Source organism: Gordonia sp. NPDC058843 (assembly GCF_042743165.1).
In the GTDB taxonomy this organism is placed as follows: domain Bacteria; phylum Actinomycetota; class Actinomycetes; order Mycobacteriales; family Mycobacteriaceae; genus Gordonia.
Map to the genome: position 1 here is coordinate 1 of NZ_JBHYNC010000029.1, position 57132 is coordinate 57132.

Annotated in this window: 50 protein-coding genes (1 of these 50 only partly in view); 23 read left to right on the forward strand and 27 right to left on the reverse strand. The window is 66.8% G+C overall.

What is annotated here, in order from left to right; all coding sequences use genetic code 11:
* Positions 1–200: 200 nt before the first annotated feature.
* Genes ACFW3F_RS17705 through ACFW3F_RS17735 form a run of 7 tightly spaced genes read right to left on the reverse strand, consistent with a single transcriptional unit; the run spans position 201 to position 12862 of the window.
* Positions 201–1520 carry a lysine N(6)-hydroxylase/L-ornithine N(5)-oxygenase family protein gene (locus tag ACFW3F_RS17705; protein WP_388059627.1) on the reverse strand — a complete coding sequence of 440 codons (1320 nt, stop codon included), beginning with the start codon at positions 1518–1520 and terminating at the stop codon, positions 201–203.
* The gene (locus ACFW3F_RS17710) at positions 1517–3061 is read right to left on the reverse strand and encodes a pyridoxal phosphate-dependent decarboxylase family protein (protein ID WP_388059629.1); all 1545 of its coding nucleotides are present in this window, start codon (positions 3059–3061) and stop codon (positions 1517–1519) included. The genes ACFW3F_RS17705 and ACFW3F_RS17710 overlap by 4 nt, the downstream gene beginning before the upstream one ends.
* A 50-nt stretch (positions 3062–3111) precedes the next feature.
* Complete coding sequence (locus ACFW3F_RS17715; protein WP_388059631.1) at positions 3112–4581, reverse strand: condensation domain-containing protein; 1470 nt, start codon at positions 4579–4581, stop codon at positions 3112–3114.
* A complete protein-coding gene (locus ACFW3F_RS17720; protein WP_388059633.1) occupies positions 4569–6923 on the reverse strand; it encodes a penicillin acylase family protein in 2355 nt (784 codons plus the stop codon). The genes ACFW3F_RS17715 and ACFW3F_RS17720 overlap by 13 nt, the downstream gene beginning before the upstream one ends.
* Before the next feature lie 5 nt (positions 6924–6928).
* The gene (locus ACFW3F_RS17725) at positions 6929–8746 is read right to left on the reverse strand and encodes an IucA/IucC family protein (RefSeq protein WP_388059635.1); all 1818 of its coding nucleotides are present in this window, start codon (positions 8744–8746) and stop codon (positions 6929–6931) included.
* Between the two features lie 3 nt (positions 8747–8749).
* A complete protein-coding gene (locus tag ACFW3F_RS17730; RefSeq protein ID WP_388059637.1) occupies positions 8750–9358 on the reverse strand; it encodes a GNAT family N-acetyltransferase in 609 nt (202 codons plus the stop codon).
* A gap of 57 nt (positions 9359–9415) precedes the next feature.
* The gene (locus ACFW3F_RS17735; RefSeq protein WP_388059639.1) at positions 9416–12862 is read right to left on the reverse strand and encodes an amino acid adenylation domain-containing protein; all 3447 of its coding nucleotides are present in this window, start codon (positions 12860–12862) and stop codon (positions 9416–9418) included.
* Between the two features lie 377 nt (positions 12863–13239).
* Here ACFW3F_RS17735 and mbtM point away from each other — a divergent pair, with 377 nt between their 5' ends.
* Together mbtM and ACFW3F_RS17745 are read left to right on the forward strand one after the other, a co-directional pair.
* On the forward strand, positions 13240–14889 hold the full coding sequence (mbtM, locus tag ACFW3F_RS17740; RefSeq protein WP_388059641.1) for a long-chain-fatty acid--ACP ligase MbtM: 1650 nt from the start codon (positions 13240–13242) through the stop codon (positions 14887–14889).
* A 106-nt stretch (positions 14890–14995) separates the two neighbouring features.
* On the forward strand, positions 14996–15742 hold the full coding sequence (locus tag ACFW3F_RS17745; protein WP_388059643.1) for a siderophore-interacting protein: 747 nt from the start codon (positions 14996–14998) through the stop codon (positions 15740–15742).
* A 69-nt stretch (positions 15743–15811) separates the two neighbouring features.
* On the opposite strand, the gene ACFW3F_RS17750 is transcribed toward ACFW3F_RS17745, so the two are convergent.
* From ACFW3F_RS17750 to ACFW3F_RS17775, 6 genes are all read right to left on the reverse strand, one after another.
* On the reverse strand, positions 15812–16234 hold the full coding sequence (locus tag ACFW3F_RS17750) for an organic hydroperoxide resistance protein (RefSeq protein ID WP_388059645.1): 423 nt from the start codon (positions 16232–16234) through the stop codon (positions 15812–15814).
* A gap of 24 nt (positions 16235–16258) precedes the next feature.
* Positions 16259–16690: a MarR family winged helix-turn-helix transcriptional regulator gene (locus tag ACFW3F_RS17755; protein ID WP_388059647.1), complete on the reverse strand. Its 432-nt coding sequence runs from the start codon at positions 16688–16690 to the stop codon at positions 16259–16261.
* A gap of 330 nt (positions 16691–17020) precedes the next feature.
* Positions 17021–17809, reverse strand: a complete 789-nt coding sequence (locus tag ACFW3F_RS17760) for an exodeoxyribonuclease III (RefSeq protein ID WP_388059649.1) — start codon at positions 17807–17809, stop codon at positions 17021–17023.
* The gene (locus ACFW3F_RS17765) at positions 17809–18798 is read right to left on the reverse strand and encodes a GNAT family N-acetyltransferase (protein WP_388059651.1); all 990 of its coding nucleotides are present in this window, start codon (positions 18796–18798) and stop codon (positions 17809–17811) included. Before ACFW3F_RS17765 ends, ACFW3F_RS17760 begins: the two co-directional genes overlap by 1 nt.
* A gap of 13 nt (positions 18799–18811) precedes the next feature.
* Positions 18812–19414, reverse strand: a complete 603-nt coding sequence (locus ACFW3F_RS17770; RefSeq protein ID WP_388059653.1) for a peptide deformylase — start codon at positions 19412–19414, stop codon at positions 18812–18814.
* A gap of 20 nt (positions 19415–19434) precedes the next feature.
* The gene (locus ACFW3F_RS17775) at positions 19435–20286 is read right to left on the reverse strand and encodes an esterase/lipase family protein (RefSeq protein ID WP_388059655.1); all 852 of its coding nucleotides are present in this window, start codon (positions 20284–20286) and stop codon (positions 19435–19437) included.
* Positions 20287–20545: 259 nt separating this feature from the next.
* Here ACFW3F_RS17775 and ACFW3F_RS17780 point away from each other — a divergent pair, with 259 nt between their 5' ends.
* The 4 genes from ACFW3F_RS17780 to ACFW3F_RS17795 all read left to right on the forward strand — a co-directional run bounded on the left by ACFW3F_RS17780 (position 20546) and on the right by ACFW3F_RS17795 (position 23414).
* Positions 20546–20917: a DUF3263 domain-containing protein gene (locus ACFW3F_RS17780; protein WP_388059657.1), complete on the forward strand. Its 372-nt coding sequence runs from the start codon at positions 20546–20548 to the stop codon at positions 20915–20917.
* Positions 20918–20964: 47 nt separating this feature from the next.
* Positions 20965–21450, forward strand: a complete 486-nt coding sequence (locus ACFW3F_RS17785) for a LytR C-terminal domain-containing protein (protein ID WP_388059659.1) — start codon at positions 20965–20967, stop codon at positions 21448–21450.
* 122 nt (positions 21451–21572) lie between these two features.
* A complete protein-coding gene (locus tag ACFW3F_RS17790; RefSeq protein WP_388059661.1) occupies positions 21573–22253 on the forward strand; it encodes a superoxide dismutase family protein in 681 nt (226 codons plus the stop codon).
* 33 nt (positions 22254–22286) lie between these two features.
* Positions 22287–23414, forward strand: coding sequence for a glutamate--cysteine ligase (locus ACFW3F_RS17795; protein ID WP_388059663.1), 1128 nt, complete (start codon positions 22287–22289; stop codon positions 23412–23414).
* A gap of 33 nt (positions 23415–23447) precedes the next feature.
* Here ACFW3F_RS17795 and ACFW3F_RS17800 read toward each other — a convergent pair whose 3' ends face one another.
* The 7 genes from ACFW3F_RS17800 to ACFW3F_RS17830 form a co-directional block, all read right to left on the reverse strand.
* Positions 23448–23837 carry a DUF1304 domain-containing protein gene (locus ACFW3F_RS17800; protein WP_388059665.1) on the reverse strand — a complete coding sequence of 130 codons (390 nt, stop codon included), beginning with the start codon at positions 23835–23837 and terminating at the stop codon, positions 23448–23450.
* 102 nt (positions 23838–23939) lie between these two features.
* Positions 23940–24272: a monovalent cation/H(+) antiporter subunit G gene (gene mnhG, locus ACFW3F_RS17805; protein WP_388059667.1), complete on the reverse strand. Its 333-nt coding sequence runs from the start codon at positions 24270–24272 to the stop codon at positions 23940–23942.
* Positions 24269–24532: a monovalent cation/H+ antiporter complex subunit F gene (locus ACFW3F_RS17810; RefSeq protein WP_388059669.1), complete on the reverse strand. Its 264-nt coding sequence runs from the start codon at positions 24530–24532 to the stop codon at positions 24269–24271. The genes mnhG and ACFW3F_RS17810 overlap by 4 nt, the downstream gene beginning before the upstream one ends.
* Positions 24529–25386 (reverse strand): Na+/H+ antiporter subunit E, encoded by an 858-nt coding sequence (locus ACFW3F_RS17815; RefSeq protein WP_388059671.1) that lies wholly within the window; start codon positions 25384–25386, stop codon positions 24529–24531. The genes ACFW3F_RS17810 and ACFW3F_RS17815 overlap by 4 nt, the downstream gene beginning before the upstream one ends.
* Positions 25383–26999, reverse strand: a complete 1617-nt coding sequence (locus ACFW3F_RS17820) for a Na+/H+ antiporter subunit D (RefSeq protein WP_388059673.1) — start codon at positions 26997–26999, stop codon at positions 25383–25385. The genes ACFW3F_RS17815 and ACFW3F_RS17820 overlap by 4 nt, the downstream gene beginning before the upstream one ends.
* Positions 26996–27790 (reverse strand): Na(+)/H(+) antiporter subunit C, encoded by a 795-nt coding sequence (locus ACFW3F_RS17825; protein WP_388059675.1) that lies wholly within the window; start codon positions 27788–27790, stop codon positions 26996–26998. Before ACFW3F_RS17825 ends, ACFW3F_RS17820 begins: the two co-directional genes overlap by 4 nt.
* Entirely contained in the window at positions 27787–30717 is a 2931-nt protein-coding gene (locus ACFW3F_RS17830) for a Na+/H+ antiporter subunit A (protein ID WP_388059676.1), read from the reverse strand. Before ACFW3F_RS17830 ends, ACFW3F_RS17825 begins: the two co-directional genes overlap by 4 nt.
* A gap of 73 nt (positions 30718–30790) precedes the next feature.
* On the opposite strand from ACFW3F_RS17830, the gene ACFW3F_RS17835 reads away from it, so the two are divergent.
* The 8 genes from ACFW3F_RS17835 to ACFW3F_RS17870 all read left to right on the forward strand — a co-directional run bounded on the left by ACFW3F_RS17835 (position 30791) and on the right by ACFW3F_RS17870 (position 39394).
* Positions 30791–31219 (forward strand): hypothetical protein, encoded by a 429-nt coding sequence (locus ACFW3F_RS17835; protein ID WP_388059678.1) that lies wholly within the window; start codon positions 30791–30793, stop codon positions 31217–31219.
* Between the two features lie 191 nt (positions 31220–31410).
* Positions 31411–32907 carry an aldehyde dehydrogenase gene (locus tag ACFW3F_RS17840; protein ID WP_388059679.1) on the forward strand — a complete coding sequence of 499 codons (1497 nt, stop codon included), beginning with the start codon at positions 31411–31413 and terminating at the stop codon, positions 32905–32907.
* Between the two features lie 326 nt (positions 32908–33233).
* Positions 33234–34103: an SDR family NAD(P)-dependent oxidoreductase gene (locus ACFW3F_RS17845; protein ID WP_388059681.1), complete on the forward strand. Its 870-nt coding sequence runs from the start codon at positions 33234–33236 to the stop codon at positions 34101–34103.
* Positions 34104–34105: 2 nt separating this feature from the next.
* A complete protein-coding gene (locus ACFW3F_RS17850) occupies positions 34106–34339 on the forward strand; it encodes a ferredoxin (RefSeq protein WP_388059683.1) in 234 nt (77 codons plus the stop codon).
* Between the two features lie 2 nt (positions 34340–34341).
* Complete coding sequence (locus tag ACFW3F_RS17855) at positions 34342–35571, forward strand: cytochrome P450 (protein ID WP_388059685.1); 1230 nt, start codon at positions 34342–34344, stop codon at positions 35569–35571.
* 189 nt (positions 35572–35760) lie between these two features.
* Positions 35761–36945, forward strand: a complete 1185-nt coding sequence (locus ACFW3F_RS17860; RefSeq protein ID WP_388059686.1) for an aromatic ring-hydroxylating dioxygenase subunit alpha — start codon at positions 35761–35763, stop codon at positions 36943–36945.
* 127 nt (positions 36946–37072) lie between these two features.
* A complete protein-coding gene (locus ACFW3F_RS17865) occupies positions 37073–38593 on the forward strand; it encodes a class I adenylate-forming enzyme family protein (RefSeq protein ID WP_388059688.1) in 1521 nt (506 codons plus the stop codon).
* A 165-nt stretch (positions 38594–38758) separates the two neighbouring features.
* Positions 38759–39394, forward strand: coding sequence for a TetR/AcrR family transcriptional regulator (locus ACFW3F_RS17870; protein WP_388059690.1), 636 nt, complete (start codon positions 38759–38761; stop codon positions 39392–39394).
* A gap of 76 nt (positions 39395–39470) precedes the next feature.
* Here ACFW3F_RS17870 and ACFW3F_RS17875 read toward each other — a convergent pair whose 3' ends face one another.
* Positions 39471–40622: an acyl-CoA dehydrogenase family protein gene (locus ACFW3F_RS17875; protein ID WP_388059692.1), complete on the reverse strand. Its 1152-nt coding sequence runs from the start codon at positions 40620–40622 to the stop codon at positions 39471–39473.
* Positions 40623–40699: 77 nt separating this feature from the next.
* Positions 40700–41488 (reverse strand): SDR family NAD(P)-dependent oxidoreductase, encoded by a 789-nt coding sequence (locus ACFW3F_RS17880; protein ID WP_388059694.1) that lies wholly within the window; start codon positions 41486–41488, stop codon positions 40700–40702.
* 141 nt (positions 41489–41629) lie between these two features.
* Here ACFW3F_RS17880 and ACFW3F_RS17885 point away from each other — a divergent pair, with 141 nt between their 5' ends.
* From ACFW3F_RS17885 to ACFW3F_RS17895, 3 genes are all read left to right on the forward strand, one after another.
* Entirely contained in the window at positions 41630–42442 is an 813-nt protein-coding gene (locus tag ACFW3F_RS17885) for a crotonase/enoyl-CoA hydratase family protein (protein WP_388059696.1), read from the forward strand.
* Entirely contained in the window at positions 42439–43269 is an 831-nt protein-coding gene (locus tag ACFW3F_RS17890) for an enoyl-CoA hydratase-related protein (RefSeq protein WP_388059698.1), read from the forward strand. The genes ACFW3F_RS17885 and ACFW3F_RS17890 overlap by 4 nt, the downstream gene beginning before the upstream one ends.
* A 124-nt stretch (positions 43270–43393) precedes the next feature.
* The gene (locus ACFW3F_RS17895) at positions 43394–43687 is read left to right on the forward strand and encodes a hypothetical protein (protein WP_388059700.1); all 294 of its coding nucleotides are present in this window, start codon (positions 43394–43396) and stop codon (positions 43685–43687) included.
* On the opposite strand, the gene ACFW3F_RS17900 is transcribed toward ACFW3F_RS17895, so the two are convergent.
* Both ACFW3F_RS17900 and ACFW3F_RS17905 read right to left on the reverse strand, forming a co-directional pair.
* Positions 43666–45510, reverse strand: a complete 1845-nt coding sequence (locus ACFW3F_RS17900; protein ID WP_388059702.1) for an AMP-dependent synthetase/ligase — start codon at positions 45508–45510, stop codon at positions 43666–43668. The two genes, ACFW3F_RS17895 and ACFW3F_RS17900, sit on opposite strands and share 22 nt — an antisense overlap.
* A 51-nt stretch (positions 45511–45561) precedes the next feature.
* A complete protein-coding gene (locus tag ACFW3F_RS17905) occupies positions 45562–47583 on the reverse strand; it encodes a flavin-containing monooxygenase (protein ID WP_388059704.1) in 2022 nt (673 codons plus the stop codon).
* Between the two features lie 106 nt (positions 47584–47689).
* Between ACFW3F_RS17905 and ACFW3F_RS17910 the strand changes: the two genes are divergently transcribed.
* A complete protein-coding gene (locus tag ACFW3F_RS17910) occupies positions 47690–48865 on the forward strand; it encodes an acyl-CoA dehydrogenase family protein (protein WP_388059705.1) in 1176 nt (391 codons plus the stop codon).
* A gap of 21 nt (positions 48866–48886) precedes the next feature.
* The gene (locus ACFW3F_RS17915) at positions 48887–50026 is read left to right on the forward strand and encodes an acyl-CoA dehydrogenase family protein (protein ID WP_388059707.1); all 1140 of its coding nucleotides are present in this window, start codon (positions 48887–48889) and stop codon (positions 50024–50026) included.
* A gap of 57 nt (positions 50027–50083) precedes the next feature.
* Here the strand turns inward: ACFW3F_RS17915 and ACFW3F_RS17920 are convergent, their stop codons facing one another.
* The gene (locus tag ACFW3F_RS17920) at positions 50084–51241 is read right to left on the reverse strand and encodes a CaiB/BaiF CoA transferase family protein (protein WP_388059709.1); all 1158 of its coding nucleotides are present in this window, start codon (positions 51239–51241) and stop codon (positions 50084–50086) included.
* Complete coding sequence (locus tag ACFW3F_RS17925; RefSeq protein ID WP_388059711.1) at positions 51238–52560, reverse strand: oxygenase MpaB family protein; 1323 nt, start codon at positions 52558–52560, stop codon at positions 51238–51240. Before ACFW3F_RS17925 ends, ACFW3F_RS17920 begins: the two co-directional genes overlap by 4 nt.
* Before the next feature lie 193 nt (positions 52561–52753).
* Here ACFW3F_RS17925 and ACFW3F_RS17930 point away from each other — a divergent pair, with 193 nt between their 5' ends.
* Genes ACFW3F_RS17930 through ACFW3F_RS17940 form a run of 3 tightly spaced genes read left to right on the forward strand, consistent with a single transcriptional unit; the run spans position 52754 to position 55658 of the window.
* Entirely contained in the window at positions 52754–53494 is a 741-nt protein-coding gene (locus ACFW3F_RS17930; RefSeq protein WP_388059712.1) for a nitroreductase, read from the forward strand.
* Positions 53491–54315 (forward strand): alpha/beta fold hydrolase, encoded by an 825-nt coding sequence (locus ACFW3F_RS17935; protein WP_388059714.1) that lies wholly within the window; start codon positions 53491–53493, stop codon positions 54313–54315. The genes ACFW3F_RS17930 and ACFW3F_RS17935 overlap by 4 nt, the downstream gene beginning before the upstream one ends.
* Positions 54316–54362: 47 nt before the next feature.
* A complete protein-coding gene (locus tag ACFW3F_RS17940; RefSeq protein ID WP_388059715.1) occupies positions 54363–55658 on the forward strand; it encodes a TetR/AcrR family transcriptional regulator in 1296 nt (431 codons plus the stop codon).
* 13 nt (positions 55659–55671) lie between these two features.
* Here the strand turns inward: ACFW3F_RS17940 and ACFW3F_RS17945 are convergent, their stop codons facing one another.
* Positions 55672–56472, reverse strand: a complete 801-nt coding sequence (locus ACFW3F_RS17945; RefSeq protein ID WP_388059716.1) for an enoyl-CoA hydratase/isomerase family protein — start codon at positions 56470–56472, stop codon at positions 55672–55674.
* A gap of 169 nt (positions 56473–56641) precedes the next feature.
* Between ACFW3F_RS17945 and ACFW3F_RS17950 the strand changes: the two genes are divergently transcribed.
* On the forward strand, positions 56642–57132 hold the beginning of the coding sequence (locus ACFW3F_RS17950) for an aldehyde dehydrogenase family protein (protein ID WP_388059718.1). It continues 901 nt past the right edge of the window; 491 of the gene's 1392 nt are visible here — the first part of the coding sequence; it begins with the start codon at positions 56642–56644; its stop codon lies off the right edge, out of view.

Below are 57132 nucleotides of genomic sequence, written 5' to 3' on the forward strand. Positions count from 1 at the left end.
GCCGCGCAACCTACCTCGCCGGACCCTTCGTGGCTCGTCGCTATCGCTCCTCGCACCTCAGGGAGCAGAACGGCGGTCGCTATCGCTCCTCGCACCTCAGGGAGCAGCGGTGGGTCGCTTCGCTCGGATCAGGGGGGCAGAGGTGCAACCACAACGGCCCGACCCGCACGAGGCGGATCGGGCCGTGGGCCGGGATTCGGCTACGGGGCGACGATGTCGTCGTCGTCCGAGGCGCCGAAACTGGTGAACGCGGTGTGTTTGGGCAGGCGGTAGGCCTCCCGGCCCAGCACGGTGTTGAGTATGCGCGCGTTGCGGACAGCGCCGATGTCGAGGTTCGGCGCCGACACGCCATGCGCGTGCTCCTCGGCGTTGGCGACGAAGATCCGATTGGTGAGGGCGTCGTCGGTCTCGATCTCGTGGTTGGCGCCGACGATCAGGCGTCCACGCGAATCGCGGTGCAGTGCAGACTCGATCGGGGTGAGGAAGTCTGCCCTGCGTGCCTGGTAGCCGGTACTGGCGATGACCATGTCGGTGGTGTGGGCCAGTTCGGAGCCGGTGTCGAGGTGGCGGCCGCGGACCCGGAGCTTGCCGTCGGCGAGGGTGTCGACGCCTTCGACCTCCACCGAGATCCGCAGCTGCACGGGATTCAGCTTGTCCTGCAACTGTCGCCGGTAGAGCAGATCGTGCAGCCGCTCGAGGGAATCGGTGGAGATCCCCTTGTGGAACTGCCAGTGCTGCGGGCGTACCCGATCACGTGCGGCCTCGGGCAGGCTGTGGAAGTAGTCCATGTAGGCCGGCGTGGTCATCTCCAGCGACAGCTTGGTGAAGTCCAGGGGCGCGAACCACGGTGTGCGCGTCCACCATCGCACCGCAGGCCCGCCGCGCAGGTTCGCCTCGAGGAGGTCGATGACGATCTCGGCGCCCGACTGGCCGGAACCGATGACCGTCACGGTGTCGGCGGCCAGCGCCTTCTCCTGGTTGAACAGGTACTCGGAACTGTGCACGACCGCCGTCGACTCCGAGGAGAGTGCCTGCGGGACAAAAGGTTCGGTACCGATGCCGACCACCACGTGGCGCGCGATGACCGTCGAGGAGGTAGTGCCGGTGCGCATGGTCACCCGGAACGCATCGGCCTCGGCGTCCCAGGTCACCTCGTCGACGGTGGTGTTCCACCGGAGCGAGTCCAGTCGGGACACGCACCAGAGGAGGTACGCCTCGTACTCGATGCGGGTCGGGAAGAAGTCCTCGCGCACCAGGAACCGGTACATGCGGTCGATGTCGGCCATGTAGTTCAGGAACGACAGCGGATGTGTCGGGTCGACGAGGGTCACCAGGTCGGACAGGAAACTCACCTGCAGGGTGGCGTCGTCGAACATCAGGCCCGGGTGCCACCGGAATTCGTCCCGTGAGTCGACGACGAGGAGATCTACGTCGTCGAGCGTCGAGGCGAGGGCGGCGAGGCCGAGATTGAATGGACCGCAACCGATCGCCAGTACGTCTACGTTCTCAACAGGGGTCATTCGGACACTCTCACCATTTCTTCACTGTGTGTATCTGCGCCGGGTGCGGCGGTGCCTTCGGACTCCACCTCGAGGGCGACGCGCAGGAGCTCGTCGAACAACTCGTCGATGTCGCTCTCCGCGGTCTCCGGGTTGAGGAGGGTCAGCTTCAGGCAGGTCTGCGGTTCGTCCTGACCGGGCACCCGGACCTGGGTGCGGCCGATGAGTGCCTTGCCGTCGGCGATCAGCCGGCGCCGGAGTTCGCCGTTGACCGCGTCGAGATCGGTGCACCGGTAGCGGAACACGACGGTGGTCAGCGTGACCGGCGCGATGAGCTCGAGCTGCAATTCGGTGGCGACGCGCTGCTCGGCGTACACCGCGAGGTCGTTGCACTTGTCGAGCATGTCGCCGAGAGTGCGACGTCCGTAGGCGAGCAGCGTGGTCGCGACCTTCAGGACGTCGGGTCGACGGGTCGTCTGCAAGGTCTGACCGAGCAGGCCGCTGTACCCGGCTTCCACGTCGTCGTCGGGGTTGAGGTAGGCCACCGACCGGTTCAGTGACACGAAGCGATTCGCGTCGGAGAGCAGCATCAGGCTTGCGGCGGCCGGCTGCCAGCCGACCTTGTGCAGGTCCAGGGTGACCGAGTCGGCACGCTCGACGCCGGTGAGCAGACCGGCGAGACGGTCGGAGAACAGCGAGCCGAAACCGTATGCGGCGTCGACATGCATCCAGATCTCGTGCCGCTCGGCGATGTCTGCGATCTCGTCGAGCGGGTCGACGGTGCCGAAGTCGGTGGTGCCAGCGGTGGCGACGATTGCCAGCGGGGTGACCGAGCCGGCTTCCCGGATGGCGGACTCGAGCGACTCCGGGATCATCCGATGGTGCGAGTCGACCTCGACCGGGATGACCGCGGACTCGCCCAGACCGAGTGCCGCGCAGGCGCGGTGCACCGAGAAGTGGGCGACGCGGGAGCAGAAGACGACGGGGCGGTGCAGTGCCCCGACACCGTCGTGACGCACGTCCACACCTCGACGGGCGGCGGTGTGGTCGCGAGCGATCATGAGAGCCAACAGGTTCGAGATCGAACCACCGGGGCTGAAGACGCCACCGGCGTGCTCACCGAAGCCGGCCATCCGCGCCAGCGACTGTACGGTCCAGGTCTCGAGCGCGAGCGTGGCCGGACCCGAATCGTAGGTGTCGAGTGAGGCGTTCGTCGCCGACGCCAGGGCGTCGGCGGCGACGGCCACCGACAGCGGTGCGGGCTGCAGGTGCGCTGCGGCCATCGGATGCGTCAGGTCGAGACCGAATTCGGCCACCAGGCGTGCGAGCCGGGTCAGCGCCTCGGTTTCGCCGATACCGGTCTCCGGAATCCCGTGCGGACCGAGCAGGGCGGTCACCCCGCCGAGCACGGCGACTGGATCGCCGCTCGGCAGCGGCGCGCCGTGGTGATCGTCGCTGACCGCGGCGGCCACCTCGGCCAGACCTCGTCCGACGTCGGCCCAGCCGTCGCCGGGACGGGCGAATCGCGAGGCACCCCAAGCGGACTGGCGGTCTTCGGACACTGAGTTCCCCCCTGTTGACGGTGGCGCGTGGTGGCGCGGTGGCAGGCCGGTCATTCGGTGATGCCCTTCTGTGGAACGCGCTCGGCGAGGGTCTCGAGGAGCGCGGAGACGGTGTGGTGCAACGACGTCGGGATCAGATCGACGAGCGCGGTGAGTACGGCGGTGGCCCGGTCGGCCATCCCGTCGGGGACGATCCCCGGCTGGTGGTCGACCTCTACGTGGGTGCTGTCGTCGTCGGCCTCGAAGGCGATCGAGAGCGGATAGTTGGCGATCCCGTTGAACACCGACCGGCAGGTCACCGGGGCTTCGGCGGGTTGCGCGATGCCGCGCAGCGGCGCGGGCCGGACCGATGCCATGATCTCGATGACGGGGAACCGGCCGCCCTGCTGCCGCAACGCGGTGAGAATCGGGCCGAAGTCGGTGCCCGAGTGTTCCATCGCCCCGTAGATGACCGAACCTGCGTCGCGAAGCGCCTGCTCGACGGTGGCGTCGGGGTCGATGCGGAACCGCATCGGGATGATGTTGCCGCAGTAGCCGACGTTCTGGGGTGACTGCGCTCGTCGACGGTTGTCGGCCGGGACGACCAGGACGTGGTCGGCCGCCCCGGTCAGTGCGTACGACGCCAGTGAGCAGACCCCGATCAACAGCGCATTCGGAGTGGCACCGACGGTCGCGGCGACCCGCCCGAATGCGGTCAGCGAGTCGGCCGCCACCGGGGCCGCGACCTTGGTGCCCTCACGGTCGTCCATCGGTGACAGCCAGCTGTCGGCGGCGCTCTCCGTGGGCAGCTCGCCGGTGAGCGGGTAGCGGATGTCCTGGGCCGCCCACGTCGAGAGTGCATGGCGGACGGCGTTCTCCGCGGCAGCTGTGGCGGCAACGGGGTCGGGGGTGCCCGGCCGGGCATCCGCAGCAACGTCTCCCGGCCACGAGCCGGACACCAGAGTGCCCAGGAGCAGCGGCCACGACGTGTCGTCGACCGCGAGGTGGTGGACCACCAGGATCATCGTGACGTTTCCGTCCGAGCCCGAGACACGCAGCCGGAGGGGGACTTCGGCGAGCAGGTCGAACGGCGTTCGGGTCAGCGTCGTGGCCAGTGCGTCGACATCGGCATCGACGGTGGGTTCGGTCGCGGCGGTCTCCGGCAGACCCCAGGTCCACACCGATCCCGAGGCGTTCCATGATCCCGTGCGCGACACCGCGCGTCGCTTCGGTGTGCCCGCATCGTCGACAGCGACCACCGAGCGCAGTACCCCGAATCGCTCGACGAGGAGTTCGGCGGAGTCGACGACCGAGCGCAGCGTCCGGTTTCCGCCGAACTCCAGGACGAGTCCGATGTTGTGCGACACCGACTCCGGGTCCAGTTCATAGATCCGCCACATCCGGCGTTCGGCGATTCCGAACTCGCCGAACGGTACAGGGGTGTTCTCGGCGCCGGGAGCGGAGCGAGCGGGCTCACTGTTCCCGGCGTGTGCGATTCGACGACGGAGCAGCGTCAGTCGCGCTTCGGTCAACGCGGACATGTTTCCCTCTCGGTCGATGTGGCGGCGGCGAGTGGTGTCGTTACCGCTGTGGCCATGCCGCGCAGTGTGTTCCAGTCGCGGACGACCTCGATGAGCTCCCCCGTGGCCCATCGCGATGCCTGGTCTTGGAAGTGATCGGACCGGGGATCACCGCTCACTCCCAGCGGGACGATCCAGCGGCTTGCCTCGCGGTCGGCGAGATCCCACACATAGCGTGCCGCGGCACCGGTGATGCAGAGGTGCGTGCCGACTGCCGCCGCGTTGGCGAAGACGCACTCGGCGTCGCCGGCGAGGGGCAGCGGATTCGGACGAAGTGTGGCGAAGAGGTCGGGGTACTGCGGTGACGCGCCGACGAGATCGAATCCATGGATCGGCGCCAGGCGATGGACGCTGCCCCAGGTGGGCGTCGAGCCGAAGGTGTCGACCCGCGCCACAACGGCGTCGAGGGCGGCGACTGCCACGGCCTCGATGTCGATCCCGATACCCGCAGTGTTGGCGACGACGGACGTCAGTGCGGTGGCGAGCCTGGGCTCGGGCACGAACCACGGCTGGAACACGGCCGGGAAGCCGTGCGGCCCACGAAGCGGCGCGAGGATGTCGGTGCTCGCCACCCCGAGGACCAACTGGGTACGGAACTCCGCGTACAGATACGCGTCGGTGCTGTCGGCATCCATGGAGCGGTCCCACGCGACGAGTCGCTGCCGGACATGCTCGGCCTCGGCGTCGTCTGCTCGCACCCGGGACAGCAACTCCTGGACGGCATTCGCCTGCTCGAGCCGGACGTCGGACTGGATGTCGGCGCAGTCCGCCGGGCTCACGGAAGCGAGATCGTCGAGCCGCGCGGCGATGCGGTCGGCGCGGAACGGTTCGACGCACTCGCTCGTGAGTGGTTGCAGTGCGGGGACATCGGACATCCGCTGATTGGCGGTGACGGTCGCACCCCGGGGACCTCCCGCGAGGTGGAGCGTCGCGTCGAACTCGGGATCACCGAGCGAACCCCGCTCGTATCCGCGCCACTGGTAGCGCTCGTCCCAGCCGGGCACCGGCAGCCAGTAGTTCTCGGGTGCGCGCACCGGCACCCGGCCGGCCACGTGGGTGGCGACGGCGCCGTCGGTAGAGGCGATGACCGCCCGGTTGATGGGTTCGACCCACGTCGCCAGTGCCGTTTCGACCTCGGCGACGGTCCGCACGAAGAGCAGATCCAGGGGCGCGTCGAAGGTGACCGCTTCCGAGAGCAGCGGAGATCGCATGCTCATCGCGAACGACTCGTCGGGGCCGCCGAAGACGACCGCACCGTTCGGGGTGGTGACCACCTGCAGCGCTACCGGTTCGCCATCCCGGACCAGGATCGTCTCGGTGCTCACGCCGGCCGGGACCCGGTTGCCGCCCGGCACCTCGACCACCAGCGCGCCCGACTCGTCGCGCGACAACCGCTCGAGGTACAGATCCTGGTAGTCGCCCATCGCATTCGTTATGCCCCAGGCGATGTCGTCGCCCTGACAGAAGTGGGGCACCCCGGGGACACCGGCGAAGGCGAACCCGGCCACGTCGAATGCGTCGTCGGAGCCGGTCGAGGCGAGGTGGAACTGCTGGTAGATGCCCGGCAGTTCGAGGAAGCGGTGGGGGTCACCGGCGACGATCGGCGCACCGGTCGAACTCCGCTCGGCGGACACCCCCCACGCGTTGCTGCCCGACATCGGATCACCGAGGTCCACCGCGGGGGAGGGTTGCTCGGCCGACACCGGACGGGTGATCGCCAGGATCTCGTCCAGGAACGCCTCATCGGGCATCGCGGGCATCGTGGCGTCGGTCTCCCGCGTCTCGAAGTCCCAGAAGCGCAGCGCGTCCAGGCCGAGGGTTCGGCAGGCATGCAGGCGGAACAGCTTCGTGGTGAACCGTCCGAACAGCACGTGATGCATGATGAACACGGAGATGGGCGTCCACGGGCGCCATGGCTGTGGACGATGCGCGAGTGCCTCGAGTTCCGGCGCCGCAGCCGAGGTCCCGAACTCGGCGAGAGTGCTGTTCACCCCGTCGACGTAGGCGGTGACGAGTTCGCGAGTGCGGGTGGACGATTCGTCGAAGATCCGTGTGGCCGCAGCGTCGAGTCGGGCCCGTCGCGCGAAGGTGTCCCATTCGATGCAGGAGGCCCCGAAGACCTCGGCGGTGCGTCCTTCGGCGCGCAGCCGCATGAACTCGATCTGCCAGCGCCGGTCCTCGCCGCATGCCCGGCCCTGGCCGTACAGCGCGCCCTCGGCGGTCGAGGCGAGGACGTGCGGAATGCCGTATCCGTCGCGCAGGATCTCCACGTCGCCTCGCCCGGAGATGTGGGTGGTGGTCATGACCCTCACCGGTCCCTCTGCGAAGCAACCGGGTTGGCGAGCCGGTGCCCCGCGTCGATCAGGGACGCGTAGGAATCCTCGATGTCGACCATGCGCTTGTTGTTGCGCAGCTGCAGACCGTTCATGTGCACCGCCCCGAACTCGGGAGCGAACAGGTCCCAGCGGGTGAACTGGTCCTCGAGCTCGGGATGGGCGTCGACGAACTCGCGCAGGCTCTCGCCCACCAGCGACCAGAACTCGTCGTCGTCGACGATGCCGTGTGTGTGCAAGACCTCGGCGAGTGGACGCAGGAAGTCGTCGAGCACGTCCGACAGCACGCCCAGATTGCGGATCTCGTCCGGCTCGGTGGTCCGGACGCGTGCGCAGCTCTCGGGCAGCCCCTCCGCCGTCCCGAAGACCGACACCTCCTCGCCGATGTCCTTGAGGATGGCGCGCACCGGAATGCCCTCGGCGAGAACCAGGATGAGGTTCTCGCCATGCGGGGAGAACTTCAGCTCGTAGCGGTAGAGCAGGTAGGCGATCGGGTGCAGGTAGGTGCGCAGGTAGCGACGAATCCACTCGGTCGCGGGAACCCCGGACCGGTCGATGAAGGCGCCGACGAGCGGATCGCCTTGATGATCGACATGAAGCAGCGCGGCCATGGTCGACAGTTGTTCGTCGGCCGCCGTCAACGGCACCGGGCTCTGGCGCCACAACGCGGACAGGATCTTGCGGTACTCGGATCCCGGTTGGGTGATCGGCGTGAAAGTCGGACTGCGGTAACCGATCGCGGCGACCTCGAAGATCATCTCGAACCCGATCGCCGCGAGGTACTGGTCATCGGCGACGAGTCCGCGGACCCAGTTGTTGATGAGCGGCGTCGTCCGCATGTAGTCGGCCGACATCCCGCGTGTGAAACCCATGTTGACGATCGACAGCGCGACCTTGACGTAGTTGCGGGTAGGGGTGGTGGCGTTGAACACGGTGCGGATGGATTGCTGCGCCTGGTACCTGTCGGGACTCGTGCCCACCTCGACGATGCGCTGGTCGGCGATGTCGGCGGAGTACAGCTTGCGCACCTTCTCGACCCACTGCCAGGGATGTACCGGAAGGTACCGGTAATCCGCAGGGTCGCAACCGGCTTCGCGCAGAACGGTGTCGAACTCCGCGAGTGTCCCGGCGCCGAGTTCGTCGAGGAGTAGGGCGTCGTAGTCGATGTCGCTGACGGTCGCGACGTCGCAGTCCTCCCGACGGGCAGCCAGCCAGACGAGCCGGAAGTGGTTTCCGACCTCGGGGGCGTAGCGCTCGATGTCGTCCGCGCTGAACCCCAGGCGGCCGGCGTTGGCGACGATGCAGGGGTGGCCCTCGGTCATCGTCGCCTCGATGGTCTGGAAGTCGGCGTGCGCGAGATCCGTTGCCGGGATGCGGCGTTCGTCGGGACGGTCGACGCTGATGGCCAACGTGTTGATGAACTCCTCGAGATACTCGGGCAGAGCCTGGGGGCTGATTCCCAGGAACGGGGCCAGGTCGACGACCATCGCGACCGCGTCGATCGGTACCTCGACGCCGTCCCGCACGCGGCGCAGCGACGACTCGTCGATCGCCCAGCTGTCCAGAGCCAGACGATCGGCACGGAAGCGGTAGTCGGTGCGACCGTCGGCGGAGGAGACGACGTAACCGTCATCCCCGGTCGGCACGGGCGACAGCGCGCGCTCGTGCGAGAACTCGGCGAGGATCTTCTTCGCGATCCTCGTGTGATACGTCTGGCGGTAGGTCCCCGCACCCGACCCCCCGGCCGTGCGCACCGCCGATTCCCCTGTGGTCCTGATCTCCTGAGTGGTCAACGGCTACGCCCCCAGGTCCGTGACCTCGACCGGTCCGACGGACTTGCCGTTGTCGGTCACCTCGAGGAAGTCGGCTCGGGTGCAGTAGCTCAGGTGCGCGGTCTTGTTCCCGACCGGGTAGTCACCGTCGACCCGGAATCCCACGCTCGCGTTCAGACGGTGGACCGCCTTGTTGCGGACGTCCGGTTCGACGACGACTCGGGCGGCGCCGACCTCGAGAATGGCGGTCCGCATGATGTGCAGCATCACCGCTCCGGTGAAACCGGGCAGCGACTGCTCGGCGTGGGCGACCAGCAGATGCATACCGATGTCGCCCTCGGCGGGCACGTAACCGCTGGCGGGGTCGGCGAGTTCGCTGGTCGACGGGTCGTAGAGCTCGAACAGGAACTGCGGGCGCCCGTCGTGGTAGCCCAGACGCATGCCGTACGGCGTCCCGGCGGTGGCCTCGGCCGAATCGCGAATCATCTTCTCCACGTCGGCGACCGAACTGTCGAGCATGTCCCAGTACTTGGCCTTGGGATGGGTGAGCCACCCGTGGACGGTCGCGGCATGCGACACGTCGTCGAGGTCGACCGAGTTCAGGTCGTAGGTCGGTGCGGAGGAAATGGTCATGATGCCTTTGCTCTGGGAGGTGGTCTGGTGGGGTGCCGGAGGATGTGCCGGACGCGCTCAGCCGCGCGCGATCTCGGCCTCCACCTGTTCGTCGGTGAGATGCAGGACGTCGAGGAACGTCTGCGCGACGAACGCCGCGCGTTCGCCGTCGAGTTCGATGAGTCGCCGGGCGAGACCCGCGATGGTCCGCTGGGTGAAGATGTCGGCCACCGAGAGCCGCGGTGCATCGAGCCAGCGGCGCGACAGCGCGACCACCCGGGTGGCCTGGACCGAGTCGCCGCCGAGAGAGATGAAGTCCTCGGTCACGCTCGCCGGCCGGGTGGGCAACACCTCACCGAAGAGCAGTGTGAGGGCCTCCTCGACCGGTCCGCGCGGCGCGACCGCCTCTATCGGGTCGTCCTCGGTCGTGGTGTCCGCGGCGATGGCCTTGCGGTCGTGTTTGCCGTTCGGCGTCAACGGGAACCGGTCCAGGACCGCGATCGAGCGCGGGACCATGTGCGGCGGCAGGGTTTCGGACAGTCGGACGCGTAGGTCCGCGTCGTCGTCGGCCGATCCGGCGGTGAGTACGACCGCGGCGCGGAGGTCGCGGCCGTCGGACCAGGCAACCGCCGAGCTCACTCCGGACAGGCCCAGGAGGCCTGCCTCGACCTCACCCAGCTCGACGCGATAACCACGGATCTTGACCATGTGGTCGGCGCGGCCCAGGAAGTCGAGGAAGCCGCCGGGCAGGTAGCGAGCGAGATCGCCGGTGCGATACCAGCGTTGGCCCTCGTGTTCGACGAAACGGTCGGCGGTGCGGTCCGGATCGCCCCGGTAACCGTCGGCCACTCCGGCCCCACCGATCCACAGTTCGCCCGGGACGAGATCAGGACGGTCGCGACCGGCGTCGTCGACGACTCGGCAGCGGACGCCGCGCAGCGGAGTTCCATACGGCACGAACGCCATTCCGGCCGGGACGGCGTCGGCTTCGCAGATGGTGGAGTGGATGGCGGTCTCGGTGGTCCCACCGAGACCGGCGACGCGACAATCGGGCAGTTGCGCGCCGACGCGCTCGAGCAGTGACACGTCGACCTTGTCACCGCCCATGATGATCATCCGCAGCGATGCGGGCAGAGGCGCGAGGTCGAGGAGCATGCCGAGAATCGACGGCACGCAGTTGAGCACGCTCACCGAATGCTGGGTGAGCAACCGCGCCCAGTCGTCGACCTTGGTCTGTTCGTCATCGCCGGGTACGACGACGGCGCCACCGACCGCGAGCAGGCCGAAGATGTCGAACACGGACAGGTCGAATTCCAGCGACGACACCTGCAGGCTGCGGTCGTCGGCTCCGATCGCATAACGGTCGACGAGGTCGGTGAGGGTCGCCACCGCGGCGCGATGCGGAACCTGCACGCCCTTGGGCAGTCCGGTCGAACCGGACGTGAACAAGACGTAGGCGAGCGCGTCACCGGTCGTCGCGACCGGCTCGACCGGGTCGGCGTGCCGGACGTCGTCGATATCGAGAACGGTGCCCTCGGCCGATGTCCAGGCGGCGAGATCGGAGGTGAGAATCGCAGCCGGCGTGGCCACCTCGATGATCCGCTGCCGACGCGCCCGGGGTTGCGTCGGGGCGATCGGTACGTAGGCGGCGCCGGCGGCGAGCACTCCGAGTGCTGCGACGACCTGGTCCCCGCCCTTGGGTAGATGGACGACGACGGTGTCGCCGGCCGTCACACCCGCTGCGACAAGGGCTCCCGCGACGCGGCGAGCCTCCTCGGCCAGCTCGGCATGGGTCCAGATGCGTGCGTCGGACACGACCGCCGGTGCCTCGGCGCGCTCGGCGGCCCGGGTGAAGAACGTGCCGTGCAGGGTGTCGTCGAAGGCGTCGGTGACCGGGAGGGGGCTCTCCACCGAAAGTCGCTGAGCGCGAACCTCCGCGGAGATCGGAGGCGGTGCGGGCACATCCCATTCACCGTCGACGAGTAGTCCGAGGAGCCGGACGTAGTGGTCGAACATGGAACGCGCGGTGGTGAGTTCGAGGTCGGAGGCGCGGACGTCCCAGTTGAGGAGGAGGCCGCCCGCCACCTCGGTCACCTGGGCGTCGAGGAGGACCTGCGGGCCCTGCGAGACGATCCAGGACGGATCGCCGAGCACATCGGTCGCCTGCTGCGAGAACAGGTCTCCCAGTCCCAAGGCGCTGGTGAACACGATCGGCGAGACGACGGGTTCGCCACGGTGACGGCTCAGCTCGCGCAGCACGTCCAGTCCGCTCATCGAACCGTGCGCGGCGGCCTCGTGCATCGACGACCGCATCGACCGCGCTCGCTCGGCGAGCGTGGCCGGCGCGCTCAGGTCGACGCCCACCAGGATCGACGAGGTGAAGTCACCCACCACCCGCTCGACATCCGGATGGACCTGGGGACGGTCGAACAGTGGCACGGTGAGCAGGAATCGCGATGTGGCCGAATGTGTTCCGACGGCTTCGGCGAACATCGCAGCGACGGCTGCGGCGGGGGTGACCCCGCGACGGTGCGCGTGCTCCTCGAGTCGCTTCCAGTCCGAGGCGGACACGGAATGATGGAGGCGGACACTGTGCGGCTCGACATCGCCTCGTGCGGCGCGCTCGTCGAGCGGGAGTTCAGGCGGTCCGGGGAGCGTGGGAATGCGTTCGCGCCACCAGGCCACGTCGTCGTCGTGGATCTCGCGGGACGTTCGATCCGCGGTGATCCGGGCGAAGGTGACGCCGAGTTCGGGCAGCGATTCACCGCGGTACAGACGAGCGAAGTCGTCGACGAGGACGCGGTAGCTCATCGCGTCGGCGGCGATCATGTCGACGTCGAGGTGGACCCGGGTCGAGTTCCCCGGAAGCAGACTCAGCTCCGCGCGGATGACCGCTCCCTCGTCGACCGGCAACGTGCGGTGGGTGCCGTCCGCGCGTTTCGCCGCCAGGATCTGCTCGACCATCTCCGGTGATCTATCTCGGAGGTCGTGTACGGCAACGGCTTCCGGGTGCACCGGGCCGATGTCCTGGGTGCCGTCGGGGAGCACGTGGACCCGCAGCATGGGGTGGCGTTCCATCAGCGCGGTCATGGCCGAGGCGAAGCGTTCGGGATCGACGTCGGAGCCGTCGAACTCGATGTAGAGGTGAGCGGCGACGTTGCCGAAAGCGTGGCTGTTCGACCGTCCGATCCAGTAGGCGTGTTGCATCGGAGCGAGCAGGAACGGGCCTGCGGTCGGTTCACTCACGGGCGTCGCGGCATTGTGTGCGGCCGGTGACGGGGCGCCGCCCAGAAGTGCTTGCCAGGCGGTGATGGTCGGCTGTGCGGCGAGTCGGGCGAAGTCGACGTCGAGGCCGCGTTTGCGCCAGGTGCCGGCGAGTCGCATCATCCGCAGTGAATCGAGTCCCTGGGCGATGAGATCCTGCTCCGGGTCGATCGACTCGGGCGTCAGGCCGAGGGCCTGCGCCACCTCGCCGACGACGTCGGCGGTGGGAGCAAGGTCCGTGGTCTGGGAATTCGTGGCCATCAGCCGGCGTGCCTCTCGCAGTTCGGTGACATGATTACTCAGGCTGGGGAACCCGCATTTAGGGTAGGTTATACTAACTAACCGCTCCGCCCAATCCCTGGGCATGCCGGCGTAGAGCCCCACGAGCCGACGCGAATTAGGTTAGCCTAAGTTAGTTCCGTTCGTCTCATCGGATGACGTGAATCACGCTGCGGCGTCGACGGGATCTGGGTCTTGTGTCCGAGAAAGATTAGGCTACCCTACCCAAATGGCGCGAACGTTCGTGTTCGCCGGACCAGCGGTCGGGGACGACACGCGGTATGACCACTCGGTCGCTCACACGACCGGCAGACGATCAGAAGACCGACGCCACGTGCTGGCGAGAACGGGAAACGAGAATGTCGCAGAACAGCGTGATCCTGGAAGAATCGGGCTCGACCAATGCATTGGCGGCCACCGTTCGTGAGGCGATGCTGGCGGGAGACACCAGTCTGTCCGTCCTGGATTCCGACACGGGCGAATGGGTGACGACTCCATGGCGCGAGGTCCACAACCGCGCGGAGCAGATCGCCGTCCAGCTGCTGGCGGACAGTGAACTGCACGAACCACAGGCCCTCGGCCTGATCGGGGATCCCACCGTGGACCTGATCGCCGCCATCCAGGGTGCCTGGCTCGCCGGCGTGCCGGTCAGCATCCTGCCGGGGCCGATCCGTGGCGCCGACGACGAGCGATGGGCGCAGAACACCTACCAGCGGTTCGTGTCGATCGGGGTCGGCACCGTCCTGGGCAGCGGTGCCCAGCTGGACCTGCTGTCGAAGGTCGAGGGAAGGCTGCACATCGCGCGTGTGGGGGAGTACGGGCTCGGCGCCGACACCACCGACTTCGTCGCACGCAACGTCAACGGCAACACGATCGCGGTCCTGCAGGGAACCGCAGGCTCCACCGGCGACCCCAAGACCGCCGTCCTGACGGCCTCGGCCGTCTACTCCAACGCCATCGAACTGGTCAGCCGACTCGGTCTCCACCGCACCCGCGACACCGGCTTCAGCTGGCTGCCGCTCTACCACGACATGGGTCTGATGTTCCTGCTCGCCGGGATGACCACCGGTATCCCGGCCTACATCGTGCCGAACACCGCCTTCGCCGCCGCGCCCTTCAAGTGGATGCAGTGGCTCACCGAGACCAAGACCACGGTCACCGCGGCCCCGAACTTCGCCTACGACATCCTCGGCCGCTACGGCAAGCTGCTGCGCGACATCGACCTCTCCCACCTTCGCGTCGCGATCAGCGGCGGCGAGCCGATCGACGCCGATGCCTTCGACAAGTTCCTCGAGGCGACCGCGCCGTTCGGCTTCGACCGTTCCGCCGCCGCGCCCGCCTACGGCATGGCCGAGTCCGCCTGCGCGGTCACGATGCCCGCTGTCGGCGAGGGTGCGCACTACGACGAGGTCACCGTGACCCCGCCCGGCGGTGGCGAACCCATTCGTCGTCGGTATGCGATCCTCGGTAAACCTCTGGGCGGCATGCAGGTTCGGATCGTGGAGCCCAACATCGACGTCCCGATGATCGACGGACGCAATGTCGGGCACGTGGAGATCCGTGGCGCGTCGATGATGCGCGGCTACCTCGGTGACGCGGATCTCGGTGCGGGTGAATGGTTCTCGACCGGAGACCTCGGATACCTGGTCGACGATCGGTTGGTGATCTGCGGTCGCGCCAAGGAGGTCATCATCGTCGCGGGCCGCAACCTGTTCCCGATCGAGATCGAGCGGGCCGCCGCCGAGGTGGCCGGGGTCCGTCGCGGTGGTGTCGTGGCCATGGCGCGAGGAGAGGGGTCGGCTCGCCCGGGTCTGGTGATCCTCGCCGAGTACAAGGGCTCCGATCCCGACCGGGCGCGCGCCGAGGTCAACTCCGAAGTCGCGTCGGCGTGCGGGATCATGCCCGCCGAGGTGATCTTCGTCGCGCCGGATTCGGTGCCGCGCACCACCTCCGGCAAGATCCGCCGTCTCGAGACCCGTCAGATGGTCGAGGACGGCACGTTCAAGTAGGTCCCATTTTTCCGTGGTGTGTCGTGTCATGCCGACAGTCACGAGAATGACAGTGTCTCTCCGGTCCGGTCACCGGGCCGGAGAGGCACTGTAGAAAGGTTCGGACATGACCGAGGTATCGACCAAGGGGCGTGGCTGGCAGGGCGCAGTCATGAAGATCCTCGGCGCCGACGACTTCACATTCACGCTCACCGCGAAGGAGTCGGTGACCGATCACTATCTGCGGCTCCGCTTCGACGGCGGTGGGCTGCTCGCCGGGACCGCGCCGCATCCGACCATGTGGGTGCGACTCTGGTTCGCCGACGGCGGCAAGATGCATCAGCGGGGCTACACACTCGTCGATCCCGACCCGGCGGCGGACACCTTCGACATCGAGTTCGCGATCCACGACGGCACCGCAGCTCGGTGGGCACAGCAGGCGCAGGTGGGGGACACCATCGGGGCCACCTTGATGGGCTCCAAGTTCGCGATCCCCGACCCCGCGCCTGCGGGCTGGCTCATCGCCGGCGACACCGCCTCGCTCCCCGCGATCAACTCGTTGCTCGATACTCTCGGCGAGTCCGGGGCCGGCGCGACGGTCTGGTTCGAGTATCAGCACGAGAGCGACAAGTCGCTACCGTTGCGGGTCCGCGACCAGGACACGGTCCACTGGATCGCCCGCGGTGCGGACGGTACTGGCCTCGTCGAGGCGGTTCGGGCTGCGGCTTTCGACGCCGCAGACCACTTCGGTTGGGTCGCACTCGATTCGACGAACACCCGCGCGGTCGCGGGACTCTTCAAAGGTGAGTACGGGTTACCCAAGAAGTCGGTGAAGTCCCAGGCGTACTGGATCGTCGGGAAGTCGTTCGCCTGAGCGGCCGGACCACGACGAGTGTCGCTCGTCATGGTCCGGAGTCCGCCCGCCGATAGGAGACCGGCGGCGTCAGTCGTCGGTGACGGTGACGGTGACGTCGATGTTCCCGCGGGTGGCGTTCGAGTATGGGCAGACCTGGTGTGCTTTGTCCGCAAGCTCCTGTGCTTGTGCGTGATCGAGGTGGGGCAAGGTCACTTCGAGGGTCACGGCGAGGCCGAAGGCTCCGCCGTCGAGCGCCCCGATGCTCACCTGTGCGCCGACCGCGGAGTCCTCGACATTCGCGCCGGCCTGCTTGGACACCAGGCGCAGGGCGGAGTGGAAGCACGCCGCATACCCGACCGCGAAGAGCTGTTCGGGGTTGGTTCCCTCGCCGGTGCCGCCGAGTGCCGGAGGTGAGGCGAGGGTGACGTCGAGCTGCCCGTCGCTGCTGCGGCCGTGACCGTTGCGTCCGTCGCCGGTCGCGATTGCCTCAGCGGTGTAGATCGCCTTCATGGTGTTCTCCTTGTGTGTTGTGGTTCAGGTCCACTGGTTGAGTTGAGCGGTGAGATCGTCGAGGGTCGAACGCAATTCGTTCATCGCCTCGGGGGACAGATCGGTGCACGAGGCGAGACGCCGGGGAACCGAACGCGCCTGTGCGCGTAGAGCCCTGCCGGCCGCAGTGAGGTGGACGGCGACCCGGCGTTCGTCACCACTGGAGCGGCGGCGGTCTATCAGACCCTGCCCCTCGAGACGTTTGAGAAGCGGAGAGAGTGTGCCGCTGTCCAATTCGAGCGCATCGCTCAGCTCGCTCACGTGTAACCCGTCGCGGTCCCAGAGCGCCAGCATCACCAGATACTGCGGGTAGGTGATCCCCAGCTCGGTGAGCAGCGGGCGGTAGACAGCGGTGGTCGCGCGCGACGCCTTGTACAGGGCGAAGCACAATTGCCGGTCCAGCGCCAACTCGTTCACCCATGCAAAGTAGCACGCAATTGAGTTGTGCACAATCTAATGGGTTCGCGTGATCGGGTGTCCTGTTGACACGAAGGGTTCCGCAAGGAATGGCGCCGACCCTTCGTGGCTCGTCGCTATCGCTCCTCGCACCTCAGGGAGCAGAAGGGCTGGCGCTATCGCTCCTCGTACCTAAGTGTCGGCGGCCTGGCGGCCGTCGTGGACCACGACAGAACTCCGCTCCCTGAGGAGCGAGCTTGCGAGCGTCACGAAGGGTTTCGCAACCTCGGGCGCCAAACCCTTCGTGACGCGCCCTCCGCAAGCTCCGGGCGCTCCTCAGGGAGCGGTGGTTCAGTCCGCGATGTCGAAGACCACCGGGGCGTGATCGCTGGCGCCCTTGGCTTTTCGCGCGTCCCGGCTGACGTGTGCGCCCATGACGCGAGTGTCGAGGGCAGGTGAGCAGAAGGCGTAATCGATACGCATGCCCTCGTTGCGGGGGAAGCGCAGCTGGGTGTAATCCCAGAAGGTGTACCCGGGTGCGTACGGCAGCGCGGAGTCGACGAGTCCGTCATCCAGGAACCCCTGTACCGCAGCCCGTTCGGGCGGCGTGACGTGCGTTCGTCCGTCGAAGTACTCACGGTCCCACACGTCGTCGTCGATCTGCGCGACATTCCAGTCGCCCGCGAGCATCATCTCGGCGGCGGGGTCGTGCGCCAGCCGCAGCGCGATATGGCCGCGAAGGGCATCGAGCCATGCGAGTTTGTAGGTGTAGTGCGGGTCGTCGGGCGTCCGGCCATTGGGCACGTAGAGACTCCAGACGCGAATGCCATTGCAGCGCGCCGAGATCGAGCGCGCCTCCCGGATCGGCTGACCGTCGACCGGGTGGGTCGGGACCCCGTCGAAGGCGATCTCGACCTCGTCGAGTCCGACCCGCGAGGCGATCGCGACCCCGTTGTAGGCGCCCTGCCCGACATGCGCGACGTCGTACCCGGCGGCGAGGAAGCTCATCAGCGGAAACGCGTCGTCGTGACACTTGGTCTCCTGCATGGCGAGGACGTCTACGTCGGCGCTCTCCGCCCACGCGACGACGGACTCCGACCGTGCGCGGATCGAGTTCACGTTCCAGGTGGCGATTCTCATCAGGAGGCCCCCGAGGCGGTCGGGAGATCCGGGGTGAGATAGCGGTAGGTGTGATGCAGCCCGAAGCCCAGGCGTCGATACCACGACCCGGCGAGTCGGTTGGTGGACTCGACCTGCAGGTAGACCGAGTCGGCGCCGTGCTCGACCCCCCAAGCTGTCAGCGCCGCGACCACGGCCGAGGACAGGCCGCCGCCGCGCTTGATCGGGTCGGTCCACAGCGCGGTCAATCCCAGCCATCGGTGCCCGTCCGGGGCCTGCGTCACCGAACCCCGTCCGATCGCTTCCGCGTCGCCGACTGTCGCGAAGGCCAGTGGGCCGGTCCCGGCGGTCACGACCTCGGTGGCCGCCTCGGTCGCGCGGGTCTCGCGCCCTGCGACATAAGCGTTCACCCAACCGCTGTCCGGGCTCGGCGCGATGTGCACTGTGTGCGAGAGCGTTTGGACTCGCGAGCGGAGGGCCGGCAGATCGGACGTCAGCATCTGGACCTCGACGTCTGACGTGCCGGAGACGGCGTTCAACGGGATGAGTCGTTCGGGTAGGGCGAGCAACGGCGGGAGGTTGCGCGCGGCGTACCAGTCGGCGATGCGTTGCAGGGTCGGTGCGTCCGGACGCGCGTGCCGATCGAGCGGCACCGCCGAATTCGCGCGCCTGCTGAATCCGTGGCCGGCCCGCAGGAACCAACCGTCGATCCATTCGGTGTCGATCCCCGGCCACGCGACCGCAGCTGCGTGCTCGAGGCCGCGGATCTCGCTGTTGCGCACCGGTTTCGCGGACAGCAGACGCACCGAGGTGATCGTGGCGAACGGGATCGACAACTCCTCGGCGTCGCGTCGTATCCGCAGGGGGTCCGAGTCGTCGACCAGGATGCCGGTCACATCCGACTGGGCGGCCGCGGGATTGCCCCGCCAGTCCGCCGGGGTGGAATCCCCCAGCAGATAGCGAACGACGATGCGGTCGCCGACGACCGCACCCGACACCGAGACCTCCACGCGCGAAACGAGATCAGTCGTCGTCGTGGCCGAAGGGGTCCGCGACCTGGCCGGGCGTCCAGGTCAGCCCGGGTACGCCCCAGTTGTTCCGCTTGATCGCCTTCTTCGCGGCGCGGGCGTTGCGTCCGACGAGAACATCGACATAGAGGAACCCGTCGAGGTGACCGACCTCGTGTTGGAGCATCCGGGCGAAGAACCCCTCGCCCTCGATGGCGACCTGCGCGCCGGTCCGGTCGACCCCGGTGACGCGCGCCCACTCGGCTCGGCCGGTCGGGAACTGCTCGCCCGGCACCGACAGGCAGCCCTCGTCGTTGTCGTCGGGATCCGGCATGGTCTCGGGGATCTCGGACGTCTCGAGAACCGGGTTGATGACCTCGCCGCGGCGACGAGCCGCAGACCGGTCGCCGTCGGGGCAGTCGTAGACGAACATGCGCGACCCGACGCCCACCTGGTTGGCTGCGAGGCCGACGCCGTGGGCGGCGTCCATCGTCTCGAACATGTCGTCGAGGAGGGTGACGGCGTCGTCGGACGGACGTCCCTCCGCGTCGAGGGGGACCGGAGTGGTCGGCTGGTGCAGGACCGGCTCGCCCACGATGCAGATCGGGAGAATCGCCATGGCGCTCACCTTAGCGCTGCTCAGGGCGCAGGAACGACGCCGGGTACGGCGTCGCGGATGGCATCACCGGCGGGACCGGGGATGCCCGGGAACAGCGTCGACTGCCAATCGAAACTGTCGACGGGCTCGGTCACGACCGAGCCCGCGCAGGACCCGCGCAGCGAGGTCCGCACGTTGGCGATGACCGTGGGGTCCCGCATCTCGATCGCGTGGTCGTAGCCGGTGTTCGCGAGGGGGACCGGCGAGTACGCGCGGCACTGGGCGGTTCCGTCGAGGCGGCCGTCGGCCCATTCGCCGTCGCTCTGCACCACCGAGTAGCGGGTGGGCCCGGGGGCGTCGGGGCCGCGGTTGAGCGCTGTGACCGCATCGGCATACATGCACGTGTCGTATCCGCCGTCGCGCGGCTGCGCGCATCCGCCGGGCGACCCGTACTGGGCGGTCCCGATCGCGACGTACTCGTCGACGGCAGCGGTCCCGCCGAGGAACTTCAGATAGTGCCGGGCGCCGAGCCCACCAGCACTGTGGGCGACGATGCCGATCGACGATGCCTCGCCGACGAAGGGCTCGACCGTGCGCTGGATGAGCTTCGCGTCGGCGGCGACGTCGCGTCCGCCGGCGTGCGCGTACACCACGGTGTTTCCGTCGGCGCGGATCGCGTCGGCGAGCGGTCGGAAGGTCTCCTCGTTCTGGGCATCGCCCGCATAGAGCTGCTGACCGGGCACGATAACCACGACTCGGTCGGCGGGGGCAGCGGTGGCCGACGCCGGGAGTGTCGCTGCCACCGACACCACCGCGGCCGTCGACGCCAGGGCGGTCATGGCTCGCACGAGCGCTCGACCGGCCCGCGCGGTCCCGGATTCGGCTGTCTTCATCTCTGTGCCCCCGATCGACGCCATCTCCGGACGGAAATGTGTAAGGGGAGCCTAACAGCGGGTGCTGTGAGGCGGAATGGGTGGAGTGTGGGCCGTGGCGAGTCACAGCGCGATCGGACCGGCCGGCCGTGGTTAGATTGTCTGCGAACCACACCGTTGTCATTCGCCGCCGTGAGGCGACGGCCGCACCCGCATCGCCCAGCGAATCGGTGCACGTCAGCGGTGGTGTGAGGTCGTTGACTGTATCTGAGGGAGTGAGATGGACAGCGCAGCTGCGCGTAGCCAGAAACAGGGCGATCAACCCACCCCCGGCAACAACGTGGAGATCGGGGCGGACGGGGCCGGTCAGGCGCTCGATCCGCACGAGGTCGGCGCGGACGGTCTGAGCCGGCGCGAGCACGACATCCTCGCGTTCGAGCGGCAGTGGTGGAAATACGCCGGAGCCAAGGAAGAAGCGATCAAGGAACTGTTCGGGTTGTCGGCTACGCGGTACTACCAGGTGCTCAACGCACTGGTCGACCGTCCCGAGGCGCTCGCAGCGGATCCGATGCTCGTCAAGCGGCTCCGTCGTCTGCGGGCGACACGTCAGAAGGCCCGTGCGGCTCGTCGTCTGGGCTTCGAGATCACCTGACACGCTGAACCCGGTCACCCTCGCGCGGTGCGTTAAGGTCGTCGGTGATGAATGCAGACCGTGAGCCCAATCGCCTGCCGCTGCGCGCGGGGGCGATGATGCTCTTCGCAGTCGCCGTGGTTTTCATCGGACTCGGCTGGCATTCCGCGGCGACCGCGGGGAACGACTCGCCGACGACCGAGGCCGCGACGACCGCGACGTCGACGCCCGCGTCGACACCGTCGTCCACCAGCGCGGCGTCGACCGCGAAGCGGCTGTGCGTGATCAACGCCGGCCAGGTCGCGGGCCTCGCCTCGGAGGTGACAGATCTGCTCCAGGGCAAGGGCTACCAGATGGCGGAGCCCGGCAATTACACCGCGGGCGGCTTCAGTGAGAACACGATCTTCCACGAGGACGACACGGACAAGGCCCAGGCGGACGAGGTCGCCGAGGCGCTCGGCGGGACTGTCGCGGTCGAGGAGCGGCCGTCCACCTTCACGCGCTGCCGGGGCGGCATCCCGGTCATCGTGGTGACCGCGGTCAGCGGTGCGTGACCGGTCGTGAGACGAGTCCGCCGCGTGTGCAACCGTCGCCGACGAGGCGTTCTCTCGTGGATACCGCCTGATCTCGACAACCCTTGATCTTGAAAATCACAGTCCGCCAAACAAGGAGTGACATGTCCGGACGTTCCAAACTCGCCGCGCCCCGCGCCCTCGCCGCGTTGGTCTCCGCGGGACTGATCGGCGTGGCACTGGCCGGGTGTAGTCCCGACCAGGAACCCACGGATGTCCCCGGCACGACGCCGCCCGTCGTCTCCGACGCGCCCCTCCCGCCCGGCGCCGAAGACGACGTCGACGGCGAGCCGAGTGGCCAGATCGCCGTAGCCGAGATCAAGGACACCTCCGGCAAGGTCGTCGGCCAGGCCACCATGACCGCGGACACCGAGACCGCCGAGCCGGTCACGATCAATGTGCGCGTCACCGCGGGTGACCTGCCCGCCGGCTTCCACGGGATGCACATCCACGAGAACGGCGCCTGCGAAGCGGGCGCAGGCGGTTCGCAGGCGTTCACCTCCGCCGGCGGACACCTGCAGGTGGACGGCAACACCGATCACCCCTCGAGTGGCGACCTGATCTCGATCAACATCCTCGAGGACCACACCGGCCGGACGGTCACCACGACGGACGCGGTGACCCTTCAGCAGCTGATCGGCAAGACGATCATGATCCACGAGAAGCCGGACAACTTCGGCAACATCCCGGCCGACAAGTACCCGGGCGGTCCGAACCCCGACACCCTGCGGACCGGCGACGCCGGCGCACGTATCGCGTGCGGTGTCATCGAGGAGCAGAGCTAGGCGTCGCGGCACCGCCCGACGTCAGCTGAGCACATGGCACCGATCGAGTTCGATGGGTCACCGACACCCACCCTCGGGGTCGAATGGGAATTCGCCCTGACCGACAAGGTGACCGGCGACCTGTCGAATTCGGCGGCGGCGCTGTTCGCCGCCGTTGGTGACCACCATCCCGACTTCGCGGGCAAGATCCACAAAGAGTTGCTGCGAAACACCGTCGAGTTGGTGACCGGTATCTGCCGGACCGCGGGCGAGGCGATCGCCGACCTCACCGACACGCTCGGTGTGGTGCGGGTGCTGACCGAGGAGCTGGGCGTCGATCTGTACGGCGCGGGTACGCATCCGTTCGCGGAGTATTCGACACAGCTGCTCACCGAGGGCCACCGGTACGCGGAGCTGATCGAGCGCACCCAGTGGTGGGGCCGGCAGATGCTGATCTGGGGCGTACACGTCCATGTCGGGATCAGCCACCGCGACAAGGTGTTACCCATCCTCGACGCGCTCCTGAACTACTATCCGCACCTGCTCGCGCTGTCTTCGTCGTCACCGATGTGGGCCGGCCAGGACACCGGATACGCGAGCAATCGCGCCATGATGTTCCAACAACTGCCGACTGCGGGGTTGCCGTTCCAGTTCGAGACGTGGGCGCAGTTCGAGGCTTTCGTCGCCGATCAGAAGACGACGGGGATCATCGATCATCTGAACGAGATCCGCTGGGACATCAGGCCTTCACCGCACCTCGGCACCATCGAGGTGCGAGTCTGCGACGGTATGACCAACCTCGGTGAGCTGTCGGCGATCGTCGCGCTCATCCACTGCCTCGTCGTCGACCTCGACCGGCGGTTCTCGGCGGGGGAGACCCTGCCGACGATGGCCCCCTGGCTCGTCCAGGAGAACAAATGGCGGGCGGCCCGGTACGGGCTCGACGCGATCGTCATCCTCGACTCCGACTGCAGCGAGAAGCTCGTGACCGAGGATCTCGCTGCGCTGCTCGAACGTCTCGAACCCATTGCGCGCGAGCTCGACTGCGTCGACGAACTCGCCGGCGTCGAGCGCATCATGGCGCAGGGTGCCAGCTATCAGCGGCAGCGTGCGGTGCATCGACGTACCGAGTCGCTGCGCGATGTCGTCGCATCGGTGGTCGCGGAGCTCGACGCCCCCTGAACCCCGTTCGGCGGTACTCCGGCCGGTGGGCGTCTAGAGGGCCAGGCCGATGCCGAGTGCGACGAGTCCGAGCGCGGGAACGACTCCCTGCTTGAGTGCGGCCGCGATCTTGTCGGGACTCGACAAGGCCAGCACGAGCGCGGCGGCCGCCATCGACGCGGTGCCGGTGATGACCAGCGTGGCCCCGATGGCCGTGGACCCGCCGATGACGAAGGCGATGCCGACGAAGACGGTGATCGCGAGGAACAGGTTGTAGAACCCCTGGTTGAACGCGAGCTCCTTCTGCGTACTCGCCTGTTCCACGGTTCCGGTTCCGAACGTCGCGCGTGCCCGCTTGCTGGTCCACGCGATCGACTCCAGATAGAAGATGAAGACGTGGACGAGCGCGGCGACCGCGGCGAGTACCAGACCTGCGATGACCATTCCGTGTACTCCTCGTACTCGACGGGTGCGTCGAAGACGGTGTCCCGACCGGTCCAAAATACCGTCGCTGCTCAGGCTCCTGATCGGCGACACCGTGAGCCGTCAGTCGCGGTCCGGTGACTCCATCTCCCGCTGGTCGATGAGCCCGTCGCGGGCCCGTTGCTCCTGATACGCCAGTCGCCCGATCCGATGCGCCACGACCGGCGCGGTGATCAGGGCGAACAGCCCGGCGAGGACGAGCATCCCGCTGTCGACGTTGTCGCCGAGCCGGAGGACCGCGCCCAGCAGGATGAGGAGCAGGCCGAAGGTCTGCGGTTTGGTGGCTGCGTGCATGCGGCTGAGGGTGTCCGGGAAGCGGACGAGCCCGATGGCAGCGGTGACCGCCATCAGACAGCCGATGAGGAGCAGCGTCGCGCTGATGATGTCGATGATCATGTCTGGTCGTCCCGTACCCGGAAACGAGCGATGGCGACCGATCCGACGAAGCTCAGCAGCGCCAGGGCAACGATCGCCGGCACGACGGTCGAATCACGGCTGAACGCCGCCCATGTCCCCAGACCGCACATGCACAGCGCGATGAGCACGTCGAGCGCGACGAGTCGGTCCAGCGTGGTCGGGCCGCGCAGGATGCGAACCATGGTCAGGGCAGTGGCGACCAGCAGCATGCCGGCGGCGATCGTCCACACGTAGTTCATGAATCCCCCCGTTCCGGCTCGGTCGCGGTCGGTCGCCGATCCGACTCGGGTTCGTCGGGTGGCGATGCTGTGTCGACCGATCGGTCCGCCGCGCGCACGTGGTGGAATTCCTCGTCGATGCCGTGGAACGGACTCGGATGCCACTCACTGTCCCGCTCGAACGCCTTGATGAACATCCGCTCGACGTAGGAGACCTGATCGTAGAAGGCACGGACCTTCTTCTCCGACCGGACATCGAAGACGTGCACGTAGAGCATCCGGCGCCGGTGATCGATCTCGAGGACCATCGTGCCCGGCACCAGGTTGAGGTAGTCCACGGCCAGTGTCAGCACCATGTCGGACTTGATCGCCACGCGCACCCGGACGACGGCGCCGAGCGGCGGCCGGCCGGGACGGATGGCCATCCAACCGATCTGCACGCTCGACACGAAGAAGTCGACGATCAGCCGGAACAGCAACTGCAGCACCGACAGCGGATGGATACGCCCCTCCACCGGGACGCGCGGCAACGGCAGCACCGTCAACACCAGGATCGCCAGCACCACGCCACCGATCACGTTGGCCCAGGACAGCGTGCCCCACAGCAGAACCCAGACGAACGTCAGCCACGCGATGGTCCACAGCCGGACCGCGACCTCACGCCCGTCGCTCCCCAGCCACTTCGGCAGGTGGGTGTGCGATCGCAACCACACCAGCGCACCGATCAGGTGCCAGAAGACGAACAGTAGCGACACCCGCCACACATTGATGACGAGGGACAGAACCGGACCTTTGGTCGACACCACCGGTGGGCGCCGTCTCGGGACGCCGCTCGAACCCTGGACTCGTTCGTCCGCTCGATCCTCGGCGTTCATCGGGTACCACCTCCGCCCAGCACCGCGTCGACGTAGACCGCGCGGTCGACGACGTCGGTGGCCGCGTGGTCGGTGAAGTCGAAGATCGGTCCGGCCCACAGGGTGAGTACGAGTCCTGCGGCCACCATCGCCATCGTCGGCAGCACCATCATCACGGGCATCCGGCCGACGTCCTCACGGTCGGAGAAGGCGGCGTCGTCGGTGCTCTCGTCGATGAGTGCGGAGGGCCCCTTGTCGGCGAGTTCTCCTTCGGGGGCGTCGGCACGCGGCCGCCAGAATCCCTTCGTCCAGATACGGGCCATCACATAGAGGGTGAGCAGGCTGGTGATCACCGAACCGGCGACGAGAATCCAGGCCAGCACGGAACCGTCCTGGGTACCCGCCTCGAGCAGGGCGACCTTGCCGATGAAGCCGGAGAACGGCGGGATGCCGCCGAGGTTCAGCGCGGGCACCAGGAACAGGATCGCCAGCAGGGGGCTGGCGATGAGCCCGCCCAGGCGGCGGAGCGACGCCGAACCGGCTTGTCGTTCGATCAATCCGACGACCAGGAACAGCGTCGTCTGCACGAGGATGTGGTGGGCGACGTAGTAGATCGCCGCCGACATCCCGAGGTCGGAGGACAGCGCGATCCCGAAGATCATGTAGCCGATGTGACTGACGAGAGTGAACGACAGCAGACGTTTGATGTCGGACTGGGCGATCGCACCGAAGATGCCCACGAGCATCGTCAACAGTCCGGCGACCAGCAGCACCGTGTCCATCGTGCCGCCGGGGAACAGCAGCGAGTGCGCGCGCACGATCGCGTAGACGCCGACCTTGGTCAACAGGCCGGCGAAGACGGCGGTGACCGGCGCCGGAGCGGTGGGGTAGGAGTCGGGCAGCCAGGTCGAGAGCGGGAACACCGCGGCCTTGATGCCGAACGCCACGAGCAGCACCGCGAACAGCGCATTGCGGGTTCCGTCCGGGACGTCGTCGAGGCGTACGGCCATCTCGGCGAGGTTCAGGGTGCCGGTCGTCGCATAGGCGAATGCGATGCCCGCCAGGAAGATCAGCGACGACACCATCGAGACCATGACGTACGAGGCGCCGGCGCGCACGCGTTCGGCGCTGGCACCCAGGGTGAGCAGCACGTAACTCGCGGTCAGCAGGATCTCGAACGAGACGTACAGGTTGAACAGGTCGCCGGCGAGGAACGCGTTGCAGACACCCGCGGTCAGGATCAGGTAGGTCGGCAGGAAGATCGACGTCGGCTGCTGGGCCGTGCCGTCGCGGATACCCTGGCCGATCGCGTAGACGATGACGCACAGCAGCACGATCGTCGACACGACGAGCATGAGTGCCGCGAGCTGATCGACGACCAGCGTGATGCCGAGCGGACCGTTCGGGTTGCCCTTGTCACCCCACCCGCCGATCGCGACGGCGAAGGTGCCGTGCCGATCGGTGAGGTAGAGCATGATGCACGACGCGACGAACGCGACCGAGATGGCCACGATCGACACGAACCGCTGGAACTTGGGACTGCGGCCCAGCAACAGCGAGACCGCGGCGGCGCCCAGCGGGACGAGTGTCGGCAGGGTGATCAGGACGGGAATCCACGACTCTTGCGGGGTCATCGGTCACCCCCGTCCTCGTCGGTCTGTGGTTTCTTGTCCGGGCCGACCACGTCGCGGTCCGGCATCTCGTTGTGGTCGACGACATTCGGATCGGCATCGTCCTCGCCGGACCCGTCCGGAGCTGCGACAGCCGCTTTGGCACCCACCTCGTCCGGACCGAGTTCGCCAGGGCCGTACACATCCGGCCCGACCTCGCGAGAAGCGCTCTGCGTCGAGGTCTCGGGGTCCGGTTCCTCTTCGGCGCCGCCGATCTCGTCGATCACATCGGAGTCGGTCGGCATGATGTCGGTCTCGTAGAGAGCGGCGTGGCGGGCGGCGGCCTCCTCCGGGGTGAGGGGGTTGCCCTTGTCGTCGAAGTAGTCGCCCGTGGGTGTGTCCGAGTGGGTCAGCGGATCGTCGCTGCGATCGCGGTCGGGTGCCGTGCCCAGTGACCCGCTCAGGATCTTGACGTCCTCCTCGTCGTCCTCGACGTCGTCGTCGTCGCGGTTGATCACGAACAATCGGTAGACCAGCGCGAGGACGAAGGCGGCGACGCCCATCATGATCACGATCGCGGTGAGGACCATGCCCTGGGCGAGCGGATCGGCATCGGCCGCCCGGTTCTCCGAGGACCGGCCCATGATCGGCGGATTCCCCATGCCACCGGATACGACGATGATCATCAGGTTGAGCGCGTTGCCGACCAGCAGGAGCCCGAACAACATCCGGACCAGACTGCGTTCCATCAGCAGGTAGACCCCGCAGGCCGCCATCGCGCCGATGACGAGCATCAGCGAGAGATTGGTGCTCATCGGCTCACCTGCTCGGTGGTGGCACTCGTGGTGTCGCCGCGGCTGTTCTCGATACGCGCCGCGGTGCGGGCGATGGTGGTCTCCACGTCGAGACGTGCGCCGAGACTCCGCAGCACGTCGAGGACGAGACCGACCACGATCAGGTAGATGCCGAGGTCGAAGAACAGGGCGGTCACGAACTTGATGTCGCCGAGGACCGGGACGGTGACCTCGAAGACCGCCGACGAGAGCGCGGGCGCACCGAGGAACATCGAGACGATCGCGGTCGTCGCGGAGACGGCCAGTCCGGCTCCCAGGATGCGACCGGGCTCCACCGGTAGGGCTTCGCCGAGCTCGTAGCGCCCGCCCGCCAGGTACCGCAGCACGAGGGCGAGGCCCATTGTCAGCCCGCCCGCGAAGCCGCCGCCCGGTGCGTTGTGGCCGGCGTAGAAGAAGTAGATCGACAGCACGACCATCGTGGGGAACAGCAGACGGGTCGTCGCCTCGAGGACCATCGACCGGTGGCGCGGGTCGCGCAAGCCCGAACCGAGGAGCCACGTGGTGCGGTCCGGTGGGACGTGGTCGTCGTCGTCCACGTTGTCGCCGGCCTGCAGGCGGGCGGCGTCGGCCACCCGCGGGGCGGCGCCGAAGCGACGGTTGCGGAACACCATCGACGCAACGCCCGTGGCGGCCGCGATGAGCACCGACACCTCGCCCAGGGTGTCCCAGGCGCGGATGTCGACGAGCAGGACGTTGACCGCGTTGGCGCCGTGGCCGTACTCGTAGGCGGCATCGGGCAGGTCGACGTGGAGCGGTTCGGTCGACCGGGCCGATGCCGCGAACAGCCCGATGAGGACCAGCATGGCGCCGAAGGCGAGTCCGATGAGGGCGCGCAGCGGCTTGAAGCCGGTGGCGTGCCGCTTCTCGGGTTCGGCCGGCAGCTTACGCAGGACCAGCACGAAGATGACCAGGGTCAGCGTCTCCACCAGGAACTGGGTGAGTGCGAGGTCGGGGGCGCCGTACAGCGCGAACAGCATCGCGCAGCCGTAGCCGGTGATACCGACGACGAGTGTCGCGGCCAGGCGGTTGCGCAGTAGGACCGCGGCCAGCGAGGCGGCGACGATGCAGCCGCCGATCACCAGCTGAACAGGTGTGGCGGTGTAGTCGATGCTCAGCCGATCGCGCGCACCGGCGAACAGCACGATCGTCGGCAGCAGGATCGCGGTGCACAGGATGACGCCCTGCGTGACCGGGAGCGAGCCACGCTGCGTGTTGCGGGTCAGCAGCAGCGACAGGGTGTCCGCACCGCGCAGGGTCGCGTCGTAGATGCGGTCGGCGTTGACCAGTGGGCGGAACCCGAAGACCCGGTCACGGATGCGCCGGATGCCGAGGAACAGCAGCACTCCGCCGACGATGACGATGATCGAGAAGACGACGGGGAGGCCGAACCCGTGCCACAGCGCGAGGTGCTCCAGTTCGTGGCCGTAACCGTCGAGGGTCTCCGCGTACGGCTCGAAGAGGTTGCCGAGCTGCGGACTGAACACGCCGGCCGCGACGCCGGCCGCGGCGAGTGCCACGGGCGAGAAGTAGAACGGCCACTTCGGCGGATGCATCTTCGCGACCGCCGGACTGGGGGTGTTGCGCACCTTGCGGCCGAACGCGCCCCAGAGGAATCGGAGCGTGTACGCGCAGGTGATGATCGAGCCGACCAGCAGGACGATGTCGACGGCGTGGGCCTGCCACGAGACGAACGCCCCGGTCTCCCACACCGACGCGAAGGCGGTCTCCTTGCCGACGAAGCCGAGTGTGACGGGGATGCCGGCCATGCTGGCCCCGGCGACTGCGGCGGTGATCGCGAGTCCCGGCAGCCGATGGCCGAGTCGGGCGAGTTTGCGGACGTCGCGGGTGCCGGTCGAGTGGTCGATGATGCCGACCACCATGAACAGCGATGCCTTGAACAGAGCGTGCGCGACGAGCATCGCGATGCCGGCCATGGCGACGTTCGCGTCGCCGATACCGACCAGCACCGCCATGAAGCCGAGTTGGGAGACGGTACCGAACGCGAGGATGAGTTTGAGGTCGAGTTCGCGCAGTGAGCGCCACCCGCCGAGCACCATCGTCACCAGGCCGAGGCCCACCACGGCGACCTGCCAGCTGATCGTCACCGAGAACGCGGGGGCCAGCCGCGCGATGAGGTAGATGCCTGCCTTGACCATCGCGGCCGCGTGTAGGTAGGCGCTGACCGGTGTGGGCGCGGCCATGGCGCCGGGGAGCCAGAAGTGGAACGGGACGATGGCCGACTTGGTGAGAGCGCCGATGAGCAGCAGGACGACCGCGATGTCGACGTAGACGCCGGTCGGGGGTGCCGAGATGATCTCCGAGAGCAGGTATGTGCCCGAACGTTCGCCGAGCATGATGATGCCGACGAGCATGGCCAGACCGCCGAAGGTGGTGACCAGCAGAGCCTGCGTGGCGGATCGACGAGCCGTCGCGCGCACTCCGTAGAAGCCGACCAGCATGAACGAGAGCACGGTGGTGAGCTCCCAGAACACGTAGAGCACCAGCATGTTGTCGGAGATGACGAGACCGAACATGGCTGCGGCGAAGGCGACCATCTCGCCGCCGAACACGGCGACCCGAGGGCGGGCGTCGTCGAAGTAGTGCGCGCAGTAGCAGAGCACCAGGGCGCCGACCCCGAGGATGAGCACCGACAGGATCGCGGTCAGCGTGTCGAAGCGGGTGACGATGTCCATCTCGAGCGAGGGGACCCAGCGGACCGTTTCGACTCGGGCGGCGGCCGCGTCGGCCGGAGGCCAGTTGAGGACGACCCAGATCAGCCCACCGAGCGGCGCGAGTGCGAGTACGTAGAAACCACGGGTACCCATCCAGTGGATGACTGCGGGCGCGATGAGTGCGCACACTGCCAACGCAGCCAACACAGTGATCAAAAGGGCACTCCGTCTTCCTCCCGGCGGGGTGTCACGGGCGAACACCCGCGGGCGCTACTTTACCGTTGCCCGTATGTTCCGGTTCGACTGGCTCCGGCGTACCGCCGTCATCACCGCTGCTGTCCTGCTGATTTTCGGTCTCGTCGTGGGTTGCGCGGACGAGGAGCAGGCCGGCCCCGACGGTGTCCCGCTTCCGTCGGACTTCCCCGTCGCGCAGGTGCCGCTCATCGACGGACATGTGCTCTCGGCGAGTGGCAGTCGTTCCGACGGCTGGGAGGTCACGGTGCAGGGGCCGGTCAATGCCGGTAACCAGCTCGAGGCAGCGACCGAGAAGCTGATCGAGGCCGGCTTCGCCGAGTCGCACCGTTCGACCGAGGGCGGTCAGTCGGTCGTCGTGCTGTCGGCGACCAAGGAGGGGACGACCCACTGGGTCCAGATCGGCGCGTCCCCGCAGGCCGCGGGCGGCGGGTCATCGGTCTTCTATCTGGTCAACGTGGAATAGCCGGGAGCCGGTCTCTCCTGGTCCCCACCCGCCGTCCCCCATGCCGAAGCTGCGATACATCGGACAGAACATGTCAGCTGTTGACCTAACGTCTTTCGATTATTAAGCTGTGCTGTGATCCGCTTCACAGGCGGCGCAACGGTGTGGTCCGCGCTGGTCCGCCGGGTATTCCTCGAGGAGAACTGCCTTTCATGACAACCACAGAACAAGCGACCGATCCGCTCGAGACCGTGTCCGATCGCGATCAGGTGTTCATCGGCGGCCGCTGGGTCGATTCGACCGGTGACGAATGGATCGAGGTCGTCGACTCCTACTTCGAGCGAACGGCGGCACGCGTGCGCGCCGCGACGGCCGACGACATGGCTCGTGCGGTCGCGGCGGCGCGGACCTCCTTCGACAAGGGGGAGTGGGCGAGCAAGCCGATCGCCGAGCGGGCCGCGATCATCGACACCATCGCCGACCGGTTGGAGGCACGGACCGCCGAGCTGACGACGCTCGGCGTCGTCGAGGTCGGTGTGCCCGTCCCGGTGAGCGCGATGACGCAGCAGATGACCGTGGGTTTGTTCCGCGCGGTGGCCGAGGAAGCACGCAAGGTGACACTCCGCGAGGATCGGACGCGGGCCGACGGGGGGATATCTCGCATCCTCAAGGAGCCGAGCGGAGTGGTCGCGGCCATCATTCCGTGGAACGGCCCCATCGGCACGATCGCGTTCAAGGTGATCCCGGCGCTGGCGGCGGGTTGCTCGGTCGTGCTGAAGACCTCGCCCGAGGCGCCCCTGTCGCCGTCGGTGTTCGCCGATGTGGTCGGGGAACTGGTCGACGAGGGTCTGATCCCCGAGGGTGTCCTCAGCGTGCTCGTCGCCGACCGTGAGGTCTCCGAGTCGCTCGTGACCGATCCGCGGGTCGACCACATCACCTTCACCGGCAGCACTGCGACCGGGCGCCGGATCATGAACCTCGCGGGTGATCGGGTCGCAAAGGTCTCGCTGGAACTCGGCGGCAAGTCGGCGGCGATCATCCTCGACGACGCCGACCTGAACACCGTCATGCAGAACCTGCCGATGGCCGGATGCATGCAGTCCGGCCAGGCCTGTATCGCTCTGACTCGCGTCCTGGTGTCGGCTGCGCGACACGACGAGGTCGTCGAGGCGTACAAGGCTGCGCTCGGCATGATCCCGATCGGAAACCCCTGGGAGGAGACGAATTTCCTCGGCCCGCTGACGTCGGCGCGGCAGCGCGACCGGGTGGAGGGTTACATCGAGGCGGCGCGCAGGGACGGTGCTGAGGTCGTCCACGGAGGTGGCCGCGTCGGAGACCAGGGGTTCTTCGTGCAACCGACCATCATCGACAACGTGCGCAACGACATGACCATCGCGCAGGAAGAAGTGTTCGGACCGGTGATCTCGATCATCACCTATCAGGACGAAGATGACGCCGTGGCCATCGCCAACGACTCCGAGTACGGCCTCTCGGGTGCGGTGTTCACCTCCGATCTCGAGCATGGATTCGAAGTGGCGCAACGTATCCGGACCGGGACGGTGAATGTGAACACGTCCGTCATCGACTTCACGCTGCCGTTCGGTGGCTACAAGCAGTCCGGTGTCGGGCGTGAGGGTGGTCCCGAGGGGCTCGAAGAGTTCTTCGAGCTCAAGACCGTTCATCTCCCGGCGCCGCAGCCGGAGGCCTAGCAACCACAGCGTCCCCGCATGCCGAAACGGCGTGGCACCCGCCACGCCGTTTCGGCATGTCCGCACTCACTCATCATTCGCGCGGTTCGGATGCTTGTGCCGTAATCAGTTGCCGGGAACCACTTCTCACTTGTACGAGCTGCTGACAAATATCGCTTGACGTCTCATGTCTTTCGGCTTACGGTGGGTGTCGAGGGTGGCGGACGTCACATGATCGAGACGGTCCTTCTCGGACGCCTCTTCCCCCGACCCGGCGGCATCGCGTTGTCCGTGAGTGCCTTTCGACAGACGCCGGTGATTTCAACGAGAGCAAGGAATCGAAACTCATGAAGCTTGAAGGTAAAGTCGCGCTCATCACCGGCGCTGGTTCCGGACTCGGCAGGCAGTCGTCTCAGCTGTTCGCCGGCGAAGGGGCCAAGGTCGCCATCGTCGACATCGACGCCGATCGCGCCGAGCAGACGGCGAAGCTGGTCGAGCAACAGGGCGGCGACGCCATCGCCATCACCGCCGATGTCGCGGACAAGTCCGCGATCACCGCGGCGGTCAATCAGACCGTCGAGCACTACGGCAAGCTCGACATCGCTTGGGCGAATGCCGGAGTCGTCTCCCGCGGTGGGGTTCCGAGTGTCGCCGGAGGCGAGCAGGTCGACTTCGAGGACCTGACCGAGGAGGACTGGAACAACGTCCTCGGCGTGAACCTGAGCGGCGTGATCTTCACCGCGCAGGCTGCGGTCCCCGCGCTCAAGCGCAACGGTGGCGGCACCATCATCGCCACCTCGTCGGCCGCCTCGTTCGTCGCCTATCACCAGATCGCGCTGTACTCGGCGACCAAGGCCGGGGTGAACGGTCTGGTGCGCGGTCTGAGTCTCGACCTGGGCCCCTACGGTATTCGCGTCAACGGCATCGCGCCGGTCCACGGCATGTCGCCGAACTTCCTGATGCCCGCGGGCTCACCGGTCGTCGGACAGTCCTATGAAGAGGTCGCCGGGCCGTGGGATCCGTACGTGTCGCCGATCCCGCTCAAGCGCAACCGACCGCCGTCACTCGTCGACAACGCGAAGATCGCGCTGTTCCTCGCGTCGGACGACTCGGCGTACATGTCCGGTCAGGTGATCGGCTCGGGCGACGGCGGCACCCTGTCCCGCGTGGGCATGTGGTTCCCGGAGGACCTCGACCAGAAGAACCCGAACGCCTGACCATGTCGTCCCCTCAGCCCAGCACTATCACCGTGGATCGCGTGGCGTGCGCGGGTCACGGGCTGTGCTACGGGGTCGCCCCGGATCTGATCGATGCCGACGATCAGGGCGACCCCGTGGTGCCCGAAAGGCCTCTCGCACCAGGTGAAGCAGCTCTGGCCCAAGAAGCCGTGGCCATGTGTCCGGAAAGGGCACTGGCCCTGCAGACCATCGAAGACCCCACCAGCAAGGACTAGTGATGACAACTACGGAACGGTCCCGCGAGGATGTCACCGTCGACTTCGACGTGTACGACCAGTCCATCGCAGCCCCGATCGATCGATTCCAAGAACGTGCCGCAGAACTCGCCGCCAAGGGTCCGGTCGTGTACTCGACCGCGTACGGCGGTCACTGGATAGTCACTCGCTACAACGAGATCCACGAGGTCTTGCGTGATGCGGAGACCTTCTCCAGCTACCCCAACAACCTGGTGACCAACGAGGCCTTCGGGAAGTTCATCCCGATCGAACTCGATCCCCCGGAGCACACCGGGTATCGAAAAGCCCTGCAGCCGTTGTTCGGTCCGGCCCGTATGAAGAAGCTGACGGACGAGATCCGAGATGTGGTCAACGACCTGATCGACGGTTTCGCCGCGAAAGGCGAGGCCGAATACATCTCCGCGTTCGCCCACGAGCTACCGGCCCGGATCTTCCTGGCGCTCATGGATTGGCCCATCGAGGATGCCCCGCTGTTCACCGAGGCGACCGACGTCGTCCTGTTCGGCAAGCCCGGCGGTACCGAGGAGGAATCCCTCGAGGCGCGCGGCATCGCCGGCATGCAGATGCTGGGCTATTTCCAGAAGATGGTCGACGAGCGGCGCGCCAACCCTGGCGACGACGTCACCTCGCAGCTCATCCACACCGAGGTGGAGATGCAGGACGGACTGCGTCTGCTCACCGACGAAGAGCTGAACCGGATGTTCTTCCTGCTGCTGATCGCCGGACTGCACACCGTTCAGGGCTCACTGGCCTGGGCGATCGTGCATCTGGTGAACAATCCCGGTCAGCGGCAGGACATCATCGACGACCCCGATGCCATCCCGACTGCGGTCGAGGAGATCCTGCGTATCGAGGCTGCGGTGGTCCCCGGGCGTCGCGCGACGCGGGACGTCGAGCTGGGCGGAATGAAGATCTCCGAGGGAGAACAGCTCATCCTCATGCTCTGCTCGGCCAACCGTGACGGTGACGAGTTCGACGAACCGGACGAGCTCGACCTGACCCGAAAGCCCAACCGTCACCTCGCTTTCGGCGGCGGCGCGCACCGTTGCCTGGGATCGCATCTGGCGCGTATCGAGCTCACGATCGCCCTCGAAGAGCTGCATCGGCGCATCCCGGACTACGAACTCGTCGAGTCCGATCCACCGGTGTTCCATGCCAGTCAGGTCCGCGGGTGCGTGCGGATGCCGATCCGGTTCACGCCGGAGTCCTGACCGGCGGTGGATGATCGGACGACGCCGGGGCGGCGGGTTGACTCTCACCTGCCCGCCGCGCCGGCGCCGGCCGTCGAATACCCGACCGATTGCCCGGTAAAACTTATTACTGTAGGTTTAAGGAGTGCCATTCCGGCCCGGGTGAGCACGTTCCCCAGTCGCAACAACCACTCCATCACGGAGGGACTCATGACCACTTCGCTTCCCCGTCAGGACCGCATCCGCCGCGCGCTCGAGCTCTTGCGCAACGAGACGACGGACAAGTTCGACGATCTCGTGCAGTTCGAACCCGACGAGTTCACCGATCCGGTGCTCGCCAAGGACGAGCGTGATCACATCTTCGGCCGCGTACCGTCGATCGTTGCGCACGGAAGCGAGATCTCGCGGCCGAACGACTTCGTCACCGTGCAGATGCCGCGCAACAACATCATCGTGGTGCGTCAGAAGGACGGGAGCGTCCGGTCATTCGTGAATCTGTGCCGGCACCGCGGTGCGATGCTGGAACAGAGCGAGAAGGGCCGTTGCCGCATCTTCTCGTGCGGCTACCACCGGTGGTCCTACGATCCGGACGGTTCGCTCCGGACGATCACGCGTGACGCCACCTTCGGCGAGGTCGACCGGCAACAGCACGGACTGATCGAGATCCCCACCGAGGAGCGCCACGGATTCATCTGGGTCGTGGACAACGCGCACGCGGAGATCGACGTCGCGTCGTGGCTTGGCCCCGACATCGACCCGATGCTCGCCGAGTACGAGATGGACAAGCTCGTGTGCTTCCGGGCCGGTGGATTCGACGAACCCACCAACTGGAAGATCATGCAGGATGCGTTCCTGGACGGCTACCACATCCAGTACGCCCACCCGAACACCGCCGGGAAGATCATCCACACCAACGTGATGGCGTTCGAGGACTTCGGCCGGCACTGCCGGTTCATCGCCCCGCGCAAGTCGATCGACCGTTTCCTCGAAGAGGATCCGGGTGACATCCCACTCGACAAGTACGTCACCGAGACACACTTCCTGCTGCCCAACAGCACGCTGCTCCGGCAGCCGGACCATTTCCAGCTGTTGACCTTCCGGCCGCACCCGACCGATCCGACGAAGTCGCGGATGGAGCAGCGGCTGCTCGTGCCGAAGGTCGAGGACAGTGGGATGCCGCAGGAAAAATGGGACCGGATCTGGAACAAGAACTGGGAGATCCTGCTCGCCGTGCTGCACCAGGAGGATTTCCCTCTGCTGCGCGACTCGCAGCGCGGTATGGGCAGCGCCGACGCCGGCGACATGCTGCTCGGCCGCAACGAGATCGCGAATCAGGTCTTCCGCCGGGAGACCAAGAAGCTCGTCGCGCAGGGCCGCGCCGAACTGAACGCCTGACGACGACGCCGGGATCGGTGAAAGCCGGTCCGGGGCGTCGGTGTCCGATTTATCCTATATGTGTTAGGCGAGTTCGGGGATCCGCCGACTCCGTCGACATCGTTGCCACAGAGAAGAAAGTACGAATATGACCGCAACCATCGGCAAAGCACTCGACTGGTGGGCCCGGACCAAGGGCGACACCACCGCGGTGGTGTTCTCCGGTTCGGAGATCTCCTACCGCACCCTGCGTGACTGGAGCAGCCGTATCGCCCGTCTTCTGGCCGAGGACAGGGGAGTCGCGCCCGGGAACCGGGTGGGGCTGCTCGGCCCGAACTCGCTCGAATGGCCTGCCGCCGCACTCGGCGTGCTGAAGGCCGGTGGTGTGCTGGTGCCGTTGAACAGTCGCTACCGCCCCGCGGAACTGCGCAAGATCGCCGACGACGCCGGGATCGACGTCGTGATCGTGGCCCCGGGGTTCGAGCAGCTCGCCGAGGACACCGCGGCCGTGGGGCGGCCGTTCGCGATCGTCTCGTACGTGGAACTCGTGGATCTGCGGGATGGCGGGATCGACGACTACCGTGTGGATCTCGAGCCCGACGAGCCGACGACGATCCTGTTCACCAGTGGGTCGACAGGTCTCTCGAAGGGTGTGGTCCTGACAAACCGCACCCTGATGTCGATCGTCCTCGAGAACACGCTCACCGAGGAGGGATTCCGTCCGGGTACGACCACGCTGCTGGTGCTGCCGCTGGCCTTCACCCCCGGCCTGGTCTACGGGCTGCTCATCACCACGGTTCTGGGCGGCACCCTGGTGGTGGAGCCCGAACTCAACCCCTCCAATGCCGTCACCCTCCTCGAAAAGCACTCGGTTGAGGCCATATTCGGCGTTCCGCTCATCTTCGAGGCCATCTCGCGGGCTCCGGAGTTCGCCGACGCCGACCTGTCGTCGCTGAAGACCGCCATCGTCGGTGGTGCGGCCGTGCCCGCGCAACTCCTCAAGCGATGGGCGGACAAGGGGGTCCTCCTGCGCCAGATCTACGGCATGACCGAAGCCGGCGGCGTCGCCACCGCCACGGTTCGCGAGGAAGCCCTGGAATTCCCGGACCGGTGCGGCACCGGATCCATCTTCACCGAGGTGAAGGTCTTCAACTCCGACGACGAGCCCGCCTCGCCCGGAGAAGAGGGCGAGCTGGTGGTCCGGGGGCCAGGCGTGACCCCGGGCTACTGGAACGATCCCGAGACCACCGCTGAGGCCATCCGGGGCGGGTGGTTGCACAGCGGTGATCTGGGCGTCGCCGACGAGGACGGCCGGGTCAAGTTCGTCGACCGCCTCAAGGACCTGATCATCTCCGGCGGGATCAACATCTCGCCGGTGGAACTGGAGATCGCGATCGGTGCCATCGACGGAGTGGAAGAGGTCGCCGTCATCGCCGCGCATGACGACAGGTTCGGCGAGACCCCGGCTGCGATCGTGACCGTCTCCGACGACATGGACGCGACGACCATCGTCGAGCACTGCAAGCAGGTGCTGGCCGATTTCAAGGTCCCGCGCTACGTCGTCATCCGCCAGGATCCGCTGCCGCGCCTGCCCAGCGGCAAGATCGCCAAGACCGTCATCCGCGACGAGTACAAGGATGTCGACACCAGGTTCGATCGCGTTCGCTGACGTCGGACCCTCCAGCCGAGGCCACGCCCCATGCCGGGCTTGGCCTCGGCTGCTGTCTGTCCACCGTGCGGGACAATCCGTAGGATTCGCGCTCGTCCTGCATTTGCAGACGCACGGACACAGGACGAGATCTGTATCTTGTATCATCGCCCCGAGGAGGTGGACATGGCGCGCAGAAAGACGGGCAACGTTCTCAGCGAGGACGTGGACGAAGCCCGGAAGCAGATCATGGTCGCCGCGGAGCGCGTGTTCCAACGGTACGGCGTCGCGAAGACGACGATGGACGACATCGGCAAAGAGGCCGGGGTTTCGCGCCCGACGGTCTATCGGTACTTCAAGGACCGCGACGCTCTGATGTCGGCCTTGATCGAGCGGCGTTCCCGATTGCTGTTCGAGAAGGCCCGCAAGTATCTCCTCGAACACGAGACGTTCGCCGATCAATTGGTGGAGGGGTTGATCTTCCTGGTCGAGCGGGGTCGGCGCGACCCGCTGATCCGGATACTGGTGAGTCCGGAACACATGCAGCTGGCCGAGTCGCTGGTCGGCAGTTCGGGTCTGGCCGCGCGGTTGACAGCGGAGATGTGGGATCCGGTCATCGAACGAGCGATGGACCGCGGCGAGATCCGGCGGGATCTCGACAAGGAGAAGATCGCCGAGTGGATCGCGCTTGTCCAGTTCATCCTGGTCGGCCGATTGGATTTCGATCGGCCCGACGACCCCCAGCATCGAGAGATGTTGCGCGACTTCGTGCTTCCGGCGTTCCTTCCGAGCGCGGTGCCCGCTGCCGAGCTGAAACGCTGAGCACGGCCGAGCTGAAACGCTGAACGCGCCGGGCAATGTCGCCGGACACGGTCGTGTCGTGTCCGGCGACCGGCCTCTAACCCCGGATCAGATCCCGGTGGATGATCTCCTTCATGATCTCGTTGGTGCCGCCGTAGATCCGCTGGATCCGGGCGTCGATGTAGGCCTTCGCGACCGGGTACTCCATCATGTAGCCGTACCCGCCGTGGAGCTGTACGCCCGCGTCGATGACCTTGTCCTGCAGTTCGGTGGCCCACAGTTTGGCCTTGGCGGCGTCGACAGCGGTGAGTGTGCCCTTGTTGTACTCCCGCACGCACCGGTCGATGTACGCCCGGGAGACCTCGATTGACGTCCGGAGTTCGGCCAGGGTGAACCCGAGTCCCTGGAACTCGCCGACCCGCTTGCCGAAGGCCTTGCGCTCCTTGACATAGGCGAGGGTCCAGTCGAAGACGGCCTCGGCCGACACCTGGGCGGCGATGCCGATGCCGAGCCGCTCCAGGGGCAGGCTCTGCATGAGGTAGGCGAATCCGGCGCCCTCCTCGCCGAGCAGGTTCGCGGCGGGTACCCGCACCTCGTCGAACGACAGTTCGGCGGTGTCCTGTGCGTGTAACCCGACCTTGTCGAGTTTGCGACCACGCGTGAAACCCGGTGTCCCGTCCTCGATGACGAAGAGGCTGAATCCGCGCGAGCCGGCATCCGCGTCGGTCTTGGCGAAGACGATCACCAGATCGGCGAGGATGCCGCTGGTGATGAAGGTCTTGGAACCGTTGATCACCCAATCGGTGCCGTCGCGCCTGGCGGTGGTGGTGATCGCACGCAGGTCGCTGCCGGCAGCGGGTTCGGTCATCGCGATCGCGCCGATGGTGTCACCGGTGACGAAACCCGGCACCCAGCGCTCCTTCTGCTCGTCGTCGGCATGACGGAGCAGATAGTTCAGCACGATGTCGTCGTTGGTGGAGAAGCCGGACTGCAGTGCCGAAGCGCCCACTCTGGCGATCTCGGTCTGGATGGCGACGCGGAAGCAGTAATCGGTCTCGCCGGGACCGCCGTACTCGAGTGGCACCGCCAGGCCGAGGATGCCCTGCGCTCCTGCCGCGCGCCACGTCTCGCGGTCGATCAGGCGGTCGGCGTCCCATTTCTCCATCTTGGGGACGACGTGTCTGGTCACGAACGCGCGTACCGATTCCCGGAACAGTTCGTGGTCGGCGTCGAAGAGATCTGTCTGCATTGCTACTCCTGTGATGCTGGTGATGCGGCTTGTACGGGAAAGTCGAACCCGGACGAGGTCAAGAAGGGGCCGGACCGTCAGTGTCCAGACGTCCCGCCGTCGACGGCCAGCGTCGACCCGGTGATGTACGAGGCCGCCGGACTGGCGAGAAACAGTACGGCTGCGTCGATTTCGCGCTGAGTGCCCATCCGTCCGAGTGAGCAGCCGTGTAGGAAGTCGGCGCGAGCGTCGTCTGACATCTCGGCGATCATGTCGGTCTCGACGAAACCCGGTGTCACCGCATTCACCCGGATGCCCTTGCGTCCCGACCACTGGTTGGACAGATCGCGCGTCAAACCGATGACGCCGGCCTTGCTCGATGAATAGGCGGCCTGCGGCAGTGCGGATTTGATGAGTCCGAGCATGCTCGCCACGTTGACGATGCTGGAACCGGGACGCATCACCTGTGCACAAGAACGCGCCATCCAGTAGCTGCCGAGGAGGTTGACGTCGAGGACCGCGCGGAAGTCCTCGGGGAGTTCGCGTGTGGCCGGGGCGGTGTGCGTGAGCCCGGCGTTGTTGATCAGGATGTCGACCCGCCCGAACGCATCCATCGCGGCCCTGACCACGGACTCGCACTGCTTCTGATCGGACACGTCACCGGGAACGTCGAGTGCGCGTCGGCCGGTCGCGCGTACGGCGACGGCCGACTCGCGGAGCGGCTCGGGTCGGCGACCGGTCACCACCACGTCGGCCCCCGCTTCGGCGAGTGCACGGGCGAAACCCGCGCCGAGTCCCGAACCGGCGCCGGTCACGATCGCCACCCGTCCATCCAGGCGGAACAGGTCGAGAAACGGGGTGGTCGGGGCGGACGGGTGCATGTCCATAAGGCTCCTCTCGTCTGAACGACCCCGCGGGCGAGTCCACCGAGGTTGTCGAATTTAATCTAACAGAATAAGGTTTATGACGATGCCGGGCCGTGCGACCCTCCTGTCCACGAGTGCGGATCACGAATCAGGAGGATGCCCATGGCAGCAAGCGAGACCGATTCCGGACACAGTTCATCCGTTGTCGAGTACGAGGTGCGCGAACACATCGCGATCATCACCCTCAACCGGCCCGAAGCAATGAACGCCGTGAACTCCGCACTGTCCGTCGCCGCCGGAGCCGCTCTCGAGAAGGCGGCGCTCGACCCGGAGGTGCGCGTCGTCGTGATCACCGGTGCGGGCCGGGCCTTCTGTGCCGGAGCCGATCTCAAGGAGATCGCGGCTGGACGCCGGATAGATGACCCCGATCATCGGGAATGGGACTTCGCCGGAATCGTGCGGCACCACATACCCAAACCGGTGATCGCAGCCGTCAACGGTTTCGCGCTCGGCGGTGGAACCGAGATCGTGCTCGCGGCCGACCTCGCGGTGATCGACGAGGAGGCATCGGTCGGTCTGCCCGAGGTGCGGCGGGGTCTCATCGCCGCCGCCGGCGGACTGCTGAGAATCCACCGGCAGATCCCGCAGAAGGTGGCGGCCGAGATCGCGCTGACCGGGCGACCCGTCTCGGCCGCGCGCGCATACGAATTGGGTCTGGTGAACGCGGTGGCGCCGTCGGGTACCGCTCTCGCTGTCGCTCTGGACCTGGCTGCCGAGGTCGCCGCCAATGCGCCTCTCGCGGTCTCCGAGAGCAAGCGGGTCATGCACGAGACGGCCAAAGCGCAGCGCGGATGGGACGACGAGTCGTGGAAGATCAACTACTCGGCAATCCGCACCGTCTTCACCAGTGACGATGCGAAGGAAGGGCCGCGTGCCTTCGCCGAGAAGCGCGCACCGAAATGGACGGGTCGATGAGCAGCGGAGCGGACGTGTCCCGAGAAGTGGTGGTCGAGCGGATCGGTGCGATCGCGATCGTGCGGTTGAACCGCCCGGAGCGACTCAATGCGTTCACCGAGAGCATCCGGGTGGGCGTCATCGAGGCGTTCGATGCCTGCGACGCCGACGACGATGTACGCGCGGTCGTGCTCACCGGAACCGGTCGCGCCTTCTGCGCTGGGGCCGACCTCGAGCACGGCGGCGACACCTTTCTCCCCGCCGAACTCGGCGAGGACGGTGCCGCTCCGGCGGATGCGGGCGGACAGGTGTCGCTCCGTATCTACCGGTCGACGAAGCCGGTCATCGCCGCCATCAACGGACCCGCCGCGGGGGTGGGCGTCACCATGACGCTTCCCGCTGACGTCCGGATCGCGGCGGACACCGCGAAGTTCGGGTTCGTCTTCACGCGGCGCGGTCTGGTTCCCGAAGCGTGCTCGACGTGGTTCCTCCCACGCGTGGTGGGCATCTCGACGGCAGCGGAATGGACCTTGGGCGGACGTATGGTGCCGGTCTCTGAGGCTCTGGATCGGGGCCTCGTGCGCGAAGTGGTTCCCGCCGAACAGGTCCTGGAACGTGCACTGGCGGTCGCGAACGAGATGGTCGCCGGGACTGCGCCGGTGTCGGTCGCCCTCACGAGGTCGTTGCTCTGGGGAGCACTCGGCGCGTCGGGCCCCGAGGAGGCCCACCGAGCCGAATCGGAGGTGCTGTATCGGCGCGGCCTCTCGGCCGATGTACAGGAGGGCGTGCGGGCCTTCCTCGACAAGCGTGTGCCGGAATTCCCGGATCGAGTGTCCGGACTGGGGTAACTGCGTTGGCCCTGGAACGGGCCACTGTCCGTCAGTGCAGTGCTCGTTCGCTGACTCGCCGCCGGCCACGCGCCGGAGGTCCGATATCGAGACGAGCGCGCAGGTACACTCCATCGAACCAGCCGTGGCACTCGGCGAACGAGAGCACCTCGCGGATCTCCTCGTGCCAGCGCCGGTCGTCGCTCAGGGCCTGGAGCCACCGAGCGTTCAGGTAGGCGAAGTCGCCATCGACGTAACCGATTCCACGGTGACGCAATCGCTCGGAGGCCTCAGTCGCGCCGACATGAATGTTGACGGACAGACTCTGCAGGTTCTTTCGATCAAGTACGCGGACGGTGTGTGTTTCGACAATGATCTTCATCGTGCTGCTCCGGGCATCGGCGTCGTGGCGATTGGTCAGCGGGCAGTCGACGAGTAGATGTCCTCGATGACTCCCGCGTACTTCGTTGCGACACCGCGCCGTTTGAGCTTCATCGTCGGGGTGAGTTCCTCGGAGTCGGGCAGCCACTCGTCGGCGAGGAGTCGATAATGTTTGACCTGCTCGACGCGGGAGAGTTGCGCGTTGGCCCGCGCGACCGCGTCGTCGATCTCGGTGCGCAGGGACTCGTTGCCGACGAGTGCCGACGGTGTGGCGTCGGCCAGACCGTGCGCGGCGGCGAAGGTGCGTGCGGCGTCGGGATCGAGAACGATCAGCGCGATGTTGTACGGCCTGCGATCACCCACCACGCACGCCTGACCGATCAGCGGCGACGCGCTCTTCAGCGTCCCCTCGATGTTGACCGGGGACATGTTCTTTCCTGCCGCATTGATGATGAGTTCCTTCTTGCGGTCGATGATCGTGACCCATCCGTCGTCGTCGATCTGCGCGATGTCGCCGGTGTGCAACCAGCCGAACTCATCGATCGCCTCGGCCGTCTTCTCGGGGGCCTTTCGGTAACCGCGCATGACGTGCGGGCCGCGCAACAGGAGCTCGCCGTCGTCGGCGAGCTTGGCCTCGGTGCCCGGTTGGGCCAGGCCCACCTTGCCCACGCGGATGTCGCTGGGGATGTTTGTGAATCCCAGTGCGCCGGTCTCCGACATCCCGAAGCCTTCCTGTAGCGGCAAGCCGAGCGCGAGGAAGAACTCGTGTACTGCCGGCGCGATCGGCGCTGCTCCGGTCATGAGGAGTGCGACGCGGTCCAGTCCGAGTTGTGCCCGGAGGTCGGCGAAGATGCGTTCGTCGGCGACGCTGACGGCGTCCTGTAGATCTGCCGGAACCGGTTCTCGGCGTTGCTCGATCTGTACCAGGCGGATCGCTGCCTCCAGCGCGGCCGAGGTCGCATCACGCGGGCCGTCCGGTAGCGCCGAGAATCGTGCGAGGAGACCCGCCCGGAGTTTCTCCCAGATCCGAGGCACGCCCAGGAACCAGGTCGGGTGAGCTTCGGCGACCGCGCCGAAAACGGTTGTCGCATCTCGAACAGTGGTGATGGGCCAGCCCGTCACGGTCGCCAGGTAGTGCGAGAACACGCGATCGGCGGCGTGCGCTGTGGGCAGGTAGCTGATGGCCGCACCGTCGACGGCGAACGGGAAACGCAGGTTGCAGGTGTACATGACGAACATCAGATTGGCGTGGGTGAGTTCGACGCCCTTCGGATCTCCCGTGGTGCCCGAGGTGTAGATGAGCGTGGCCAGATCGTCGGCGCGGACCGAAAGCCAGGTCTTCTCGAAGTCGAAGCCCGCGGGGCGGCGGCTGCGGAGCTCATCGAGCGGCGTGATCGTCGCGGGGCCGTTGTCATGGACCATGGATTCGCCGGCCGGGTTCGTGACCACGATGTGCCTGACGGCCGGTGCGGCGGTGCGTTGGAGGATGTCGAGGAAGGCGGAGTCGGCGACGACTACGGCGTTTCCGGCATTGTCGAACAGGTAGCTGATCTGATCCGGCGCCGAGGTGAGATAGATCGAGAACGGCGTCGCGCCCAGGTGCAAGACGGCCATGTCGACGATGTGGAACTCGGGGCTGTTCGGCAGCATGATGGCGACCGTGTCGCCGTGTCCGACGCCGAGATCGGCGAGTCCGGCGGCCACTTCCTCAACCGCCGTGCGGTATTCGGACCAGGTGAGCGATCGCTCCTCACCGAAGGCGCTCAGGGCGGTGGAGTCGGGCCGACTGGCGGCCGTGGCCTGGAAGGCCCCGACGAGCGTGGTGGCGGAGATACCCGGGGCGGCAACGGGTGCGGACAGAGCCTGAGGTGCGTGTGTCATCGTTTCTTTGCCTCGATTGCGATGGGACGAGAAGGTGGGGGCGGGTCGGGCTCAGTGGGTGAGTTGTCCGGCGCCGCCGGACGATTCCTGCGCTGTCGTCTCGATGCCGCGCGTGGTGATGAACTCGGAGAAGTCGGGTTCGTGGACACGACGCCAGTAGTCGACATACCGCCAGGGGCTGTTGGTGACGATCCTTCCCCGCGCGTTGCGGTAGTACGTCGTGGTACCACCGAAGTGCCACACCGTGTCCTCGAGGGCCTCGTCGAGCTCGCGGTTATAGGCGTCGAACGCCTCGGGGCGCACCTCGATCGAGTCGAATCGCTCATCGACCATCGCGCTGATCAATGCCGAGACGTGCTGGATCTGCATCTCGGTGCCGGCGATGACCGTGCCGCCGTGACCGGTGTTGGTGTTGGGGCCGTACAGGCAGAAGAAGTTGGGGAATCCGGGCACGCTGATACCGAGGTGGGCACGGCCGTCGTCGGCACCCCAGACCTCTCGGAGTGTCCGCCCATCGCGACCACGGACCGTGAGCGACCCCAGGACGTCTACCGACTTGAAACCCGTTGCAAGGACCAGGACATCGGCGTCGTACTCCGAACCATCCTCGGTGCGAACGCCGTTCGTGGTGATCGTGTCGATACCGGTGGTGACGAGATCGACATTCTCGCGACGAAGCGTACGGAACCAACCGGCATCGATCAGCAGTCGCTTTCCGTAGGGCGGATAGTCGGGCAGGCTCTTCGCGAGAAGGTCGGGGCGATCGGCGAGTTCGTTCTCGATGTACGAGGTCAGCATGGCGCGGAGCCGGTCGTTTCCCTTGTTGATCGCACGTCCGAGATGGGGGTAGTCGCGATCGACCTGCAGGAGGCGCCACACCTTGTCACCCATCCGCCAGAACAAGCGGGCGCGATACCACGCGAGATAGAACGGTACGTGTTTGTTCAACCAGTGCGCTGTGTCGTCGACCGGTTGCCCTTTGAGCGGATGGGGCATCGCCCACTGCGGAGTCCGCTGGAACACCCGAACCTCGGCTGCGTCCTCGGCAGCGGTGGGAACGAACTGCATGGCGCTCGCACCTGTGCCGATGACCGCGACGCGTTTGCCCCGGAGATCGACCGCCGGGTCCCACTGCGCCGTATGCAGCACGGGGCCCTCGAAATCCGAGAGCCCGGGTAGACCGGGGATGCTCGGCTGGTTCAGGAGTCCGACCGCGCTGACGACGACCGTCGCGGTGAGACTCTCGATCTCACCGGTTCGAACCGATCGAAGGTCGAGAGTCCAGCCCGCGGTGGTCGAGTCGAACTCGGCCTGATCGACCACCGTCGAGAAACGTGTACGGGCTAGGACACCATGGCGTTCGGCCAGTGCTCGCCAGTAGGCCGCGAGCTCTTCCTGCGGAGCGAAGTAGCTGGACCACTCCGGGTTCGGGTCGAAGGACAGAGCGTAGAGATAGCTCGGGGTGTCGACCCCGCAGCCCGGATACACGTTCTCGTGCCACGTGCCGCCCACGTCGTCGTTCTTGTCGATGAGGACGTAGTCGATTCCGGCCTGCTGCAGGCGGATTGCCATCGCCAGTCCGGATATCCCCGCACCGATGATCGCGACTCGGAAGCCATCTGTCGGAGCGGTCCGCGGTACCGAATGGCGACGGTACAGGCCCATTTCCTCGCCCAGGAGCTGCCCATAGTCGTCGGGGAGATGCTCGGCCAGCATCACCGAGAGGATTCGTGACAGTCGCTCGGGGGCCGGTGCGTCGGCATCTTCGAGGTCGCCATCGCGCCACGCGCGAAGCGTTGCGGCGGCCTCACGCCGAATGTGTTCGGCGACTTCGGGTTCGAAGCCTCCGGTGTCGTGGTCGCCGAGATCGGGAGGGGCGGTCGGCAGGTACGGAGCCTCGATCCAGCGGTCATCGCCGGTCAGTAGAGCCAGCGAACCCAACAGGATCGGGAGATTGGCGTTCCTCAGTGCGAGCTCGAGTTGCTCGTCGGTGAAGTCGGCGTCGGGCCGGAATGCACCATCGGGAACGCCGCTCCACTCGGGGGCGAGGCGGGGGGAACTGGACTCTGGCATACACGAGACCATACAATGTGTTCAGACGTGGCGTCAATCACATTCGTTCCGATGGCCGAGCACCGCGGCCTCCCCTTTCCCATCGATCGACAGACAGGACAGACAGATGACAGTCACCGCGAATCGTCCCCGTGCAGGCGCACGAAGTGTGTACGAACCCGAGCACGAGGCCTTCCGAGAGAGCTTTCGCCGGTTCCTCGACACCGAGGTCGTCCCGGGCTACGAGGACTGGGAAAAGGAGGGGCGGATCCCACGGGAACTCTTTCAGAAAGCCGGCTCGCACGGGTTCCTCGGGATGTCGGTCGACGAGGAGTTCGGCGGCGGCGGCACCGAGGACTTCCGGTTCAACGCGGTCATCGCCGAAGAGGTCGCCGACGCGGGTGTGATGTCGTTCGGGATCAATCTGCACAACGACATCTGCGTGCCCTACTTCGAGCGGTACGCCGACTCGGAGCAGAAGAAGCGGTGGCTGCCGGGTCTGGTGTCCGGGGAACTCATCGCAGCCATCGCGATGACCGAGCCGGGGACCGGATCGGACCTCGCCGGCATCTCCACCACGGCAACCCTCGACGGCGACCACTACGTGCTGAACGGCTCGAAGACGTTCATCTCCAATGGCATCAACGCCGATCTGATCATCGTCGCCGCACGGACCGAGAACGACGGTGACCGTCACGGCGGTCTGTCGCTGCTGGTCGTCGAACGGGACACCCCGGGCTTCCAGCGTGGGCGCAACCTGGAGAAGATCGGCATGCATGCGCAGGACACCGCCGAGTTGTTCTTCGAGGACGCGCGGGTCCCCAAGGAGAACCTGCTGGGTGAGCGAGGTGGGGGTTTCCGTGCACTCGTCACCAACCTCCCGCAAGAGCGACTGACGATCGCAGTGGCGAGCACGGCTGCGGCGGCACGCGCGGTCGAGCTCGCGCGGGACTACGTGAGTACCCGAACCGCATTCGGGAAACCGTTGGCGGCCAATCAGAACACCCGATTCACTCTCGCCGACGCCTTCGTGCAGACCGAGGTCGTCCGCGCCTTCGTCGATGACTGCCTGCTCCAGCACACGACCGGTACCCTCACCGCCGATCGGGCCGCGATGGCCAAACTCGCGACGAGCGAGGTCCAGGGTCGCGTCGTCGACCGGTGTCTGCAGATGTTCGGCGGCTACGGCTTCATGGCCGAGTACCCGATCGCCAAAGCCTATGTCGACGCGCGCGTGCAGCGAATCTACGGCGGCGCCAACGAGATCATGAAGGAGATCATCGGCAAGTCCCTCTTCCGGTGAGGGCTTACGAGAACACAACACATGAAGAGAACACTTTTCGACACCGAGCACGATCAATTCCGTGACACGGTCCGGGCCTTCCTGCTCTCCGAGGCCGTACCGCACACCGCGGACTGGGAGGCAGCCGGCGAGGTCGGGCGCGATTTCTGGACCGCGGCAGCGAATCAGGGCCTGGTCGGTTTCGCGGCACCCGAGGAGTATGGCGGCGCCGGCTTGCGCGACTTCCGGTTCAACGCAGTCCTGAACGAGGAAGTGGTCCGCACCGGGACCGTCGGCGACGGGTTCTCGTTGACCAACGACATCGTGTTGCCCTACTTCCTCGACATCGCCTCTCCAGAGCAGCAGGAGCGGTGGCTGCCCGGCATCGTGAGTGGCGACACGGCGATCGCGATCGCCATGTCGGAGCCGGGTACTGGCTCGGACCTGCGTGCCATCAAGTCGACTGCCGTTCGCAGAGAGGGCGGTTGGAGGCTGAGCGGGTCCAAGACCTTCATCACCCGCGGCATCCAGGCCGACCTGATCATCGTGGCGGCACGGATACCGGAGGACGACGGCGGAGGTTTCGGCCTCTTCGTGGTCTCCGCCGACCAGGATGGATTCGAACGCGGCCGGAAGCTGGCGAAGATCGGGCGCAAAGCCCAGGACACAGCCGAACTCTTCTTCGAGGACGTACTGATCTCCGACGCAGACGTTCTCGGCGAACCGGGCAAGGGTCTGCACTACATGATGCGCAACCTCGCCCAGGAGCGGTTGTCGATGGCAGTGGTCGCCGTTGCGCAGGCCGAGCACGCAGTCGAGACAGCGGTCGCGTATGCGAAGGAGCGCAAGGCGTTCGGGCAACCCATCGGCAGTTTCCAAGCCAACCGATTCACTCTTGCAGAACTCACCACGCAGGTGTCGATAGCGCGTGTGTTCGTCGACCGGTGCATCGAGGCGCAGAATGCCGGCGAACTCGCCGCTGCCGAGGCGGCCGGGGCGAAGTTCTGGACCACGGAGCTGGAGTTCTCCGCTCTCGACACCTGCCTGCAGATGCACGGTGGGTACGGCTACATGGAGGAGTACGACGTCGCGCGACGGTGGCGGGACGCACGAGTGCAGCGAATCTACGGTGGTACGAACGAGATCATGCGCGAGATCGTGGGCCGCTCGCTCGGTCTGTGAGCCAGGTTTGAATCGGTGGTTGCCCGGGAAGAACTTTCGACCGGGCAACCACCGAGGTCATGGAGTCGAATCGACCACGCCGTCGGCGAGGAGGGATTCGATCTCGGCGGAGGAGTAGCCTGCCTCGCCGAGTACCGCTGTGGTGTCGGCGCCGGGCGCGCGACGTGGACGAGGCGACGTCGGCGGGTGGCCATCGAATCGCGGTGCAGGGGCGGGTTGGACGACATCGCCGATCGTGACGAAGGTGTCCCGTGCTCGATTGTGTGGGTGCTCGACCGCCTCGGACATTGTCAGAACCGTTGCGTAGCAGGTGTTTCGACCCTCGAACAGCGCGTTGAGTTCGGCCCGGTCGTATTCGGCGACGCGCTTCTCGAGAATGACGCGGTACTCATTCCATCGCTTCGAGTCGAGATGGTCGTGCCGCATCGCATCGGGCAGGTTCAGGACATCGCAGAGCTCGGCCCAGAACTGGTTCTCGATGGCGCCGATGCTCACCCATTTGCCATCCCTGGTCTCGTAGACGTCGTAGAAGAAGGCGCCGGTGTCGAGCAGGTTGGCGCCTCGTTCCTCGATGAAGTCGCCCTCGGCGCGGTACGAGTGGAACATCGCCATCAGGGCCGAAGCCCCGTCGATCATGGCGGCATCGACGACCCGACCTCCGTGACCAGCGCGGGCGGAGAGGATCCCGGCGAGCATGCCGAACGCGAGAAACGTCCCGCCACCGCCGAAGTCTCCGATCAGATTCAGTGGTGGAACCGGCTTTTCGTTCTTACGCCCGATCTGGTGCAGGGCGCCGGTGAGCGCGATGTAGTTGATGTCGTGGCCGGGAAGCTGGGCCATCGGACCGGTCTGGCCCCAACCCGTCATGCGACCGTAGACGAGATCCGGATTGCGCTCCAGGCAGTCCTCAGGCCCGACGCCGAGGCGCTCGGCGACGCCGGGGCGGAAGGTCTCGATGATCCCGTCGGCGTCTGCGCAGAGGCGACGCACGACGTCAGCGCCCCCGTCGGACTTGAGATCGACCGCGACGTGTCGGCGACTGCGGAAGAGGATGCCGTGACCGCCGACCGCCCAGGGGTTTCCCCCGGGTCGGTCGACGGTGATGACCTCGGCACCCATGTCCGCCAACATCATCGCCGCGAACGGGCCGGGGCCGATGCCCGCGAGCTCGATGATGCGGGTGCCGGCCAGCGGCGGGGTGGACGATGCGTTCACTTCTTCGCGACCACCGGCATGCCGCCCTTGTTCGCGGCGATGTCCGCATGCACCTCGTCGGGATTGGCCACGGCCATCTCCTTGTTGGCGCCGTCGGGGAGTTTGATCGCGTCGTTGAACTGTCGAAGCATGCTGAACGCGGCCTTCTCGTCATCGTGCGGTAGCACCCGTCCGACACGATCGGCGAGTGTGACGAGTGGGCTGATCGTCGGCAGGATATGCCGCCAACCGGTCTTCTCGACGCCCAGGGCATCCATGACGTGCGGCGGAATCCACGAGTGCAACAAACCATATGCGAGTTTGAGGCGACGCTCGTTCGTCATGAACTTGGCCACCGGACCCGGCAGCACCTCGACGTCGCCGGGCGGGTTCTCGACGCTGTACTCGATGATCGAGTGGACGACGTCGTGGCAGAGCTCGTCCGGCGGCAATTCGACCAGCGTGTGCAGATCGGTCTTGCGACGAGCGTCCTCATAGTCCGTGTGCAGAATGTCCTCGGGAACGCCGATCACGTATCCCACGTAACGGCTCAGGGCGAAGATGTCCTCGAGTTCGCGGTCGCTGAAACGGATTCCCGAGGACTGGACCGCGTCGGTGAACTTCACGCCGAACTGGCCTGCCTGCGTGACCATGCTGTCGAAGTTGTTGATCGGAATGCCCCAGCCGGCCCAGTCCCAGTGGTCGGACCGCCCGAGACTGTGACGAACCGCGGCATGGATCATGCGGACTTTCGCTGTGAGACGAAAGCCCTCCTCGAAGCGCGCCATCCCACCGGGTGTGTATGCCGCGACCACGTACCGGAAGCTCTCGATGAGCCTGGTCCCCACCTTGTCCTGCTCGCGAAGCCGACCGCTGAACAGCACCGGCCGGGTCGCGCTGTACATGGAGAAACCCCCGGCGATCGCACCCCAGGCGAGGACGGGAGGGACGATCGGGCCGGCCCGCCAGAAAGCGACCGCACCGCGGTAGAGCTGGTCGAAATCGACCCAGTCGGGGATGTGGTCGAGCTGGTCGAAGAGCGCGATCAGTCCGGGGCTGGGGTCGTCGATCGCATCGATACCGTGATCCAGGGCTTGGTCGAAGGTGCGCCACGTCGAGTTGTTGGACTTGTCCTTGAAGTCGAGCATCGCCGCGTAGGCATAGTCGTCGGCGAGCAGGGCGTGGTCGGTCAGCTTCTCGACCAGGTCGCGACCGTACATGGCGATCGCCCTGTCCTTGTTCGCAATTCGTCCCAAGTCGATTCCGCGCGGCAGTCCCGGCGGAACGTCGAGATCGCCGCGGAAACTGACCGGCTGCGTGTGTGGCTCGGTGATCGTCATCGCGCCTCCTAGGTGGGTGGTGGGTGATCGGTACGCCGACCTCGTGTGATCGTCGTTACACAGGAGGGTAGACCGAACTGAACACTGTGTCTACACTGATTGTCTGGCCGCATGTCTGCCGGTCTGTGACGCGATGTGCCCGCGGTCATCCGTGTCGCACGCGTCGCCCCGTCCCCCACAACGAGGAGTATCGATGTCGCCGCTGTCCCAGGACTCGAAGAATCCATCGGCGGCGCCGCCTCCGGAATCGCTGCCGCACCGGACCTTGCGTCAGCTGCTGGAATCCCGGTGGAGTTGCCGCGAGTTCCTCGCCCGCGAGGTACCACCGGCCGAGATCGAGCGAGTGCTCGACGTGGCGCGGCTGACTCCCTCGTGGTGCAACACCCAGCCGTGGCACGTCGACGTGCTGAGCGGGGGTGCCGCCGAAGGCTTGCGCGAGGCCTTGCGGGCCGCGATCGCGGACGGACCTGCGCAGAATCCCGACATCGAGTTCCCGGCTGCATATGACGGCGTCTACCAGGAGCGTCGCCGAGAGAGCGGCCTGCAGCTCTATGCAAGCCTCGGTATCGAGAAGTCGGACCGGGCCGGCTCGGCCCGACAGATGCTGCGCAACTTCGATTTCTTCGGTGCGCCGCATGTAGCGATCGTCACGACCGAGGCGGCACTGGGTCCCTACGGAGCGATCGACTGTGGATTGTTCGTGAGCAACTTCATCCTGGCGGCCCACGAGCTCGGGATCGCGACCGTCCCGCAAGCGGCGCTGGCGACGCAGTCGCCCGTGATCCGGGACTACCTCGGGTTGAAGCCCGAACGGCAAGTGGTCGTGGGTATCTCGTTCGGCTACCCCGACGGGGACGCGCCGGTCAACGCGTATCGCACCAGTAGGCAGTCGGTCGCGGAGGTGGCGACCTTCCACCGGGGTGCGGACTCATGACTCAGCAGTTCGTGCGAACGCAGGACGGCATCCGGATCTCGGTCCGAGATGTCGGAGACGGTCCGGGCGTCCTGCTGATCCACGGCTGGAGTCTCAGCGGCGAGGTGTGGGACCGGCAGATACGGGTGCTGGCCGAGAGCGGTCACCGGGTCGTCGCCATGGATCTTCGAGGACACGGACGATCAGATGCACCCCTGGACGGTTACGACATCGACTCCCTGTACCGCGATGCCCTCGAGGTCATCGAGCAGCGTGGCCTGGGCGCAACCGCCCTCGTGGGTTGGTCGCTGGGAGGGATGGTCGCCCTCCGCCTGGCGCATGAATGCCCCGATCTCACACGGTCTCTCGTGTTGGTCGCCACCAACGGCGTTGCGGCGGCCCGGTTTGCGAACTTCCCCTTCGGTGTGCGCCCCGAAGGGCCTCTGGAGAGTCTGCTCGCCGCTGAGCACGCCGACCGCATCTCCCTGCGGCGGCAGGCCGTCGGTGATCCGTTCAAGGGCGGCGCGCCTGACCCGCACATCCTGGACTGGCTGCACCGGATCTCGCTGCAAACGCCCAGCTGGGCCGCCCGCGCTGCCCTGCGCACGCTGATGTGCACCGAACAGACGCACCTGCTCGAGAATCTCTCCGTACCGGTGACCCAGATCATCGGTACCGCGGACCCGGCGCTGTCGGTTCGCGGTGCACGGTGGGTGCGCGAGCGACTGGACAGCACACTCGTGGGGCTCGACGTCGGGCACTATCCGATGCTGGAGTGCCCGGACGACTTCGACGCGGCATTGCTCCGCGGAGTGAGTGCGGTGCGGTCGCGCGTGACGTGACATCCCACGGGCAGACGTCGTGTCCGGACATCGAGTATGATGCCGCTATGGCATCGAGTTCTTTTGTGCGGCGGCGCCCCCGTGACTACGACGGGAGTTCCTCTGCTGAGCTCGCGGTGTTCCGGGCGACCGAGGAACTGCTCACCTCGACCTCTCTCCAGGATCTGACCGTTGCTCAGATCCTGGAGACCGCAGGTCTGTCCCGGGCCAACTTCTACCACTACTTTGCCAACAAGTACGACGTCCTGGTGGCGCTTCTGGGACGAGTGTTCGACGAGTCGTACGGAGCTGACGCGCCGTGGTCCACCGATCCCGGACGTGACCGGGCGCGTCGCATGGGCTCGAGTCTCGAGCACACGCTCGAGATGTGGTCGCGACACGGCGCGGTCATCTGCGCGGTCATCGAGCACATGCACAGCAAGCCCGCGGTTGCGGCGGCGTGGCAGCGGATGTTCGAGCAGTTCGTCGCGGCTGTCGCAGAACAGATCAAGTTCGAGCGAGCCGAGGGACGCGCTCCCGACGGCGCTCCCGCGGAGATGCTGGCCTCGATGCTGGTCGGCGGTTCCGAGCGAGCTTTCTACGTCAGCACGCGGGGGCTGGATGACCGGCTCCCCGCGGCGGCGAGTGTCACCACGTCGCTGAGCGCGATCAACGAAGCGGCCATCTACGGCGGCCGAACGGTGCCGAAGGGTCGACGCAAGAAGGCGAGTGATGCCGCCGACGCGAGGCGGGAGCTGCTGCCCTCGATCGACAACCCTGCGGTGGAGACCGAGACGGCGCAGAACATCCTCCAGGCCATGCGCGAACTACTGCTCACCGAGACCTTGGCCGAGTTGTCCGTCGCGAAGATCCTGAAGCAGTCGAACATTTCTCGCGCGTCCTTCTACTTCTACTTCCGGAGCAAAGAAGACGCCTTTGTCGTTCTGTTCCGCCAGGCGGCGGCCGAGATCGTCGCCGCGTTGACCGCGGTTGCCGACGTCGATCGGCAGGACCCGTCGGCTCTGCTCGAGCAGGTCGGACAGTGGCTGCATCTCGACGGGCACGCGGGCGCCGTGATCAAGAACGCCGTGCACGAGTGGCCACGCCTGCCGGAGTTGCGCGCCGAGTACCTCGCCGCCATGAACGCCATGGAGACGACCCTGGAGTCGATCATCGTCGCCGATCGAGCACGAGGGTTGGCGCCGGCGGGCCCGCCGGCCAGTGAGTACACAGCCACGCTGCTGTGGACCATCGAGCGCACCATCGCGGGATCGCTCGCCGGCGAGACGCATCTCGACGACATCGACGCGGTCACCGACATGGTGGCGAGATTCATGTACGCGTCGATCTACGGAAAGCGCTGAAGCACAGTCGCATTCAGCCCTTCGCGCCGGTGGAGAACCGGGTGATCGCGGTTCGGAAACCGGGGCCGTCGACAAGGGCGGTCTGACCTGCGACCTCGACCTCGAAGGCATCCTCGAGGCGGTGGAGAAGCGCGGCGTTCAGACTGTGCTTGGTCGCGGCGTAGGCCTCGGTGGGTCCGGCAGCGAGTTTCCGGGCAACGGACTCGGCGTGGTCGGCGAGAACCGCGTCGTCGACCACCGCGTCGATCAGCCCCCAGGAGAACGCGGTGTGGGCATCGACTCGTTCGGCCAGCAGCGCCATCCGCGACGCGCGGCCGAATCCCACCCGTGCACCGACGAGTAGCGATGCACCACCGTCGAGTGTGAGACCCACTCGTGAGAACGCCAGTGTGAACGACGACGACCTCGCCCCGACGACGTGGTCGCATGCGACCGCGACGGCGCAACCGACGCCAACCGCAGGACCGTTCACCGCGGCCACGACCGGCTTTCGCATCTCGCGCAACCCTCGGACGATCGGGTTGTAGAACCGCGTGAGTTCACGCTCGGTCCGCGGCGCCAGCCGGACTTCCGGACCGACATCGTCGAGCGCGAGATCCGCTCCCGCGCTGAATGCGCGACCTCGACCGGTGATGAGAACGCACCGCACGGTGTCATCGTTCGCAGCCGCGGTGACGGCACCGAGAAAGTCGCGTTGGAGCTTCTCGTCGAAGGCGTTGAGCGACGTCGGACGCCACAGAGTCAGGCGACGGACACCGTCGCCTTCGGCGATCTCGAGCGTTTCCGAGTGTGAGCTGACGGCCCAGTCGATCATGGGTCCCACGATAGGCCGGACGGAGAATCCATACAAGATGTATGGTCTGTGGGTCGGGCGTCCCATGCGGGCGGCGAAGTGATTGACATCACGTCTGAACACTCTGTATGCTCGCCGCATACTCCAGCCCGATGGGTGGGTCCCCGAAGCACCGGAAAGCGAAGCCACGATGAGTGTTACCGAGATGTCGACGAGCGCAGCGGCCACCGAATCCGGATCGGCCTTGGTCGGGGCGCGGTCCGCTTACGAGAGCGGTCGTACGCGACCGCTCTCGTGGCGCGTCGCCCAACTCGAGGGACTGCTGCGGTTCATAGACGAGTGTGAGCCGGCGATTGCGGCCGCGATCGAAGCCGATCTGGGGCGCGGGCCCATGGCGACGTTCATGGCCGATGTCGCACCTGTCCGACACGAGATCCGGCACTCGCTCGCCAATGTGGCGCGGTGGATGAAGCCCGAGAAGGTCCGGATGAGTGCGGCGACCGCGCCGGGCAAGGCGTGGGTGGTCTCCGAGCCGAAAGGTGTCGCGCTCATCCTCGGCGCCTGGAACTTTCCGATTCTGCTGACGCTCCACCCGCTGGTGAGCGCGCTCGCCGCGGGCAACGCCGCGGTGGTCAAGCCGTCGGAGCTGTCGGCGGCTACCGCACGGCTGCTGTCCGAGCA

What these genes read in the sequence shown, in the direction of transcription:
- ACFW3F_RS17705 (WP_388059627.1), bottom strand. Translation starts at nt 1,520, where the DNA reads ATGACCCCTGTTGAGAACGTAGACGTACTGGCGATCGGTTGCGGTCCA.
- ACFW3F_RS17715 (WP_388059631.1), bottom strand. Translation starts at nt 4,581, where the DNA reads ATGTCCGCGTTGACCGAAGCGCGACTGACGCTGCTCCGTCGTCGAATC.
- ACFW3F_RS17720 (WP_388059633.1), bottom strand. Translation starts at nt 6,923, where the DNA reads ATGACCACCACCCACATCTCCGGGCGAGGCGACGTGGAGATCCTGCGC.
- ACFW3F_RS17730 (WP_388059637.1), bottom strand. Translation starts at nt 9,358, where the DNA reads ATGACCATTTCCTCCGCACCGACCTACGACCTGAACTCGGTCGACCTC.
- ACFW3F_RS17735 (WP_388059639.1), bottom strand. Translation starts at nt 12,862, where the DNA reads ATGGCCACGAATTCCCAGACCACGGACCTTGCTCCCACCGCCGACGTC.
- mbtM (WP_388059641.1), top strand. Translation starts at nt 13,240, where the DNA reads ATGTCGCAGAACAGCGTGATCCTGGAAGAATCGGGCTCGACCAATGCA.
- ACFW3F_RS17745 (WP_388059643.1), top strand. Translation starts at nt 14,996, where the DNA reads ATGACCGAGGTATCGACCAAGGGGCGTGGCTGGCAGGGCGCAGTCATG.
- ACFW3F_RS17750 (WP_388059645.1), bottom strand. Translation starts at nt 16,234, where the DNA reads ATGAAGGCGATCTACACCGCTGAGGCAATCGCGACCGGCGACGGACGC.
- ACFW3F_RS17760 (WP_388059649.1), bottom strand. Translation starts at nt 17,809, where the DNA reads ATGAGAATCGCCACCTGGAACGTGAACTCGATCCGCGCACGGTCGGAG.
- ACFW3F_RS17770 (WP_388059653.1), bottom strand. Translation starts at nt 19,414, where the DNA reads ATGGCGATTCTCCCGATCTGCATCGTGGGCGAGCCGGTCCTGCACCAG.
- ACFW3F_RS17775 (WP_388059655.1), bottom strand. Translation starts at nt 20,286, where the DNA reads ATGAAGACAGCCGAATCCGGGACCGCGCGGGCCGGTCGAGCGCTCGTG.
- ACFW3F_RS17780 (WP_388059657.1), top strand. Translation starts at nt 20,546, where the DNA reads ATGGACAGCGCAGCTGCGCGTAGCCAGAAACAGGGCGATCAACCCACC.
- ACFW3F_RS17785 (WP_388059659.1), top strand. Translation starts at nt 20,965, where the DNA reads ATGAATGCAGACCGTGAGCCCAATCGCCTGCCGCTGCGCGCGGGGGCG.
- ACFW3F_RS17790 (WP_388059661.1), top strand. Translation starts at nt 21,573, where the DNA reads ATGTCCGGACGTTCCAAACTCGCCGCGCCCCGCGCCCTCGCCGCGTTG.
- ACFW3F_RS17795 (WP_388059663.1), top strand. Translation starts at nt 22,287, where the DNA reads ATGGCACCGATCGAGTTCGATGGGTCACCGACACCCACCCTCGGGGTC.
- ACFW3F_RS17800 (WP_388059665.1), bottom strand. Translation starts at nt 23,837, where the DNA reads ATGGTCATCGCAGGTCTGGTACTCGCCGCGGTCGCCGCGCTCGTCCAC.
- mnhG (WP_388059667.1), bottom strand. Translation starts at nt 24,272, where the DNA reads ATGATCATCGACATCATCAGCGCGACGCTGCTCCTCATCGGCTGTCTG.
- ACFW3F_RS17810 (WP_388059669.1), bottom strand. Translation starts at nt 24,532, where the DNA reads ATGAACTACGTGTGGACGATCGCCGCCGGCATGCTGCTGGTCGCCACT.
- ACFW3F_RS17815 (WP_388059671.1), bottom strand. Translation starts at nt 25,386, where the DNA reads ATGAACGCCGAGGATCGAGCGGACGAACGAGTCCAGGGTTCGAGCGGC.
- ACFW3F_RS17820 (WP_388059673.1), bottom strand. Translation starts at nt 26,999, where the DNA reads ATGACCCCGCAAGAGTCGTGGATTCCCGTCCTGATCACCCTGCCGACA.
- ACFW3F_RS17825 (WP_388059675.1), bottom strand. Translation starts at nt 27,790, where the DNA reads ATGAGCACCAATCTCTCGCTGATGCTCGTCATCGGCGCGATGGCGGCC.
- ACFW3F_RS17835 (WP_388059678.1), top strand. Translation starts at nt 30,791, where the DNA reads ATGTTCCGGTTCGACTGGCTCCGGCGTACCGCCGTCATCACCGCTGCT.
- ACFW3F_RS17840 (WP_388059679.1), top strand. Translation starts at nt 31,411, where the DNA reads ATGACAACCACAGAACAAGCGACCGATCCGCTCGAGACCGTGTCCGAT.
- ACFW3F_RS17845 (WP_388059681.1), top strand. Translation starts at nt 33,234, where the DNA reads ATGAAGCTTGAAGGTAAAGTCGCGCTCATCACCGGCGCTGGTTCCGGA.
- ACFW3F_RS17850 (WP_388059683.1), top strand. Translation starts at nt 34,106, where the DNA reads ATGTCGTCCCCTCAGCCCAGCACTATCACCGTGGATCGCGTGGCGTGC.
- ACFW3F_RS17855 (WP_388059685.1), top strand. Translation starts at nt 34,342, where the DNA reads ATGACAACTACGGAACGGTCCCGCGAGGATGTCACCGTCGACTTCGAC.
- ACFW3F_RS17860 (WP_388059686.1), top strand. Translation starts at nt 35,761, where the DNA reads ATGACCACTTCGCTTCCCCGTCAGGACCGCATCCGCCGCGCGCTCGAG.
- ACFW3F_RS17865 (WP_388059688.1), top strand. Translation starts at nt 37,073, where the DNA reads ATGACCGCAACCATCGGCAAAGCACTCGACTGGTGGGCCCGGACCAAG.
- ACFW3F_RS17870 (WP_388059690.1), top strand. Translation starts at nt 38,759, where the DNA reads ATGGCGCGCAGAAAGACGGGCAACGTTCTCAGCGAGGACGTGGACGAA.
- ACFW3F_RS17875 (WP_388059692.1), bottom strand. Translation starts at nt 40,622, where the DNA reads ATGCAGACAGATCTCTTCGACGCCGACCACGAACTGTTCCGGGAATCG.
- ACFW3F_RS17880 (WP_388059694.1), bottom strand. Translation starts at nt 41,488, where the DNA reads ATGGACATGCACCCGTCCGCCCCGACCACCCCGTTTCTCGACCTGTTC.
- ACFW3F_RS17885 (WP_388059696.1), top strand. Translation starts at nt 41,630, where the DNA reads ATGGCAGCAAGCGAGACCGATTCCGGACACAGTTCATCCGTTGTCGAG.
- ACFW3F_RS17890 (WP_388059698.1), top strand. Translation starts at nt 42,439, where the DNA reads ATGAGCAGCGGAGCGGACGTGTCCCGAGAAGTGGTGGTCGAGCGGATC.
- ACFW3F_RS17900 (WP_388059702.1), bottom strand. Translation starts at nt 45,510, where the DNA reads ATGACACACGCACCTCAGGCTCTGTCCGCACCCGTTGCCGCCCCGGGT.
- ACFW3F_RS17905 (WP_388059704.1), bottom strand. Translation starts at nt 47,583, where the DNA reads ATGCCAGAGTCCAGTTCCCCCCGCCTCGCCCCCGAGTGGAGCGGCGTT.
- ACFW3F_RS17910 (WP_388059705.1), top strand. Translation starts at nt 47,690, where the DNA reads ATGACAGTCACCGCGAATCGTCCCCGTGCAGGCGCACGAAGTGTGTAC.
- ACFW3F_RS17915 (WP_388059707.1), top strand. Translation starts at nt 48,887, where the DNA reads ATGAAGAGAACACTTTTCGACACCGAGCACGATCAATTCCGTGACACG.
- ACFW3F_RS17925 (WP_388059711.1), bottom strand. Translation starts at nt 52,560, where the DNA reads ATGACGATCACCGAGCCACACACGCAGCCGGTCAGTTTCCGCGGCGAT.
- ACFW3F_RS17930 (WP_388059712.1), top strand. Translation starts at nt 52,754, where the DNA reads ATGTCGCCGCTGTCCCAGGACTCGAAGAATCCATCGGCGGCGCCGCCT.
- ACFW3F_RS17935 (WP_388059714.1), top strand. Translation starts at nt 53,491, where the DNA reads ATGACTCAGCAGTTCGTGCGAACGCAGGACGGCATCCGGATCTCGGTC.
- ACFW3F_RS17940 (WP_388059715.1), top strand. Translation starts at nt 54,363, where the DNA reads ATGGCATCGAGTTCTTTTGTGCGGCGGCGCCCCCGTGACTACGACGGG.
- ACFW3F_RS17945 (WP_388059716.1), bottom strand. Translation starts at nt 56,472, where the DNA reads ATGATCGACTGGGCCGTCAGCTCACACTCGGAAACGCTCGAGATCGCC.